Annotated in this window: 36 protein-coding genes (1 of these 36 running past the window's edge); 9 read left to right on the forward strand and 27 right to left on the reverse strand. The window is 63.1% G+C overall.

What is annotated here, in order from left to right:
* The 5 genes from glgB to treY form a co-directional block, all read left to right on the forward strand.
* Positions 1–295 carry the 3' end of a 1,4-alpha-glucan branching protein GlgB gene (gene glgB / locus PQR54_RS29720; RefSeq protein WP_408252004.1) on the forward strand. Its footprint begins 1,916 nt before the window's first position, so only the last 295 of its 2,211 coding nucleotides appear in the window; the start codon falls outside the window, past its left edge; its stop codon occupies positions 293–295.
* 110 nt (positions 296–405) lie between these two features.
* Positions 406–2,625 carry a glycogen debranching protein GlgX gene (gene glgX / locus PQR54_RS29725; RefSeq protein ID WP_408252005.1) on the forward strand — a complete coding sequence of 740 codons (2,220 nt, stop codon included), beginning with the start codon at positions 406–408 and terminating at the stop codon, positions 2,623–2,625.
* A 140-nt stretch (positions 2,626–2,765) separates the two neighbouring features.
* Positions 2,766–4,688 (forward strand): malto-oligosyltrehalose trehalohydrolase, encoded by a 1,923-nt coding sequence (gene treZ, locus PQR54_RS29730; protein ID WP_408252007.1) that lies wholly within the window; start codon positions 2,766–2,768, stop codon positions 4,686–4,688.
* Positions 4,685–6,895, forward strand: a complete 2,211-nt coding sequence (gene malQ / locus PQR54_RS29735) for a 4-alpha-glucanotransferase (protein WP_408252009.1) — start codon at positions 4,685–4,687, stop codon at positions 6,893–6,895. The genes treZ and malQ overlap by 4 nt, the downstream gene beginning before the upstream one ends.
* The gene (gene treY / locus PQR54_RS29740) at positions 6,892–9,747 is read left to right on the forward strand and encodes a malto-oligosyltrehalose synthase (RefSeq protein ID WP_408252011.1); all 2,856 of its coding nucleotides are present in this window, start codon (positions 6,892–6,894) and stop codon (positions 9,745–9,747) included. Before malQ ends, treY begins: the two co-directional genes overlap by 4 nt.
* A 100-nt stretch (positions 9,748–9,847) precedes the next feature.
* Here the strand turns inward: treY and PQR54_RS29745 are convergent, their stop codons facing one another.
* The 3 genes from PQR54_RS29745 to PQR54_RS29755 form a co-directional block, all read right to left on the reverse strand.
* Positions 9,848–10,570, reverse strand: coding sequence for a sulfite exporter TauE/SafE family protein (locus tag PQR54_RS29745; protein ID WP_012428620.1), 723 nt, complete (start codon positions 10,568–10,570; stop codon positions 9,848–9,850).
* 58 nt (positions 10,571–10,628) lie between these two features.
* Complete coding sequence (locus PQR54_RS29750) at positions 10,629–11,972, reverse strand: hemolysin family protein (RefSeq protein ID WP_408252013.1); 1,344 nt, start codon at positions 11,970–11,972, stop codon at positions 10,629–10,631.
* Between the two features lie 93 nt (positions 11,973–12,065).
* Positions 12,066–12,887, reverse strand: a complete 822-nt coding sequence (locus PQR54_RS29755) for a sensor histidine kinase (protein ID WP_408252015.1) — start codon at positions 12,885–12,887, stop codon at positions 12,066–12,068.
* A gap of 187 nt (positions 12,888–13,074) precedes the next feature.
* On the opposite strand from PQR54_RS29755, the gene PQR54_RS29760 reads away from it, so the two are divergent.
* Positions 13,075–13,416 (forward strand): FKBP-type peptidyl-prolyl cis-trans isomerase, encoded by a 342-nt coding sequence (locus PQR54_RS29760; RefSeq protein ID WP_027803023.1) that lies wholly within the window; start codon positions 13,075–13,077, stop codon positions 13,414–13,416.
* Between the two features lie 32 nt (positions 13,417–13,448).
* On the forward strand, positions 13,449–14,228 hold the full coding sequence (locus tag PQR54_RS29765; protein ID WP_408252017.1) for an AraC family transcriptional regulator: 780 nt from the start codon (positions 13,449–13,451) through the stop codon (positions 14,226–14,228).
* Between the two features lie 159 nt (positions 14,229–14,387).
* Here PQR54_RS29765 and PQR54_RS29770 read toward each other — a convergent pair whose 3' ends face one another.
* The 24 genes from PQR54_RS29770 to PQR54_RS29885 all read right to left on the reverse strand — a co-directional run bounded on the left by PQR54_RS29770 (position 14,388) and on the right by PQR54_RS29885 (position 40,414).
* Positions 14,388–15,578 (reverse strand): O-succinylhomoserine sulfhydrylase, encoded by a 1,191-nt coding sequence (locus PQR54_RS29770; protein WP_408252019.1) that lies wholly within the window; start codon positions 15,576–15,578, stop codon positions 14,388–14,390.
* A gap of 314 nt (positions 15,579–15,892) precedes the next feature.
* Positions 15,893–17,443 (reverse strand): amidophosphoribosyltransferase, encoded by a 1,551-nt coding sequence (gene purF / locus PQR54_RS29775; protein WP_012428626.1) that lies wholly within the window; start codon positions 17,441–17,443, stop codon positions 15,893–15,895.
* A gap of 163 nt (positions 17,444–17,606) precedes the next feature.
* On the reverse strand, positions 17,607–18,101 hold the full coding sequence (locus PQR54_RS29780; protein ID WP_408252021.1) for a CvpA family protein: 495 nt from the start codon (positions 18,099–18,101) through the stop codon (positions 17,607–17,609).
* Between the two features lie 7 nt (positions 18,102–18,108).
* Entirely contained in the window at positions 18,109–19,032 is a 924-nt protein-coding gene (locus PQR54_RS29785) for an SPOR domain-containing protein (protein ID WP_408252023.1), read from the reverse strand.
* Between the two features lie 29 nt (positions 19,033–19,061).
* On the reverse strand, positions 19,062–20,372 hold the full coding sequence (gene folC / locus PQR54_RS29790; protein WP_408252025.1) for a bifunctional tetrahydrofolate synthase/dihydrofolate synthase: 1,311 nt from the start codon (positions 20,370–20,372) through the stop codon (positions 19,062–19,064).
* A 347-nt stretch (positions 20,373–20,719) separates the two neighbouring features.
* A complete protein-coding gene (gene accD / locus PQR54_RS29795; RefSeq protein WP_012428630.1) occupies positions 20,720–21,592 on the reverse strand; it encodes an acetyl-CoA carboxylase, carboxyltransferase subunit beta in 873 nt (290 codons plus the stop codon).
* 80 nt (positions 21,593–21,672) lie between these two features.
* Positions 21,673–22,485, reverse strand: coding sequence for a tryptophan synthase subunit alpha (trpA, locus tag PQR54_RS29800; RefSeq protein WP_408252027.1), 813 nt, complete (start codon positions 22,483–22,485; stop codon positions 21,673–21,675).
* Between the two features lie 50 nt (positions 22,486–22,535).
* The gene (locus PQR54_RS29805; protein ID WP_408252029.1) at positions 22,536–23,441 is read right to left on the reverse strand and encodes a DNA-methyltransferase; all 906 of its coding nucleotides are present in this window, start codon (positions 23,439–23,441) and stop codon (positions 22,536–22,538) included.
* Positions 23,442–23,452: 11 nt separating this feature from the next.
* Positions 23,453–24,646, reverse strand: a complete 1,194-nt coding sequence (trpB, locus tag PQR54_RS29810; RefSeq protein ID WP_408252031.1) for a tryptophan synthase subunit beta — start codon at positions 24,644–24,646, stop codon at positions 23,453–23,455.
* Positions 24,647–24,706: 60 nt separating this feature from the next.
* Positions 24,707–25,420, reverse strand: a complete 714-nt coding sequence (locus PQR54_RS29815; RefSeq protein ID WP_408252032.1) for a phosphoribosylanthranilate isomerase — start codon at positions 25,418–25,420, stop codon at positions 24,707–24,709.
* Positions 25,417–26,229: a tRNA pseudouridine(38-40) synthase TruA gene (truA, locus tag PQR54_RS29820; RefSeq protein WP_408252034.1), complete on the reverse strand. Its 813-nt coding sequence runs from the start codon at positions 26,227–26,229 to the stop codon at positions 25,417–25,419. The genes PQR54_RS29815 and truA overlap by 4 nt, the downstream gene beginning before the upstream one ends.
* Positions 26,226–28,994, reverse strand: a complete 2,769-nt coding sequence (locus PQR54_RS29825) for a FimV C-terminal domain-containing protein (RefSeq protein ID WP_408252036.1) — start codon at positions 28,992–28,994, stop codon at positions 26,226–26,228. The genes truA and PQR54_RS29825 overlap by 4 nt, the downstream gene beginning before the upstream one ends.
* Positions 28,995–29,133: 139 nt before the next feature.
* Positions 29,134–30,255 carry an aspartate-semialdehyde dehydrogenase gene (gene asd / locus PQR54_RS29830; RefSeq protein WP_408252038.1) on the reverse strand — a complete coding sequence of 374 codons (1,122 nt, stop codon included), beginning with the start codon at positions 30,253–30,255 and terminating at the stop codon, positions 29,134–29,136.
* 364 nt (positions 30,256–30,619) lie between these two features.
* Positions 30,620–31,687 (reverse strand): 3-isopropylmalate dehydrogenase, encoded by a 1,068-nt coding sequence (gene leuB, locus PQR54_RS29835; protein ID WP_408252040.1) that lies wholly within the window; start codon positions 31,685–31,687, stop codon positions 30,620–30,622.
* Positions 31,688–31,839: 152 nt separating this feature from the next.
* A complete protein-coding gene (gene leuD, locus PQR54_RS29840) occupies positions 31,840–32,493 on the reverse strand; it encodes a 3-isopropylmalate dehydratase small subunit (RefSeq protein ID WP_106282609.1) in 654 nt (217 codons plus the stop codon).
* A gap of 87 nt (positions 32,494–32,580) precedes the next feature.
* Positions 32,581–32,739, reverse strand: coding sequence for an entericidin A/B family lipoprotein (locus PQR54_RS29845; protein ID WP_012428640.1), 159 nt, complete (start codon positions 32,737–32,739; stop codon positions 32,581–32,583).
* A gap of 6 nt (positions 32,740–32,745) precedes the next feature.
* Positions 32,746–34,155: a 3-isopropylmalate dehydratase large subunit gene (leuC, locus tag PQR54_RS29850; RefSeq protein WP_408252043.1), complete on the reverse strand. Its 1,410-nt coding sequence runs from the start codon at positions 34,153–34,155 to the stop codon at positions 32,746–32,748.
* A gap of 336 nt (positions 34,156–34,491) precedes the next feature.
* The gene (gene gltA / locus PQR54_RS29855) at positions 34,492–35,793 is read right to left on the reverse strand and encodes a citrate synthase (protein ID WP_012428642.1); all 1,302 of its coding nucleotides are present in this window, start codon (positions 35,791–35,793) and stop codon (positions 34,492–34,494) included.
* 91 nt (positions 35,794–35,884) lie between these two features.
* Positions 35,885–36,157, reverse strand: a complete 273-nt coding sequence (locus PQR54_RS29860; RefSeq protein ID WP_132383615.1) for an FAD assembly factor SdhE — start codon at positions 36,155–36,157, stop codon at positions 35,885–35,887.
* 1 nt (position 36,158) lies between these two features.
* Positions 36,159–36,863 (reverse strand): succinate dehydrogenase iron-sulfur subunit, encoded by a 705-nt coding sequence (locus tag PQR54_RS29865; RefSeq protein WP_408252045.1) that lies wholly within the window; start codon positions 36,861–36,863, stop codon positions 36,159–36,161.
* 24 nt (positions 36,864–36,887) lie between these two features.
* Entirely contained in the window at positions 36,888–38,663 is a 1,776-nt protein-coding gene (gene sdhA / locus PQR54_RS29870; protein WP_408252047.1) for a succinate dehydrogenase flavoprotein subunit, read from the reverse strand.
* 4 nt (positions 38,664–38,667) lie between these two features.
* A complete protein-coding gene (sdhD, locus tag PQR54_RS29875; RefSeq protein WP_012428646.1) occupies positions 38,668–39,036 on the reverse strand; it encodes a succinate dehydrogenase, hydrophobic membrane anchor protein in 369 nt (122 codons plus the stop codon).
* A gap of 3 nt (positions 39,037–39,039) precedes the next feature.
* Positions 39,040–39,456, reverse strand: a complete 417-nt coding sequence (gene sdhC / locus PQR54_RS29880; RefSeq protein ID WP_408252049.1) for a succinate dehydrogenase, cytochrome b556 subunit — start codon at positions 39,454–39,456, stop codon at positions 39,040–39,042.
* A 157-nt stretch (positions 39,457–39,613) separates the two neighbouring features.
* Entirely contained in the window at positions 39,614–40,414 is an 801-nt protein-coding gene (locus PQR54_RS29885; protein WP_012428648.1) for a GntR family transcriptional regulator, read from the reverse strand.
* Positions 40,415–40,907: 493 nt separating this feature from the next.
* Here PQR54_RS29885 and PQR54_RS29890 point away from each other — a divergent pair, with 493 nt between their 5' ends.
* Complete coding sequence (locus PQR54_RS29890) at positions 40,908–41,891, forward strand: malate dehydrogenase (protein WP_132383605.1); 984 nt, start codon at positions 40,908–40,910, stop codon at positions 41,889–41,891.
* A 252-nt stretch (positions 41,892–42,143) separates the two neighbouring features.
* Positions 42,144–43,160: an HpcH/HpaI aldolase/citrate lyase family protein gene (locus tag PQR54_RS29895; protein ID WP_408252051.1), complete on the forward strand. Its 1,017-nt coding sequence runs from the start codon at positions 42,144–42,146 to the stop codon at positions 43,158–43,160.
* Positions 43,161–43,377: the final 217 nt, after the last annotated feature.

The following is a 43,377-nucleotide window of genomic DNA, read 5'->3' on the forward strand; positions in this document are numbered from 1 at the left end:
GATCGGCGACGACAGCGGCAACAGCGTATTCGCCTATCGCCGTACCGACGGCGCCGGCCGCGAAGTGGTCGTGGTCTGCAATATGACGCCGGTGCCGCGAGTCGGTTACCGGATCGGCATGCCGCGTGGCGGACGTTGGTCGGAAGTGCTCAATACGGACGCCGGCGTATATGGCGGCTCGAACATGGGCAATGGCGGAGTGATCCATACCGACGAGCAATCGAGCCACGGCTGGCCGAATTCCGCTTCGCTGACGCTGCCGCCGCTTGCGACGATCGTATTGCGCGCGGACTAACGAAGGACGAGCGGTGAAGCGAGCGCGCGGCGTGCGAAATTTTCGCGCCGCGCGCTCGTTGCATGAAGACCCACGATAGCGTTCAACAATCAGAACAAGGAAGGGGAATCATGTCGCATGCAATGCCCGACCGGCTTCTGCCCGGTTCGCCCTATCCGCTCGGCGCCAGCTGGGACGGCCTCGGCGTCAACTTTGCAGTGTTCTCGGCGAACGCGCAAAAAATCGAGCTTTGCCTGTTCGATCCCACCGGCCGCAAGGAAATCCGCCGCTACGCGCTGCCGGAATGCACCGACGAAATCTGGCACGGCTACCTGCCGAATGCGCATCCGGGCACCGCTTACGGGTTTCGCGCGCACGGGCCGTATCAGCCGCAGCATGGGCATCGCTTCAACCCGCACAAGCTGTTACTCGATCCGTACGCGCGCAAACTGGTCGGTCAGTTTCGCTGGTCCGATGCGCTGTTCGGTTATCGCGTGCATTCGAATCGCGCGGACCTGTCCATCGACCGGCGCGATTCGGCGCCGGCCATGCCGAAGTGCGTGGTGATCGACGAAGCGTTCGACTGGTCGCACGACAAACGCCCGAATGTGCCGTGGGGCGAAACCATCGTCTACGAGACGCATGTGCGCGGCGCCTCGATGTTGCGCGCCGATTTGCGTCAGCATGAACGCGGCACGTTCGCGGCGCTGTCTTCGCCGGAGTTCATCGAGCATATGGTGAAGCTCGGCGTGACCGCGGTTGAACTGCTGCCCGTGCACGCATTTCTCAACGACCGCTTTCTGGTGGAGCGCGGGCTACGCAACTACTGGGGGTACAACACAGCGGCATTTTTCGCACCGGAGCCCTCGTATCTGAGCACGCACCGGCTCGACGAAATGCGTATCGCCGTGCGTCAGTTGCACGCGGCCGGCATCGAGGTGATTCTCGACGTGGTCTACAACCACACCTGCGAAGGCAACGAAATGGGGCCGACAGTGTCGTGGCGCGGCCTCGACAATGCCAGCTATTACCGTTTGATTCCCGGGGACGAACGTCACCATATCAACGACACAGGCTGCGGCAACACAGTAAATCTGCCGCATCCGCGCGTGCTGCAAATGGTGATGGATTCGCTGCGCTACTGGTCGACAGCGTTCAATATCGACGGCTTCCGTTTCGATCTCGGCGTCACGCTCGGGCGTGAACAACACGGTTTCGATCCCGGCTCCGGTTTCTTCGACGCGTTGCGTCAAGACCCGATCCTGTCGCAACGCAAACTGATTTCCGAGCCGTGGGACATCGGTCCTGGCGGTTATCAGCTAGGCAATCATCCGCCGGGCTTCAGCGAATGGAACGACCGTTTCCGCGATACCGTGCGACGTTTCTGGCGCGGCGACGCCGGCTTGCGGCCGGACCTTGCCGCGCGGCTGACCGGCTCGGCGGATCTCTTCAACCGGCGCGCGAGAAAGCCGTGGGCATCGGTCAATTTTGTCACGTCGCATGACGGTTTTACGTTAGCCGACGTCACCGCTTACGAGCAGAAGCACAACGAAGCCAATCGCGAAGGCAACAACGACGGCCACAATGAAAACTGCAGCCGCAACTGGGGCGTGGAAGGGACCACCGACGACCCCGCGATTCTCGCCACGCGCAAGCGTGTAGCGCGCTCGCTGATCGCCACGCTGCTGATGGCGCTCGGCACACCGATGGTGCTGGCCGGCGACGAATCGCTGCGTACGCAGAACGGCAACAACAACGCGTATTGCCAGGACAACGAAATTTCATGGATCGACTGGGAGCGAGCGGATTCGCCGGACGGCCAGCAGATGACCGCGTTCGTCGCGCGGGTGATCGCGCTGCGCAAGCAACATCCGCTGCTGCGCGAAACGCGTTTTCTGTTCGGCGATCGTGAAGTGTTGCCGGGCCTGTTCGATGTCGGCTGGTTCGACGAACACGGCGATCCGCTCACCATCGAGGCCTGGCAGGACCCCGAAGGCCGCGCGTTTACGTTGCGCCGCGCGGGTCCAGGCTTAAACGGCGAAACAGAAGTATTGTTGATGATGCTCAACGCCAACGAGGAAACACTGCGTTTTACACCGCCCGCTCCGCACCTGGAATGGCACGTGCTGTTAGACACTGCGGAGCCGGAGAGCGCGCCGCATCGGCTGGCTGTGGCGGAGGTCGAAGTGGCCGCACACAGCCTCGTGATGCTGGCTGCGCAGCCGGTCGGCGAAGCGGATTGGCAGGCGGGCTGGAAGGCCGGTCCGCAGCATGGACCGCGGCTTCTGACGGCGCTGCCGCCCGATCCGGGTGCGCATCCGCCCAGTAGCGATACGTCGCCGACCACTTAGGCAGCGGCGCCGCGACCCGACAGCATGCGGGCCGCGTTATTGCGCGTTGTCGTTGTACGCGTTGTGCGTTGTCTCAGGCAGCGCCGGCGCGAGCGGCGCGTGACACGCGGCTCGAAAGCAAAACTGAATGGTGACGAATCATGTCCGAAAGTCCGATTGATCCTCATGCGCATCATCACGCGCATTGTTTGCCGTTCGGCGCGCAGCTGCTAGGCGCGACGGGTGCGAAGCCGCGCACGCGGTTTCGCTTCTGGGCGCCTTCGTGTCAGCACGTCCAGGTGGAAATCGAAAACGGCCCCGCCAAGGGCGCGCACGATATGACGCCCACCGGCAATGGCTGGTTCGAAGCAACCGTCGACGGCGGCGCTGGCACGCTATACCGTTTCCGGCTGGATGGCGAGCATGCGGTGCCCGATCCGGCGTCGCGTTTTCAGCCGCAAGACGTGCATGGGCCGAGCGAGGTCATCGATCCGCGCGCCTACCATTGGGAACACACGAACTGGCACGGACGGCCCTGGGAAGAAACGGTGTTGTACGAGTTGCACGTCGGCGCAATGGGCGGTTATGCGGGCGTGCAGAAGCGGCTGCCGGAACTTGCCGCGCTCGGCGTCACCGCCATCGAATTGATGCCGTTGAACGACTTTCCCGGCAAGCACAATTGGGGCTATGACGGCGTGCTGCCGTATGCGCCCGATTCCGCTTACGGCCGCCCCGAAGAACTGAAAGCGCTGATCGACACCGCGCATGGTCTCGGCCTGATGGTGTTTCTCGACGTGGTCTACAACCACTTCGGCCCGGACGGCAACTATCTGCACGAATACGCCCGCTCGTTTTTCCGTGAAGGCACGCACACGCCGTGGGGTCCGGCGATCGATTTCGAGCGCAACGAAGTGAGCGACTTCTTCACGGATAACGCCATCTACTGGATCAACGAATATCGTCTCGACGGCCTGCGTTTCGACGCGGTGCACGCAATCGACAACCACACGTGGCTGCGCGAATTGTCCGATCATATCCGCGCCAAAGTGCAGCACGGCCGGCATGTGCATCTGGTGCTCGAAAACGAGCACAACAGCGCGAGCTTGCTGGAAACGCATTTCGACGCGCAATGGAACGACGACGCGCACAACACGCTGCATGTGCTGCTGACCGGCGAAACCGAAGGCTATTACCACGCGTACGAAGATCAGCCGATCCGGCGTCTTGCGCGCGTGCTGTCGGAGGGCTTTGCGTATCAGGGCGACCCGTCGCCGATTCACGACGGCAAGCCGCGTGGTGAAGCAAGCAGTCATCTGCCGCCCACTTCGTTCGTGATGTTTTTGCAGAACCACGATCAGATCGGCAACCGTGCGTTCGGCGAGCGCTTGCGCAAACTGACCTCGGACGACGCATTGCGCGCCGCCACCGGCCTGCTGCTGCTGTCGCCGCAAATCCCGCTGCTTTTCATGGGCGAAGAGTACGGCTCGACGCAACCGTTCCTGTTTTTCACCGACTACACCGGCGATCTCGCCGACGCGGTCCGCGAAGGACGCCGCCGCGAATTCGCGCGCTTTTCTTCATTCAGCGACGAGAAACGCCGCGCCCAGATTCCCGATCCGAACGACGTGAAGACGTTCGCGGCCTCATCGCCGCCGGCGTCGCCCGAAGCAGGGAAGCACGAAAGCGATGAAGCGAAAGACCGGCTCGACTGGATGCACTTCTACAAATCCGCACTCGCGGTGCGCGCCAAGCTGGTTACCCCGCGTCTGCAACACAGCAAGTCGTGCGGCGTAACCGTGCTGACCGCGGCGAATGGCGGCGACGCCAATGCGCTGGTCGCGCGCTGGAAGCTCTGCGACGGGGAGACGTTATCGGTTGCGCTGAATCTCTCGAAAGAGAGCGTGGCGTGCACTGAAATTCCCGCCGGAAAAGTGATTTTCGAAACACCGCCGCGCGTGCGCGAACAGGTCGAGGTCAAGGTTTTGCCGCCCTACGCATTCGTCGCATGGATGACCGGCGACGTCTGCGGCTACGCCATCGGCCACGATGCTCGCATCGCAGGACAACAGGAGCGCCACGCGTGACTACCCGACGCCCTCACGACACGATCGTCACTCTCGCCTCGCGCGCCGGCTTCGAGGTGGAGTGGCAGGATGCGCACCACACGACGCAGCATGTGCCTGAAAGCACACTTGCCGTACTGCTCGCACGGATGGGTTTGCCGTGCGGCAACGCGACGGAAATCCGCCACAGCGCCGCCGCACTGGAAGCCGAATTGTCGGGCCGCAAACTGCCCCCGCTGATGACCGCCGAACTCGGACGCGGCATTGCGTTGCCCATTGCGGCGATCAAATCCGGCAGCCACTATCGGATCGAACTGGAAAGCGGCTCGATCATCGACGGCAGGTTCACGGCGCCCAAAGGCGAAGAAGCGCTCCTCGCGCCGATCGACGAAGCCGGCTATCACACGCTCGTGATCCACGAACAACGCATCACGCTAGCCGTGGCGCCGCCGCGCTGCTATACGGTCGCCGACGCCTGGCGCACGTTGCACGGCGACGCAAGCGGCGACGATAAGCCCGTGCCGCGGCTATGGGGCATGGCCGCGCAGTTATACGGCTTGCGCCGTACAGGCGACGGCGGCATCGGCGATTATTCGGCGCTCGCGCAAATCGCCGTGGAAAGTGCGAAGCGTGGCGCGCACGCGCTCGCCGTCAGTCCGACGCATGCGATGTTCAGCGCGGAGCCGGAGCGCTTCAGTCCGTATTCGCCGTCGTCGCGTTTGTGGTTGAACGTCACGCACATCGATCCCGCCGCCGTGTTCGGCGCGGATGCGGCGCATGCCGCACTCGAAGCCGCCCAGGCCGGCGACGCATGGTCGAAACTCGAACGCTTGCCGTTGATCGACTGGCCGAACGCGGTCGTGCTGAAGCTGAAGGTCTTGCGCGCGCTGTACGAGCAATTCTGCGAACACGAGCGCGCGCAAACCACGCCGCGCGCGCTGGAGTTTCACGGCTTCTGCGAACGCGCCGGGCGCGCGCTCGAAGATCATGCGCGCTTCGAAGCGTTGCAGGCAGCGCAACTCTCGCAAGAAGGTGGGAACGGACATTGGCGCAATTGGCCCGAGGCACTGCGCGATCCGCGCAGTCCGGAAGTCGAAGCCTTCGCCGAGGCCAACCGTCACGAGGTCGATTTCCATCTATTCCTGCAATGGCTGGCCGCCAAGGGTTTGTCGCACGCGCAACACGTCGCGCACGATGCCGGCATGGCCGTCGGCCTGATCGCCGATCTCGCGGTGGGATGCGATAGCGCCGGCAGTCACGCGTGGTCGTATCGCGACGACATGCTGCAAGGCGTGTCGGTCGGCGCGCCGCCGGACCTGTTCAACCAGGCCGGTCAGGCGTGGGGACTCACCACGTTTTCGCCGCATGCGATGCGCACGCAGGGCTTCTCCGCGTTCATCGACATGCTGCGGGCGGCGTTCGCGCATGCCGGCGGCATCCGCATCGATCACATTCTCGGCTTGCGGCGGCTGTGGCTCGTGCCAGAAGGCGAAAGCGCGCGTAACGGCGCGTACCTGCGCTACCCGCTCGAAGACCTGTTGCGGCTGATTGCGCTCGAATCGTGGCGGCATCGCGCGATCGTGATCGGTGAAGATCTTGGCACGGTGCCACCGGGTTTTCGCGAGCGGCTCGAAGAGCACGGCATCGCCGGCATTCGCGTATTGTGGTTCGAGGGCGCGCACGACGGCAAAGGATTCAAGCCGCCGGCCGACTGGGACCGCAATGCGGTCGGCACCACGACCACGCACGATCTGCCGACGGTCGCCGGCTGGTGGCGCGGCAGCGACATCACATGGCGCAACAAGATCGGCCAGACGATGGCGCGCGCCGACGGCCGCGATCCCGAGGAAGCCGCCCAGGAAGAGCGCGCGAAAGATCGCGCCGAGTTGTGGCGCGCGTTCCAGCTGGCGGGCGTGGCCGCGCCCGATGTGCCCGCGCCGCCTCCCGACAGCGCGCCCGTGGACGAAGCGCTCGCCTTCGTCGCCGCAACGCCCGGCCCGCTGGTGACGTTTCCGCTCGAGGATCTGCTCGCGCAAGTCGAGCAGCCGAATCTGCCCGGCTCGATCGACGAACATCCGAACTGGCGCCGCCGCGTGAGCGTGCCGATCGACGAACTGTTCGAAGACGACACGTTCTGCGACCGGCTGCTCGCGGTCGATCGCGCGCGCCGCGCCGCAACCGCCCCGCTTCCTTCTTCCAATGCTTCTTCGGAGCCTGATACGCCATGACCGTCCCGCGCTCCACGCTACGCCTCCAGTTCCATCGAGGCTTTACCTTCGACGATGCCGCGAAGCACGTCGACTACTTCGCCGCGCTCGGCATCAGCCACGTGTACGCGTCGCCCATCACGACGGCCGAGCCGGGCTCGATGCACGGCTACGACACCGTCGACTACACCCAGGTCAGCGCCGAATGCGGCGGCGAGGCGGCGCTCAAGCGCCTCGTCGACAAACTGCGCGCGCACAACATGGGGCTGATCATCGACACGGTGCCGAACCATATGGGCGTCGGCGGATCGAGCAACGCGTGGTGGCTCGATATTCTCGAATGGGGCCGTCACAGCGCCTATGCACGCCATTTCGACGTGGACTGGCATTCGCCCGATCCCGCCCTGCGCGGCAAGGTGCTGCTACCCACGCTCGGCGCGGCGTACGGCGAAGAACTCGCGGCGGGCCGCATCGCGCTGCATTTTGCGGCCGACCTTGGGCGCTTTTATATCGGCTACGGCCTGCACGTGTTCCCGGTGTGCCCGACCGATTACGCGTCGATCCTGCAAAGCGCCGACCGCTCCGATCTCAACGCGCTCGCCGAACGATTCCACGGACTCACGACGCAGCCCACGGATCATCCGCGCGCCGTGGAAGGCCGCGACATGCTGCGCGAATTCGTCGCGCAAAACGGTGACTCGGCCATCGAGATCGCGCTGCAGGCTTATTCTCCGGACGACCCTGTGACGCGTGACCGGCTGCATCGGCTGATCGAGCGGCAACACTTCCGCTTGGCGTGGTGGCGCACCGCGTCCGACGAGGTGAACTGGCGGCGTTTCTTCGACATCTCGACGCTCGCCGGTGTGCGCGTGGAGCGGCCCGAAGTGTTCGAGGCCGTGCATGCGCTGCCGTTCCGTCTTTATCAGGAAGGCGTGGTGGACGGCTTGCGGATCGATCACGTCGACGGCCTCGCCGAGCCGCGTGAATACTGCCAGCGTTTGCGGCAGCGTCTAACGGAACTGCGCGACACCGCGCCGTATGTGGTGGTCGAAAAGATTCTCGGACGCGGCGAACCGCTGCGCGACGATTGGCCGGTAGACGGCACGACCGGCTACGATTTCATGAGCGACGTCGGCGCGTTGCTGCACGATCCGGCCGGCGCCGAACCGCTCGCGCAAACGTGGACCGAACTGACCGGCCGCAGCCCGCGTTTCGCCGACGAAGCGCTGGTCGCGCGCCGCAAGATTCTCGCGGAGAACCTCTCCGCGGAACTCGACCGCGCAGCGCGCGCGTTGCATCGCATTGCGCGCGATTCGCTGGCCACGCGCGACTTCACGTTCACCACGCTGCGGCGTGTGCTGACCGAACTGGTCGTGCATTTTCCGGTGTATCGAATCTATCCGCAGAATGGTCTGCGCAGCGCGGCGGATAACGTCTATTTCGACCAGGCTTTGGAGGGCGCAAGACAAACGCTTTCGCGCGCGGATCTCGTTGCGCTGGAGCGCGTGAATGCGTGGCTCGGCGGCAGCGCCGAAGAGCCGCCGCCCGGCCGCAGCGGCACGCCGCAGCAAGGCCAGAACGGTGCGCCGCCGAGCCATGCCGGTTCCGCGCGACGCGCCGCGCAAACGCTGTTCTCGCAGTTGACCGCGCCGGTCGCCGCGAAGGCGGTCGAAGATACGGCGTGCTATCGCTATGGCCGGCTGTTGTCGCGCAACGAGGTCGGCTCGGACCCGGGCGAGTTCGCGTTGTCGGTCGAAGCGTTTCATGCGGCGAATCTGGAGCGTTCGCAGCGCTTCCCTCACGCGATGCTCGCGACTGCCACGCACGATCACAAACGTGGCGAAGACGTGCGCGCGCGGCTCGCCGTGTTGAGCGAGATCGCGCGTGACTGGAGCGCGACGTTGCGCGCGTGGTCCACGTTGAATGCGCCGCATCGTCGCGCGCTCGATGGCAAATCCGTCAGCAGCGTCGGCCAGGACACGAGCTATGACTGGGCGCCCGGCCCCGCCGCCGAAGCGATGCTGTATCAAACGCTGGTGGGTTGCTGGCCACCGGATCTGCAGCCCGACGACGAAGCCGGCGTGAAGGAGCTAGCCGAGCGCGTCGCGCAATGGCAGTTGAAGGCGCTGCGCGAAGCCAAGCTGCAGACCAACTGGCTCGCGCCCGACGAAGCGTACGAGGCCGCCTGTCGCGATTTCCTGTTCGACATCCTCGCGCCGCAACGGCGTGACGGCTTCCTGAAGGAGTTGTCCGCGTTCGTCGCGCGAATCGGTCGCGCCGGTGCGCTCAATAGTTTGCAGCAGACGGTTCTGCGGCTGGCATCGCCTGGGATTCCCGATCTTTATCAGGGCACCGAGTTGTGGGACTTCAGTCTGGTGGATCCGGACAATCGCCGGCCCGTCGATTTCGCTAAACGCGAGGCGTGGCTCGCGCAAACGCCACCGTCGGAATTCCTGTCGAGCTGGCACGATGGACGCGTGAAGCTCGCGGTAGTGCAGCGCGTGCTCGCGTTGCGCACGCATTTGCCGGAGCTGCTGAGTCAGAGCGAATATCTGCCGCTTGCGGTGCGCGGTAAGCACGCGTCGAGTGTGATCGCGTTTGCACGGCGGCATGGCAATGCATGGGCCGTGGTGGTGGCGAGCCGGCTAGCGGCTGGTTTGCTCGGCGAGGAAGGCGACTTGCCGATGGTCGATCCGGCCAAATGGGAAGACACCGCGCTGGAGATGCCGTCGGATTTGTCCGCGAGAGCGCTGTTCGACTGGTTGAGTCCCGCCGCGCCGAAGGTGGATGAAAACGGTTTGCTGTATCTGCGCGATGCGCTGGGTGCAATGCCGATCGCGGTGTTGGTGGAGGATGGCGTGCCGCGCGGTTGATCTTCTAGTTCTTGTGGGTGAAGGCGGTTGGAGCTTAAGTGTTCTAACCGCCTTTTTTTCAGGCGTCCGTCGCCTAGGCGGCCACGCGGCTTGCTTGAGGCTAGCGCCCTGCCGCCCACAGCAGTGAAAGTCCCGACGACAACATCAAGCCATCGACGACCAGTTTGAACGTCGATGGACTCATCCGAACCACGATAGACCGCGCGGCAAACGAGCCGACCATCAACGCGGAGCCGGTGATCAAGCCATCGATCACCACATGCAACGGCAACGCGCCGAAATGATTGAAGACCGCGACTTTGGCTGCGTAGACAGTCAGTGAGCCCGCCGCTTCGGTTGCGAGAAAGGCGCCCTTCACGAGGCCGTAAGACATGAACACGGGCACGGTGATCGGTCCGGTGGACACGACGATGCCGGTGAGAAAACCCACCACGCCGCCGATCAGCGAGAGCTGCCACAACGAGAACTTGATGTCCCGGCGCGCGAGCCAGCGCCGGGTGGGCACCATCGCGACGAAGAATAAGCCCAACGCAATTTCGACCGCGTGCGGCGGCAACGCGAGCAGCGTTCGCACACCCAGCGCCGCGCCCGGCACGGCAGTCACGCAGTAGGCGCCGCACGCGCGCCAGTCGATCTCGCGCCACCACGCGAGGACCTTGCCGAAGTTGCCCATGATCGCGGCGATCGCCATGATCGGCACAGCCTGTTGCGGACCGAACAGCATCACGAGCACGGGCATCAGCATCATGGATGAACCGGTGCCGACCACGCCGCTCAACGTGCCGGCCAGCAATCCGACGCACAGTACCAACAGATATCCCATGTCGCCCCCAACGGTGTGGACGACAATTCTACCTGTGCTGTCGCAGCGCTACTGCGGCTCAACCACCTTCGTCGTCGAAGGTCTTTGGATAAACCCGTACGAGTACGATACGCGGCCCTTTCATTTTCTTGACCACGACGTCGAAGCGGTCGAACTCGATCCGCTGCCCTTCGCTGGGCAAATCGTTGAGCGCCTGAATCACGAGGCCGCCGACCGATTCGGCCTTGCCTTCGTCGATGTCGATCCCCAACGCGCGTTCCAGCGACACCACCGGCAAGCTGCCCTTGCCCATCAAGGTGCCGTCGTCCATGCGCGTCCAGTCTGCATCGCCCTGACGGAACTCGTCGTGGATCTGGCCCACCAGCGCGCCGAGCAAATTGTCGAGCGTCAGGAAACCGATCGGCTTCTCCCGCTTGTGGCCGACCAGCGCGAAGTGCGGCGCGCCCTTGCGGAAGCGGCGAAACAGTTCGAGCGCCGGCATCTCCGGCGTGACGTATTGCACAGGCCGCGCGTATTTGGAGAGATCCTCGAGTGTGCTGCCCGCATGGCGGGCCAGCAGCAGGTCCTTCAAGTGGATCATGCCGGCCACGCGCTCGCCGGACGCATCTTCGAACAGCGGATAGCGGCTGAAGCGATGCCGCGCCACCACCTGCATGTTGTCGCGCAACGGCAAATCGCGGCGCAAGCCGATCATTTCGTAGGCCGGACGCATGAGGTCCGATACGGTCATGCGCGAAAAGTCGAGCGAGTGCGCGATCGTGTTCCACTCGTCCTGACTGTAGGCGCCGTCCGCCGCACCCAGTTCCGTGGCGACGTTGGCGCGGCGGCCGCGCAGGATCAGCTTGAGTTCGTCGGTGGAGTAGTGCGAGTCGTGGCCGTGATCGGCGTCGAGGCCGGCCAGTTTGAGCACGGCGTTGGCGCTCGAATTGAGCACCCAGATGGCCGGATACATGGCCCAGTAAAAACCGTAGAGCGGCGTGGCGGCCCAGAGCGAAACCTTCTCCGCCTCGCGGATCGCCAGCGACTTCGGCGCGAGTTCTCCCACCACGATATGCAGAAACGAAATGCACGAGAACGCGAAGAACAGCGAGATGCCGTGGATCAGCTTCTCCGATTCCACGCCGAGCAAGCTGAAGACTGGTGTGAGCAACTCCGCGAACGCGGGTTCGCCGATCCAGCCGAGCCCGAGCGACGCCAGTGTGATGCCGAGCTGGCAGGCGGACAGATAGGCGTCGAGACGCCCGTGCACCTTGGCCAGCAGACGCCCGCGCATGCCATGTTTGGCGGCAAGGCTTTGCACGCGCGTCTGCCGCAGTTTGACCAGACCGAATTCAGCGGCAACAAAGAAGCCGTTGAGGGCAACGAGAAACAACGCACCGATAAGGGCGACGACCTGGATCAAAGCGAAAAGCTCCGGCAACAAAAGTTGTCAGTATAGAGGGTGAAAGCTCGGTGAAATCCGAATCGCGCCAACGAAGTGGCTGAGCCGGACCGTTCACCTTGCCGCAGTTGCGCTCAATGGGATGCGTAGCGCGAGCGTGGCCATGCTGCTGCCGGCTGCGTCGCCGCCGGTTGCTTCGCCTTGCTCGAAACCGCCGCCGTGCGCTTCCGCGACGCGCTTGCACAACGCCAGCACCCACGCGATCCGTTTCGCTTCGCGCGGCTCGCAGGCCTGCTTGCGGGCAAACGCTTCGAGCACATGGGGCAAGGCGGGATCCTGCAACGTAGTGCTGCTCGTGTCGTAGGCGAGACTGGCGTGCCACGTGTTCGTGTCGGCCTTCGTGGACAGGACGACCGTGGTGCCTTCCGGGCTCGTTTCAACTGCGAACGTCAGCATTAGCCAAAGCGCCGCAGCGAGGCGCTCGCGGTCGCCGTTGAGTTGCTCGGTGGCGAGTTGCGAGTCGAGCGTGACTTCCACGCCGCGCGTGCGAGCCAAGCCCGAGCGGACTTCTTCCACGGTTTCATCGAGTAAGGGATGCAGCGGAAATGACGCATAGTTCAGCGCCAGCGATTTGGTTTCGGCGCGCGTGGCGTCGACGATCGTCTCGAGCAACTTGACCTGCTGGTCCACGCCATTGCGAATGCCGATGACGGCGCGCTGCGCGTTGGGGTCGTTCGCGTCGAGCTTGCGCTCCAGCACGTACGCCCAGCTATGAATGGCATTCAACGGACCACGCAGATCATGCGACACCAGCGACAGCACATGGTCACGCATGAACAGCGCGGTTTCCGCGCGCAGATGCGCGGTGCGTTCGGATACGGCGAAGCCGGAAGGGACCGGCTTTTCGCCCGCAATTCCGGTTGAAGACGTTGTCACGATCGAGCCCTCTCAGGCGGTACATGATGATTGAAAGAAGCCCCATTATAGGCATGCGCTCCGGCGCGACCAGCCTGGCCGGACGGCCAACTGGCACGCAATCCGTGTGCCACGCGGCAATCCTCGGCATGCGGCGCCAACACGCCTACAATGTCGGTTTTTACGTTTTTGAATTTAGGAGCGACATATGTCGACTGTGACTACCGAATCCGGCTTGAAGTACGAAGACATCGTTGAAGGCACCGGCGCCGAAGCAGTAGCCGGCAAGACCGTCAGCGTGCATTACACCGGCTGGCTGACCGATGGCCAGAAGTTCGACTCGAGCAAAGACCGCAATGACCCGTTCGCATTCGTGCTGGGCGGCGGCATGGTCATCAAGGGCTGGGACGAAGGCGTGCAAGGCATGAAGGTCGGCGGCACGCGCAAGCTGACCATCCCGCCGCAACTCGGCTACGGCGTGCGCGGCGCGGGCGGCGTGATTCCGCCGAACGCAACGCTCGTGTTCGAAGTCGAACTGCTCGGCGTCTAAGCTTTTCGCTGTCCTGTCACTGCGCACCGTCGATGAGCCACGCCGCCGTTACCGCTCCTAGCGTTTCGCTGCGCCGCTACGGCACGATCGAAGCGTCGGAGGTGCACGACTTTCACCAGGTCGTGCTCGGGCTCGACGGCGCGATGGTGATGGCGGTGGACGGCATCGCGCAACGCATCGACGCCGGCTCCGCCTGGCTCATCCCGGCGGCCGCGCGGCACGCTTACGCGGGCGTCGGCGAAAACCGGCAGTTGGTGCTGGATTTGCCGGCCACAACGCTGGCCGTGCCGGAACGCTTGTTCGACCGCGCGCGGGCCGTCTGCGTGGAGGGCTCGCTTGCGCAGCTCGTGCATCGCATCGCGGCGCACGCGACCGGCGGCGCTCTCGGCGACGATCTCGATTCACGGCGTTTTCACTGGGACGCGGCCGCGCGGCTCGGGGCGGCGTTGGTGGCTGACGCGGGCATCACGGTTGGCGCACCGGCAGCCGGCGCGGGGCTCGACTTTGCGCGCATCGACCGCTGGTTGCGCGCGCATTTGTCGGAGCCTTTGCGGATCGCCGACCTCGCCGCGCATTGCGGCTTCGGCATGCGGCGCTTTCATCAGCTTTTTATCGAGGCCTTCGGCGAAACGCCGCATCGCTATTTGCAACGGCTGCGGCTCGATACGTCGCTCACGCTGCTCGCCGATCCGCGCCGTTCGCTGACCGATATCGCGTTGGATATCGGCTTCGGCGATCAAAGCGCGTACACGCACGCGTTCACGCGGCGTTTCGGGCTGGCGCCCGGTCAGTGGCGCGCGTTGCGCCACTGAGTTTTCACGCGCTGAGTTTCATTGCACTGAAACTCGCCGCGTCGGCTTTCTTCTACTGACGGACTGCACTGTGGGTTCATTGCGCGAGCCGCCTGAACGCAGCGGCCCGCTTGTCCTGCTTCACACATTCGTTCGAGCATTCGCTCGAACCTTCTTCGCTCAACCCGCCAGACCGCGCTCCAGATCGCCGCGAATATCGCCGGCGTTTTCCAGACCGACCGCCAAACGAATCAAGCCTTCGCTAATGCCCGCCGCCGCGCGCGCTTCCGGCGTCACGCGACCATGCGTCGTCGTAGCCGGATGCGTGATGGTGGTACGCGTATCGCCGAGGTTGCCGGTGATCGAGCAGATCTTCGTGTTGTCGATCACGCGCCATGCATTCGCGCGCATTTGCTCCGGCGTATCGCCCTTCAGTTCGAACGAGAGGATCGCGCCGCCCGCCTTCTGCTGACGCATGGCCAGCGCGTGCTGCGGGTGCGATTCAAGCCCCGGATAGAACACGCGATTCACGGCCGGATGCGCTTCCAGCCAGCGCGCGATTTCGAGCGCATTCGCTGACTGCTTTTCGACGCGCAGCGACAGCGTTTCCATACCCTTAAGCAACACCCATGCGTTGAACGCGGACAGCGTCGGCCCGGCGCTGCGAACGAACGGAAACACCTTTTCCATGATGAACTGCTTCGAGCCGACCAGCGCACCGCCGAGCACGCGACCTTGGCCGTCGAGGAACTTAGTGGCCGAATGCATCACGACGTCCGCGCCGAGCTTCAGCGGCTGTTGCAAGGCCGGGCTGCAGAAACAGTTGTCCACCACGAACAGCGCGTTCGACGCTTTGGCGATCTTGCTGATCGCTTCGATGTCGGCGACTTCGGTCAGCGGATTCGACGGCGTTTCGAGGAAGAACATCTTCGTCTCCGGACGCACGGCGTTTTTCCACGCGTCCAGATCGGTCGGATCGACGAATGTGGTCGCGATGCCGAACTTGCTGAAGATCTGCGAGAACATGCCGAGGGTCGAGCCGAACAGCGCCTGCGAGCTGACCAGATGGTCGCCCGCCTGCAACGCCGACATCACTACCGACATGATCGCGGCCATGCCCGACGCCGTCGCCATGCAGGCTTCGCCGCCTTCGAGCGCGGCCAGACGATCCTGGAACATCGAGACGGTCGGGTTCGTGAAGCGCGAGTAGGTGTAGTTGTCTTCGGAATTCTTGAATTTTTCGGCCGCGTCGGCAGCGCTCTCGAACACGAAGCTCGAAGTCAGGAAAATCGCTTCCGAATGTTCGTTGAAGTCGCTGCGCACCGTGCCCGAGCGGACTGCCAGCGTGTCGAAGTTCAGGGAGTCGTCCATGTTGGTTCTGGTTTCCAATGTTCCATGGCTGCGTTCGGCATACGCGGCTCAAATGAAGTGAGCTAAGCGTATCGAGCCGAACGGCAGCAACAAAAAAGCCCGCTTTTGCGTCGGCATAAGCGGGCTTCATGTGCGGGGGAAAGCTGGAGCGGAGGTAGATGAATGCGGCTTTTCCACCATTCGCTTTAGCTGTTTCGGGTTGCCCCGCGTCCGCAAGCTGAGTTCAAATCGACGCAAGCCATCATGCTAACACGCTCCCGGCGTGGCGTGCAGCGTGCCTTGCCGGGAGCGGATCACTCATCCCTCAGCTGCGTTCAACCCACCGACAACTGCAAATGCAATTGCGAACGGGCCGGCGCACCGCCGTCGATCGCATCGCTCGCGGCGTCGCGGTCCGATTGCGAAGACGGTGCAAGACGCGCGGTTTCGATGCGGTCGAGGTACTCGGTGGTCACGTCGCCGGTCACGTAGTTGCCGTCGAAACACGATGCTTCGAATTCCTTAAGCGCCGGGTTGATATCGCGCACCGCTTGCTTGAGCGCGTCGACATCTTGATAGACGAGGTGGTCCGCGCCGATCATGCGCGCGACTTCGTCGTCCGAGCGGCCGTGGGCGACGAGTTCACCGCGCGTCGGCATGTCGATGCCGTAGACGTTCGGGAATTTCACCGGCGGCGCTGCCGAAGCGAAGATCACCTTGTTCGCGCCGGCATCGCGCGCCATCTGCACGATTTCATGCGACGTGGTGCCGCGAACGATGGAGTCGTCGACGATCAGCACGTTCTTGCCCTTGAACTCGATGCCCATGGCGTTCAGCTTCTGGCGCACCGACTTCTTGCGCACGGCCTGGCCCGGCATGATGAAGGTGCGGCCGACATAACGGTTCTTGAAGAAGCCTTCCCGGTATTCCACGCCCAGCTTCTTCGCGACCTGCATCGCGGCCGGCCGGGACGAATCGGGAATCGGCATCACGACGTCGATCGGAACGTCGGGCAGCTCGCGCTTGATCTTCTCGGCGAGGTAGTCGCCCATGCGCAGCCGCACGTTGTAGACGGGCACGCCGTCGAGCACCGAGTCCGGACGCGCCAGATACACGAGTTCGAAAATGCAGGGGTTCAGGCTCGGGTTCGTGGCACATTGCTGCGAGTGCAGATTGCCTTCGATGTCGATGAAAATCGCTTCGCCCGGCGCCACGTCGCGCACGAATTCGAAGCCGATACCTTCGATCGCCACCGACTCCGACGCCAGGATCCACTCCACGCCTTCCGCCGTTTCCTGCTTGCCGAGGCACAGCGGACGGATGCCGAACGGGTCACGGAAACCCAGCAGGCCATAACCGGCGATCAGCGACACGATCGCGTACGACCCGCGCACCCGGCGATGCACGCCCGACACGGCCTTGAACAGCGCAGCCGGATCGAGTTGCAGGCCCGAGCTGGAAAGCTGCAATTCGTGCGCGAGCACGTTGAGCATGACTTCCGTGTCGGAATTGGTATTGATGTGGCGGCGATCGATGCGGAACATCTCATCTTTCAGTTGCTGCCAGTTGGTCAGATTGCCGTTGTGCGCAAGGATGATGCCGAACGGCGCGTTCACGTAGAACGGCTGGGCTTCTTCTTCGCTCGATGCGGAACCGGCGGTCGGGTAACGGACCTGGCCGATACCGGTCGTGCCGGGCAGGCTGCGCATGTTGCGCGTGCGGAACACGTCGCGCACCATGCCGTTGGCCTTGTGCATGTGGAAGTTGCTGCCGTTCGCTGTCGCGATGCCGGCGGCGTCCTGACCGCGGTGCTGCAGGAGCAGCAGGCTGTCATAGATCAGCTGATTGACCGGAGAGTGGGAAACTACGCCTACGATGCCGCACATGGCATGTCCTTCAAAGGTACGAAATTCGTCATGGCGGCCGCTGCCTGCGATGGTGTCCCGAAGTGACGTCTTTCGGGGCGTTCGCGAAGCTACGCGACCGAACGTAAAGGCAGCCGGTTTGCGCCGGTGTCCTGCTGCGTTTCCCTATCCACTCGCCTGATCGTCACACTCGGACGTAAGCAGCCAGCGTCTCGGGAAGCAGCGGTTTCATTACGTGCACGCCCTCGACCGCATAGGGCCGAAGCAAGGCGTTGCGCCAGAATTCCTGTTGGGGCAGTTCGGTCAAGCCAGCCAGGGCGACCAGAATCAGCACCAGAATGACCCCGCGCACGAGGCCGAACATCAAACCGAGCGAGCGGTCCACGCCGCTCAAGCCGGTTGCCTGCACGATGCGGCTCAAAAGGGCGTTCAGCACGCTCGCCACCAGCACCACACCGACCACCACCAGCGCAAAGGCCAGCAGCCATTGGGTCAACGCGCCGCCCGGCCAGTTGGACGGGATGTACGGCACGACGTAACCGACGAAGCGGCAAGCAATGAAAAACGCCGCAATCCAGCCGATCAGCCCGAATATCTCGGACAAAAACCCGCGCCATGTGCCGCGCAGCGCTGACAAACCGATCACCGCCATTACAGCGTAGTCGAAGGCAGTGAACATCGCTCGCTTACTGTGCGGTGCCGCTGTTCGCGCCCGACGTCAAGCCGACCTCGCGAACCTTTGCGATGGCGGCGCTTGCCGCTGCACGGTCGGCGAACGGGCCGGCACGCAGCAACGTGAGCGTGGAGCCGTCAGCCTGCTTTCGATGTTCGGTATATGCGGGCACACCCGCCGCTTTCAACTTGGCCGCCCAATTGCGCGCGTTGGCGTCGTTCGCGAAGGCGCCGAGTTGCACCGCGAAACGGCTGCCCGGCGGCGAGGCCGGCGTGCCGGAGTTCGCGTCCGCGCTGGCGGCTGTGGTCGTGTCGTCGGAATTCGGGGCCTGCGCAGCCGGTGCGGTCGCGGCGTTATGCGTGACCGGCGGTTTCGTCGCCGGTTTGGCGGGCGCTGCGGGCGCCGCCGGCGTAGTGTTCGCCGCCACGGACGGTGCTTGCGGTTTCGCCGCCGGCTTGGCCGCGGACGCCGCTGCGTTCGTCTCCGTGCTCGATTGCTTGGTGGCGCCGGACTGGCCTTGCTTGGCTGCCGTTGCCGGCGCAAGGCCGGATGCGGCGAGTGCCGCGTCTGGCGTTGCGGGGTTATCGGGTGCTACGCCGGCCTGCGTGTCTTCCTGGGCTTTGGCAAGCTTCGGCGCGGGACGGCTTGGGATGTCTATGGAGATGTCGTCTGTGACGGGCTTGGGGTGTGAGTCCAGCACCATCGGCAGAATCACGACCGCCGCCACGACCATCGCGATCGCGCCGACGAGGCGGCGACGCGCACGCTGCTTTTCCGGCAACGTAGGGTCGAGCAGCATCGCATCGGCGTCGACGGTGCGCTCCGTGCGGCGGGTTCGCCGCTCCACGCGCTCGCCACGGGCGGCCCGGGTGGAACTGGTGTTTGCGCCGCGCCGGTTGGGCGCGTCGTCTTTCTTGCCGAACGAGAAAATTCCCATGAATCGCTTGGTTCGAGCCTGGCGCCCGTTCAGTGTTGCTGCGATTTACGGTAGGCCATCACGCCGGCTACCGTATAGAAACTGCCGAAAACCACGATTCTATCATTCTCTGACGCTCGTTTTAGCGCGTCTTGGAAAGCCTCTGCCGGTGTGGCGTAGCGCGTCACGCTGCTGTCGGCGGCCTCTTCCACGCCCTGCTCGCGCAAGGCCGCTTCGAGCTCTTCCGCCGACGCCGCCCGCGGCGTCGGCAAATCGGTCACGCACCAGTGATCGATTTCGCCTTTCAGGTTCGCCAGTACGCCGGCAATGTCCTTGTCGCGCATCGCGCCGAACACCGCATACGTGTAGGGGAAGAAACCCATGTTGCCGAGGTTTTGCGCCAGCACGGCGGCCGCGTGCGGATTGTGGCCGACGTCCAGCACGATAGCCGGCTTGCCCGGCAGCACCTGGAAACGTCCCGGCAGTTCCACGTTGGCAAGGCCGAGGCGGATGTCTTGTGCCGACACCGGCAGACGGTCACGCAGCGCTTCGAGCCCGGCCAGCGCCGCCGACGTGTTGATCAATTGGTTCGCGCCGCGCAGCGCCGGATAGGCGAGCGCCGAGCGCCGCATGGTCGGGCCGACGTAGCTCCATTGCTGGCGTTCGCTGCCGGCCTGGCCTTCATAGCGGAAATCGCGGCCGAACAGCCACAATTCGGCGCCGATTTTTTCCGCATGATCGATCAGCGACTGCGGCGGAACCGGGTCCGCGCAGATCGCCGGCTTGCCCGGACGGAAAATGCCGGCTTTTTCGAAGCCGATTTTCTCGCGCGTGTCGCCGAGATATTCCGTGTGATCGATATCGATGCTGGTGATGATCGCGCAATCGGTATCGAGGATATTGACCGCGTCGAGGCGGCCACCAAGACCGACTTCGAATATCACCGCATCCAGTCCGCGCGAAGCGAACAGGCTCATGATCGCCAGAGTCGTGAACTCGAAGTAAGTCAGCGTGACCGGTTCGGCAAGGCTCAGACGCGCGGCTTCAACCGCTTCGAAGTGCGGCAGCAGCTCCGCGTCGCTGGCCATTGCGCCGTTCACCCGCGCGCGCTCGTTGAACGACAGCAGATGCGGTGACGTGTGGCAGCCGACCGTGAACCCGGCGCGCAGCAGAATGGATTCGAGAATCGCGCAAGTGGAACCCTTGCCGTTCGTGCCGCCGACCGTGATGACCGGACACGCGAACGACAGTTTCATCGCGTCGCGCACCTGGCTGATGCGGGCCAGCCCCATGTCGATGCCGACCGGATGCGCGGATTCAAGGTGCGTGAGCCACGCGTCGAGGGTGGGGAATGTGGTCATCGGGCGAATCGCGAGTAAATCGATTAGGCAGTGTTGCGAATGGGCGCGGAGCGAAGCGTGCGGCTGCGGCTGCGGCTGCGGCTGCGGCTGCGGCTGCGGCTGCGGCTGCGGCTGCGGCTGCGGCTGCGGCTGCGGCCAGAGTCTAGTCCGGCGGGCGCCACTTTATGCGCGCAAACCACGCACGCCTGCGCTGGCCGCCGTCAGCAACCCGCGCCGCGTTGCGAGACCGTGATTATCCCGGAAATGACAGCGCGCCGCTTGATCGCTCACGCGGCGCGCTATTTTTGCTGCTTTTCTAACCGCCGCCGCGCTTAAGAAACGCGACGACCGTCCACTTCGGAGCCTGCTTACGCGACTGCGTCAGCCGGCTGATGGCTCAAAAGCGCCATCAATTGCGCAAGCTCTTCACGCAGCTTGCGACGGTCGACGATCATGTCGATCGCGCCCTTCGTCAGCAGGAACTCGGCGCGCTGGAAGCCTTCCGGCAGCTTCTCACGCACGGTTTGTTCGATCACGCGCGGACCGGCAAAACCGATCAACGCCTTAGGCTCCGCGATCACCACGTCGCCGAGGAACGCGAAACTGGCCGACACGCCGCCCATGGTCGGGTCGGTCAGCACGGAGATGAACGGCAGCTTGGCTTCGGCGAGCTTGGTCAGCATGGCCGTGGTCTTCGCCATCTGCATCAGCGACAACAGGCTTTCCTGCATGCGCGCGCCGCCCGAAGCGGTGAAGCAGATGAACGGCACTTTCTGTTCGAGCGCGTTCTGTGCGCCGCGCGCAAAGCGCTCGCCAACCACCGAACCCATCGAACCGCCCATGAACGAGAACTCGAAGCAGGCCACCACCACCGGCAGCGTATGGATCGCGCCGCCCATGACGACCATCGCGTCGGTTTCGTCGGTGTCGTCCATCGCCTCTTTCAGGCGGTCTGGATACTTGCGGCTGTCTTTGAACTTGAGCGCGTCGACCGGGACGATTTCCTGGCCGATCTCGTAGCGGCCTTCCGGATCGAGCAGACCGTCGAGCCGCTCACGTGCGCCAATGCGCATGTGATGGTCGCACTTCGGGCAAACATGCAGATTGGCCTCGACGTCGTTGCGGTATAGCACCGCTTCACACGACGGGCACTTGATCCACAGCCCTTCCGGAATTCCCTTGCGGTTCTTCGGGTCGGTTTGTTTGATTTTCGGCGGCAGCAGTTTGTCGAGCCAGCTCATAGTGAATCCTTCTCGGGTCTACGATCGCGCAAACGGCGGGACAAGCCCGCCGCTCACACTACAGAAGACAAAAATAACTGTTATCGGGCAGTCGCGACGCTATCCAGCGCCTCGCGCACTTCAGCGACGAAACGCGTGAGCGTCTCGGCAGCGGCTTCGGGCGCCGCCTGTTCGAGCAATTGCACGATACGGCTGCCGATCACGACGGCATCGGACACTTCGGCCACCGAACGCGCGGTTTGCGCGTCGCGGATACCGAAACCGACGCCCACCGGCAGGGGGACGCGCGACTTGATGGCCGGGATTTTACTCGCGATGCTGGAAACGTCCAGATTTGCCGCTCCGGTCACGCCTTTCAACGACACATAATAGACGTAGCCGCTGGCAATCTTGCCGACTTCCGCGATACGCTCGTCGGTAGATGTGGGCGCCAGCAGGAAAATCGGATCGATGCCGGCAGATCGCATCTGTTCAGCGAAGTTAGCACACTCTTCCGGCGGGTAATCGACAACCAGTACGCCGTCGACGCCAGCTTCCTTGGCCGCCTTCGCAAAGGCTTCGGTACCCATGCGTTCGATCGGATTGGCGTAGCCCATCAGCACGACGGGCGTGGTGTCATTGGTCTCGCGGAAGCGCTTGACGTCGGCAATCACGGTGCGCAGCGACACGCCGTGGGCCAACGCGCGTTCCGAAGACTGCTGGATCACCGGACCGTCGGCCATCGGGTCGGAAAACGGCACGCCGAGTTCGATCACATCGGCGCCGCCGGCGGCCAGCGCATGCATGAATTCGACCGTGCGCACGGGGTCCGGGTCGCCGGCCGTCATGAACGGAATCAGACCTTTCTTACCCTGGGCGGACAGCGCAGCAAACGTGTTCTTGATACGGGACATGGAATATTCTCGGATTTGGGTTACTGCGCAGCGTGCTCACTGCATGTCGCTCATTGCACTTCGGTTTGCCGTTGAGTTTTGGCTTTGACCCGGCGCGCAACAGGCGGATTGGCAGCGGCGCTGACGCGTTCGCGCGCGATCGCGCAGTAACTTTCATTGATTTCATAGCCGACGAATTCGCGCTGCTGACGGGCGCAAGCGACTGCGGTGGTGCCGCTGCCCATGAAAGGGTCGAGCACACGGCCGCCCTTCGGACAACTTGCCAGCACCATCCGCTCGACAATTTCCAGAGGCTTCTGGGTAGGGTGCGCGACGCGCTCAGCATGTTGCCGATGCAGCCGCGACACCGACCAGACATCTTTTGGATTATAGCCAACCTCGAGCCACTTACTGCCTTCGAACAATTTACGCGAACGCGCCTTCTTCGTGGCGGCATCGTACGGGATGCGGACGGGATCGAGATCGAAGAAGTAATCCTTCGACACCGCGAAAAAGCCGATGTTGTCATGCACCGACGTGAACCGGCGCACCGTTCCGCCCATGCTTGGCACGCGCCGGTCCCAGATGATTTCGTTGATCATCGTGAGTTTTGTCTTCAGGAAGCTGAAGATTTCCGGCGCGTACTGCCAGGTGCAGAATATATAGAGCGAACCCGATGGCTTGAGCTTCGGAACAGCCAGTTCGAGCCAGCCACGCGTCCAGGCGAGAAAATCTTCGCCCGTACGCATGTCGGAGTCGTTGCCGTAATCCTTGCCGAGCCCGTAGGGAGGATCGCATACGATCAGATCGATCGATCCGTCGGGGATGTTCGCTACATCGGTCAAAAAATCGCGGTTCAACAGCTGGATGCCGGCAGGCACCTGCGGCAACAGCGATGCAGGCGCCTCGGCCGCCGGTATCTCGGCGGCCGGCGTGGTTTCAATTGCCGGCTGCGGCTCGTCGAACTCGTCACGCATCGTCGCGGCGCTCAGAACTGAATGCCCGATCGCTCAGCGACCGTATGCATGTCCTTGTCGCCGCGGCCCGACAAATTGACCAGAAGGTACTTGTCCTTCGGCAGGGTCGGCGCGAGTTTCGCGGCATAGGCCAGCGCGTGGCTGGATTCCAGTGCCGGAATGATGCCTTCGATCCGGCAGCAATCGTGGAATGCTTTGAGCGCTTCTTCGTCGGTGATGCCGACATATTCCGCGCGTTTGCTGTCTTTTAGCCACGCGTGCTCAGGGCCGACACCCGGATAGTCCAGGCCCGCCGATACCGAATGCGTCTCGATAATCTGGCCGTTTTCGTCCTGAAGCAGGTACGTGCGATTGCCGTGCAGCACGCCGGGGCTTCCGCCGATCAGCGACGCCGCGTGGCGGCCGGATTCGATGCCGTCGCCGGCTGCCTCGACGCCAATAAGTTTCACCGAAGTGTCGTCAATGTACGGGTAAAAGATGCCCATTGCGTTCGAACCACCGCCAACACATGCAATCACTGCGTCCGGCTGACGGCCAACGAGCTCAGGCATTTGCACTTTGCACTCGTCGCCGATCACGCGCTGGAAGTCGCGCACCATCATCGGGTAAGGATGCGGTCCCGCCACCGTGCCGATGATGTAGAACGTGTTTTCGACGTTGGTGACCCAGTCGCGCATGGCTTCGTTCAACGCGTCCTTCAAGGTTCGCGAGCCCGACTCGACCGGCACGACTGTCGCGCCGAGCAGCTTCATGCGGTACACATTGGCGGCCTGACGGCGCACGTCCTCGGCGCCCATATAGACCACGCATTCCATACCGAAACGCGCGGCGATGGTTGCCGTCGCCACGCCGTGCTGACCGGCGCCGGTTTCCGCGATCACGCGCGGTTTGCCCATGCGTTTAGCGAGCAGCGCCTGGCCGATCACATTGTTGACCTTGTGTGCGCCGGTGTGATTCAGGTCTTCGCGCTTGAGGAAAATCTGCGCGCCGCCGAGCATTTCGCTCCAGCGCTGAGCGTGATAAATCGGCGACGGACGGCCGACGAAATACTTCAATTCGCGCTCGTATTCGGCGACGAATTCCGGGTCTTGCTTATATTTGTTGTATGCCGCACGCAGTTCGTCGAGCGCGTGGACCAACGTTTCAGCGACGAACACGCCGCCAAACTGGCCGAAATGGCCTCTTTCGTCAGGCAAGTTATACATGGTGATCACTCTTCTCAGTGTGGCGCGCGGTTCTCGTGCGAGATAACCGCCGCGCCGGAATCATTCGGCGTCCGCTGCGCGCACCGCGCGTACGAACGCCGCCATCCGGGCGTGATCTTTCACGCCCTTGGCGCCCGGCGTTTCGATGCCGCTCGAGACATCGACCGCGTACGGGCGCACGCGATGGATCGCTTCACTGACGTTTTGCGCGTTCAACCCACCACTCAAAACGGCCCGACGCGCGAGCTCTGCTGGAATAAGTGACCAATCGAAGACCTTCCCGCCGCCGCCGTACCCTTCGACATGAGTGTCGAACAGAAGGCCGCTGGCTGCTGAATAGCTGAGAGCCGATTTTACCAAATCAGCCGGCTGAGTATCCGCCGCAACGCGCAACGCGCGCAACCAAGGCAAACCCGCAACGCCGGCGAGCGATTCGCACTGTTCCGGCGTCTCATCGCCGTGAAACTGCAACAGCGTGAGTCCGACGTTGCTCGCAACCTCGCGAATCCAGTCCGGCGTGGCGTTGACGAACAGGCCGACCACCGAGACGAACGGCGGCACATCGTGCACCAGTTCGACCGCCTGCGCGACGCTGACCGAACGCGGGCTTGGCGGGTAGAACACGAGGCCGATTGCGTCGGCGCCGAGGTCGATCGCCCGGGACACGTCGCCGGGCTTCGACAGGCCGCACAGCTTGATGCGCGTGCGATGCGGCGCGGCCTGGTGCTGGACGCCTTCGTGGGATTCGTTCGGGAGGTTTTCGGTTGAGTTCATGTTTGCGCTTGCTCGGTCCATACGGTATTCCACGGCACGCTGCCCGTTTGCGGCGCGGGCACGGCGAATTGCTCAGGATAGCCCACCTGCGCCAGATACAAACCGTCCGGCATGAAGGTCGGCGCGGCGAAATCGCGATCGCGGCTCTCGAGCACCTCAGCCATCCATTCGACCGGGCGACGGCCACCGCCGATGTAGACCAGGCAGCCCATCAGATTGCGCACCATGTGGTGCAGGAACGCGTTCGCCCGAAAACGGAAATGGACGAAGTCGCCCTGTTGCTTCACGTCGATCTGATACAGGTGCTTGACCGGCGTTTTCGCCTGGCATTGCGACGAACGGAACGCCGAAAAGTCGTGTTCGCCGAGCAGATGCGCGGCGGCCTTCTGCATCGCGTCGACGTCGAGCGCCGTATGCACCCAGCCGGCCCGCGTCGCCAGCATCGGCGAGCGTACTGGATGGACATACAGCACGTAGTAATAAGTCCGCTCGAACGCGGAGAAACGCGCGTGGAACTCGTCCGGCATCGGCTTGGCCCACTGCACCGAGATCGTCTTCGGCAGAAACGAATTGGTGCCGCGAACCCAGGAAACGTCGGCACGATCCAGTTCGGTATCGAAGTGCACAACCTGCCCAAGGCCATGCACCCCCGTATCCGTGCGCCCCGCGACGACGGTTTGCAGCGGCGTCCGCGCAAACTCGCGCAGCGCCCGTTCGAGCTCGTCCTGCACGGTGTTGCGGTGCGGTTGCGACTGCCAGCCGCAGAATGCCGAACCGTCGTACTGGACGCCTAGAGCAATACGCTTCACGACAACGGTGCGAGCGTCGAGAGCAACGCGCGGGCCTCGGTGCGCGTACCCGGATCGTTCGTCTCGATCACTTCGTTGATGAGCGCGCGCGCGCCGGACAGATCGCCCAGCTCGATGTATTCGGCCGCCAGTTCGAGCTTGTTGCGGGCGATGCGGCTCAGATCGTTCTGCGTAAACGCCGGCAACGGCTGGGCCGGGCTCGGCGGCAACTCGAGATCGAAATCGAGCTTCAACGCGCCGAAACTGGCCGCACCCAAGCCCGTGCCAAAACCCGCGCCCAAGCCCGCGACGGCCGCGTGGCCTGCGGTGCCTGCGGTGATTTCGTCGGCAATGTGCGGCGTGTCGTCGTCCGGGTGGGGCAGCGGCACGGCCTGTCGTGCAGTGGTTTCCGGCGACGCCACCGGCTGGCTCGACAGTGAGACGGGGGCTTGCAAGGCATCCGCGGACGACTCGACGCGTGGGGGCAACGGCATATCGAGGCTGCCGAACGCATCGACGGCGTCGCGCGGGAATTCGGTCGGCACGGCTGCGGGTGCGGATTGGGGTTGCGCTCGGGGTTCTTCGGGCTCGAGCGTCGTTGTGGCATCGGACGGTACCGTTTGGGCCGGATGATGCGGCTCGTGCGCCGGTTCGCTATGCGCATGCTGCGCCTCGTCCGACAACGGCTCGGCCGGCGAAGCTGCATCGCTGTGCGACTGACCGAACGCCGGAGTGGAGTGCGGCTCGACGTGCGGCTGCGTGAAATCGACCGCCGGCGGCGGGTCCAGATGACGCTGCGACTCGATCGACGGCTCCAGCCGCGCGGCCGGCGTATCGTCCCATTGCAGACGATGAGCGGGTTCCTCGTGCAGGAAGGCGTCGTCGACGGGCTCGAGCGGCGCCAACGGCAACGCCTCGGCGCCGAGTTCCGCAGCGGCGGCAAGGCTCGCGGCCGTGGTCGCGCTGTCGAAGTCGTCGTGGTGCGGCGCCGGGAGAGGTTCCGGAATCGAACCGCCCTGAGCGGACGGAGCGATGCTCGGATTGAATTGCGCAGGTTCGGCGGATGCGGGCGTTGCGTCGCGCTCGTGCTTGTGCGAGACGTGGTCGGGCGCGTTGAGGTCGGGTGAAGGGAAGGTTGTGTGGGCTGCGGCGGGTTGATTTTCTGCCGCACGCTCTGCGGTTGCGCGTTCTGCTGCTGCGCGCTCGGCCTCTGCCCGCTCCGCTGCCGTGCGTTCCGCCGCTGCGTGTTCTGCCTCTGCTTGCTCCGCTGCCGTGAGCTCCGTGGCTGCACGTCTAGCCTCTGCTTGCTCCGCTGCCGTGCGTTCCGCGGCCGCGTGTTCTGCCGCAACCTGCTCTGCTGCCGTACGTTCCGCCGCTGCGTGTGCTGCCTTAGCCTGCTCCGCCGCGGCACGCTCAGCCGCAGCCTGTTCTTCGGCTAGACGTTCAGCCGCCGCTTTCTCGGCCGCCTCCCGCGCAGCGGCCTGACGAATCTCCGCGTCGCGCTCCGCCGCGACCCGTTCCGCCATTTCACGCGCCGCCGCGTCGCCTTCCGCGGCTTCACGCTCCGCAGCCGCCAGTGCGGCCGCGTTCCCAACGGCCGAATCATCGCCGACATCCGACGCTCCGCGCGCCGGAACCTGCTCGCGCGTCGAAGCTGCGTCCTGCGGGTCCGTTGCCCGCGCGGACACTGCCCCATCGCCATCCGCCGACGCAGCTTCCGCCGCCAGACGTTCGCGCTTACGCCGGCCCATGCGCAGCGCCGCCAGCAGCGCAACAAGCGCCGCGCCAATTGCCGCCGCCACGCTTAACTCAGTCTGCGACATGCCGCCATCATGCGATGTCGATGCCACCGGTGTAGCGCCATGACTCGGCACAGCCGCCGCTGATGACACGCCAACCGCCGGCTGCGCGACACCGTTCGACGCAGTGTTCGTAGCGGGAGGCGTCCCGCCGATGCCGTGTTTCTGCAACTCCATCAACACGCGATTTTTCAGCGCCAGCAATTGCTGCAAGCTCGACACCTGCGCACGCGGTTGCGATGCCGGCTGCGCTGCGGTCGTCGCCGGAGTCGTTCCGGCACCAGCCGCTGATGCGCCCTCAGCCTCGTTAGCCGAGGGCTGAATCGAACCGGACCACTCACGGGTGCCGCTGGCCGGCAATGCCGACGCCTGCGATCCCGCGATCGCTGCCGACGAAGCCGTGCTACCCGTTGCCGCCGAGCTTGCCTCAGTGGCCGCACTGGCCACCGCCGAAACAGCGGGGGCGGCTGGCGTTGCCGCTCGCGCCGCAGCGCTTGCCGCACTTGCCGCCGCCGCATTGACCTGCGCCACGGAACTCGCAGCGTCGGGCGCAGGTGCCGCATTGGGCGCCGAAGCAGGCGCAGCCGCGACACCCGCCGCCGACGCCGCGAGCGCACCCGACGCATCCAGCACCGGCACCGTCAACACCGCGCCCAGCCGCAACCGGCTCGGGTCGTGACTCATGAAAGCATTCGGGTTCGCATCGAACAACGCGCGCGAGGCACGTGCGAGCGTCGCCTTGTCGTGCGACTGCGTGACGGCAATCGCCACGTCGTTCAGCGACTGCCCAGGCCGCACCGTCACTTGACCACCGTTCGCGTACGAAACGGAGGCGGCGTCCGGCGCGCTCGCGGCATCGCCCGGCGCGGCGGCCGCGCTGCCCACGCCGGCGCACACAAGCGCAGCGGACACAGCGGCGGCGGCCGTCAATCGGCTCGCACCCGGAAGATTGAACATAGCCCGAAGGGATGAGAGTCGAAGGTTCATCGGGACTCCTGGCGCGTCAGCGCGCAGCCCTTTTTTGCGGTTGGAAAGAGACAAGATAATCGGAGCACACAATGAAAAAAGCGCCGCGCAAGCGCGACGCTTCTTGAGTTTTCTACGCGTCGTGAGCGCGTAGTTTACTTTACTTGTCGAGCACAATGCGAAGCATGCGACGCAGCGGTTCCGCGGCGCCCCACAACAGCTGATCGCCGACCGTGAAAGCCGACAGATATTCGCCGCCCATCGCCAGTTTGCGCACGCGGCCGACCGGCACCGTCAGCGTACCCGTCACCACCGCCGGGGACAGATCGCGCATCGACGCTTCGCGCTCGTTCGGCACGACCTTGACCCAGTCGTTGCCCGACGCGAGGATGCTGTTCACTTCGTCTAGCGGCACGTCCTTGTTCAGCTTGATGGTCAACGCCTGCGAATGGCAGCGCATTGCGCCGATGCGCACGCACAGGCCATCGACAGGAATAGAACCCGGCGTGCCCATGGCCGGCTTGCCGAGAATCTTGTTGGTTTCCGCGCCGCCCTTCCACTCTTCCTTCGACATGCCGTTGCCGAGATCCTTGTCGATCCACGGAATCAGCGAGCCGGCGAGCGGCACGCCGAAGTTGTCGGTCGGCATGCGGTCGCTGTTCATCGCGCTCAAAACGCGACGGTCGATGTCGAGAATCGCCGACGACGGATCCGCCAGGTCTTCCTTGGCCGCGCCGTACAGCGTGCCCATTTGCTGCAGCAGTTCGCGCATGTTTTGCGCGCCCGCGCCCGAAGCGGCCTGATACGTCATGGCCGTCATCCAGTCAACGAGGTTTTCGCGGAACAGGCCGCCGAGCGCCATCAGCATCAGGCTGACCGTGCAATTGCCGCCGATGAAATTCTTCTGGCCCTTGACCAGCGCGTTCTTGATCACGTCGAGGTTGACCGGATCGAGAATGATGACGGCGTCGTCCTTCATGCGCAGCGACGAAGCCGCGTCGATCCAGTAGCCGTTCCAGCCCGCTGCGCGCAGCTTCGGGAACACTTCGTTCGTGTAGTCGCCGCCCTGGCACGAGATGATCGCTTCGCACTTCTTCAGGTCTTCGATGCTTGTCGCATCTTTGAGCTTGGTCTCGTTTTTGGCGAACGACGGCGCGTTGCCGCCCGCGTTGCTGGTGCTGAAAAACACCGGTTCGATAAGATCGAGATCGCCTTCCTGCTGCATGCGTTGCATCAGGACGCTGCCGACCATGCCGCGCCAACCTACGAGACCTACGTTCATGACTTCATACCCTTCGAGTGGAAACTTCCCCGCATCTTTGCCCGCAGTGACCGCGCGGGGAAGATGAGCGGGCACGACGGACGATCAGCGTTTCGTGATCGTTTTCGGGGTAATCGTTTTGGCGGTGGTAATGGCGAGCTCAACCGCACGGGCCGTTTTGCCGTGCAGTGTCGAAATCGAGGAGATTTGAGCTGTGTGCGCCATCGCCACAATATACACGAAAACCGGAATCCGGCGACGTCAATGTCCGCCGCTGTCGTCCGTCGCTGTTGTCTGGATTACGCGGGAATCGGCCTGTTTCGAGGCCGATTCGCGTTTTAAAGGCCGTTTGTCGACCTAACTACCCTGCTTGATTCACCCGCTTTTACAACGCGGCGACAACCGCGTCGCCCATGGCAACCGTGCCGACCTGCTTGCAACCCGGCGTGAGAATGTCGCCGGTGCGGTAGCCTTGTTCGAGCACCTTTTTCACTGCGGTTTCAATGCGATCCGCCTGCTCCGCTTTGTTCAGCGAATAGCGCAGCATCATCGCCGCCGACAGAATCGTGGCCAACGGATTCGCCACGCCCTTGCCGGCGATGTCCGGTGCCGAACCGTGCGACGGCTCGTACAAGCCCTTGTTGTCCTTGTCGAGCGAAGCCGACGGCAGCATGCCGATCGAGCCCGTCAGCATGGCCGCTTCGTCGGAGAGAATGTCGCCGAACATGTTGCCGGTGACGACCACGTCGAACGCCTTCGGCGCCTTCACCAGTTGCATTGCCGCGTTGTCGACGTACATATGCGACAGTTCGACATCCGCATATTCCTTCGACACGTCGATCATCACGTCGCGCCAGAATTGCGAGGTTTCGAGCACATTGGCCTTGTCGACGCTCGTCAGCTTCTTCTGGCGCTTTTGCGCCGCCTGAAACGCGACGTGCGCGATGCGGCGCACTTCAGGCTCTGAATACCGCATCGTGTCGAAGCCTTCCTTCGCGCCTTCGAACAGCCCGTCCGGCGACGAACGCACGCCGCGCGGCGCGCCGAAATAGATGTCGCCGTTCAGTTCACGCACGATCAGGATATCGAGGCCCGAAACGATCTCTTCCTTCAACGACGAAGCGCCCGTGAGTTGCGGATAGCAGATCGCCGGACGGAAGTTCGCGAACAGCTGCAGGTGCTTGCGCAGACCGAGAATGGCCTGCTCCGGACGCAGCGCGCGTTCGAGCGAATCGTACTTCCAGTCGCCGACGGCGCCGAACAGAATCGCGTCGGCTTCTTTCGCCAGCGCCAGTGTCGAGTCGGGCAGCGGGTGGCCCTTCGCTTCGTAGCCCGCGCCGCCAACCGGCGCTTCTTCGAGTTCGAACTTTTCGCCGAGCACGTTCAGAACTTTGACGGCTTCCTTGACGATTTCGGGACCGATGCCGTCGCCCGGCAAGACTGCGATCTTCATGCGAATTCCTTGAGGTTTGCTTCGAGAGTGAGAGCGCCCCCAGACCTGTCGCTTCGCGTCAGGTCCCCCGAGAGGGGCAAAAAACTTGGGGCGGCCCGGCGTTTTCTTGCGAGCGTGAATCTGCGGGAGGGCCTTGATCGGCCCTCACGCATTTAGCCGACGATGCGATGATTCAGCCAAGGCTGCTTCGCAATACGCTCTGCTTCGAACTGGCGAATTTTGTCCGCGTGACGCAGCGTAAGGCCGATGTCGTCGAAACCGTTCAGCAGGCAGTACTTGCGGAACGCCGCGACTTCGAACGGATATTCGGTGCCGCCGTCCGACGTGCGCACGACTTGCGCTTCGAGGTCGACCGTCAGCTTGAAGCCGTTGAACGCATACGTTTCGTTGAACAGGTGATCGACTTGCTGTTCAGTCAGCACGATCGGCAGCACGCCGTTCTTGAAACAGTTGTTATAGAAAATGTCGGCGAAACTCGGCGCGATCAGCGCGCGAAAGCCGTATTGCTCCAGCGCCCACGGCGCGTGCTCGCGCGAGCTGCCGCAACCGAAGTTCTTGCGCGCCAGCAGCACCGAAGCGCCCTGATAACGCGGCTGGTTCAGCACGAAATCGGGATTCAGCGGACGCTTCGAATTGTCCTGACCCGGCTCGCCGTGGTCGAGGTAGCGCCATTCGTCGAACGCGTTCGGACCGAAACCCGTGCGCTTGATCGACTTCAGGAATTGCTTCGGAATGATCGCGTCCGTGTCGACGTTCTCGCGATCGAGCGGCGCCACGACGCCGGTGTGTACGATGAATTTATCCATGACGCTTGGCACCTGTTTCAAGACCGGGCGATGCGCGCGGCGGCCGGAAAGCCGCTCGGCGCAAGGCCGGCAAAAATCAAAAACCGCTTATTTATCAGCGTGATTGCTGATCGAATTGCCGAGGTGCGACATGTCCTCGCCGAATCCGTGCACCGTGTTGCAACCGGCCAGACCGAGCAACAGCCCAGCCAACGTACCGAGAGCGAAGCGGCGCAATAGAGTGGTGCGATTGATGTTCTTCATCATGCGTGTTTATCCAAGCTTGCGAATATCGACGAAATGCCCTTCGATGGCCGCAGCCGCAGCCATCGCGGGGCTCACGAGGTGGGTACGGCCACCGGCGCCCTGACGACCTTCGAAATTCCGATTCGACGTGGACGCGCAACGTTCGCCCGGATCCAGCCGGTCGGCGTTCATGGCGAGACACATCGAGCAACCCGGTTCACGCCATTCGAAACCGGCGTCGGTGAAGACCTTGTCGAGGCCTTCACGTTCCGCCTGCGCCTTCACGAGCCCCGAACCCGGCACGACCATGGCCAGACGGATGTTCGGCGCCACGCGGCGGCCCAGCTTCTTCACGACGTAAGCCGCGGCGCGAATGTCTTCAATGCGCGCGTTGGTGCACGACCCGATGAAGATTTTATCCGGCTTGATCGACTCGATCGGCGCATTCGGTTCGAGCGCCATGTATTTCAGCGCGCGCTCCATGGCGTCGCGCTTGACCGGGTCCTTCTCGCGATCCGGATCCGGCACGCGGCCGTCCACGGCCGTGACCATTTCCGGCGACGTGCCCCACGTGACTTGCGGCACGATCTCCGCAGCGGTCAGTTCGACCACGCGATCGAAGTGCGCGCCCTCGTCCGTCTTGAACTGCTTCCAGTACTCGACCGCGTGATCCCACTCCACGCCTTCCGGCGAGAACGGGCGGCCTTTCAGATACTCGATGGTGGTGTCGTCGACCGCGACCATGCCGGCGCGCGCGCCAGCTTCGATCGCCATGTTGCAGACCGTCATGCGGCCTTCCATTGAGAGCGCGCGAATGGTCGAACCGCCGAACTCGATGGCATAGCCGGTGCCGCCCGCCGTGCCGATCTTGCCGATGATGGCCAGCACGATGTCTTTCGCGGTGCAGCCACGCGGCAGCGCGCCTTCCACCTTCACCAGCATGTTCTTGCTTTTCTTCTGCAAGAGCGTTTGCGTAGCCAGCACGTGCTCGACTTCCGACGTGCCGATGCCATGCGCCAACGCGCCGAACGCGCCGTGCGTGGACGTGTGCGAGTCGCCGCAGACAATCGTCATGCCCGGCAGCGTAGCGCCCTGCTCCGGCCCGATGATGTGCACGATGCCCTGACGCAGATCGTTCATCTTGAACTGCGTGATGCCGTAGGCGTCGCAGTTCGAATCGAGCGTGTCGACTTGCAGCTTGGAAACCGGATCGGCGATGCCGTGGCTACGGTCCGTGGTCGGCACGTTGTGGTCCGAGACCGCCAGGTTCGCGCTGATGCGCCACACCGGACGCTCAGCCAGCTTCAGGCCTTCGAACGCCTGAGGGCTGGTGACTTCGTGCAGCAGGTGACGGTCGATATAGAGAATCGTCGTGCCGTCTTCTTCCGTGTGGACCACGTGTGTGTTCCACAATTTGTCGTAGAGAGTCTGTGCCATGGTATGCGGGGTAGTAATGACTTCGGGCTGACCGTGTCGGTCGATTATGCCACGCAGAACCTCGCTTTGGGCCGCTCATTTACGGGAAAAACCGATAAAAAACAGGGAGTTGGGTGGTAGTGGCGATACCTGTATTGGCGTTACCCGGCAAGCGCGCACACGCGTGTGCCGGTTGCTGCACCGCCGCGCAAACGCATGCTCGACGCGCGAGACCAGAAGCCGGAAACAAAACGCCCCGACGGGAAACCCGTCGGGGCGTTTTTATCAGCAGCAGACTCCGTACGCCCTAAAACGCAGCGCATGCAGCCACTACGAACTATGCGGACTCAAACCCGATCAACGTTGCGCGATCGGCTTGGCTTCACGTTGCGTGTCGCCGATGAACAGCTGACGCGGACGGCCAATCTTCTGTTCCGGATCGGCGATCATTTCGTTCCACTGCGCAATCCAGCCGACCGTACGTGCCATCGCGAAGATACACGTGAACATCGACGTCGGAATGCCCAGCGCGCGCTGCACGATGCCCGAGTAGAAGTCGACGTTCGGGTACAGCTTGCGCGACACGAAGTATTCGTCTTCCAGTGCGATCTTTTCCAGTGCCATGGCCAGCTTGAACAGCGGGTCGTCGTGCAGGCCCAGCTCTTCCAGCACTTCGTGGCAGGTTTCGCGCATCAGCTTCGCACGCGGGTCGTAGTTCTTGTAGACGCGGTGACCGAAGCCCATGAGCTTCACGCCCGAGTTCTTGTCCTTCACCTGCTTGATGAACTCAGGAATGTTGTCGACCGAGCCGATTTCTTCCAGCATGTTCAGCGCGGCTTCGTTCGCACCGCCGTGCGCCGGGCCCCACAGACACGCGATACCAGCTGCGATACACGCGAACGGATTGGCGCCCGACGAACCGGCGAGACGCACGGTCGACGTCGACGCATTCTGCTCGTGGTCTGCGTGCAGGATCAGGATACGGTCTAGTGCGCGCACCAGCACGTCGTTGACCTTGTACTCTTCGCACGGGTTCGAGAACATCATGTGCATGAAGTTCGCGCTGTACGAAAGGTCGTTCTTCGGGTACGCAAACGGCTGGCCGATGCTGTACTTGTACGCCATGGCGACCAGCGTCGGCAGCTTCGCGATCATGCGAATGGCCGACACTTCACGGTGACGCGGATTGTTGATGTCGAGCGAGTCGTGATAGAACGCCGACAGCGCGCCGACTGCGGCAACCAGAATCGCCATCGGGTGCGCGTCGCGACGGAAACCACGGAAGAAGAAGTGCATTTGCTCATGCACCATCGTGTGGTTCGTGACCGTCTTCACGAATTCAGCGTTCTGCTCTGCGTTCGGCAGTTCGCCTTTCAGCAGCAGATAGCAGGTTTCGAGGAAGTCGGCGTTTTGCGCGAGATTGTCGATCGGGTAGCCGCGGTACAGCAGCTCGCCCTTGTCGCCGTCGATGTAGGTAATCGCCGAATTGCAAGCCGCCGTCGACATGAAGCCCGGGTCGTACGTGAACTTGCCGGTCTGGCCGTACAGTTTGCGGATGTCGATCACGTCCGGGCCGAGAGTGCCCTTGTAAATCGGCATTTCAACGCTCGGCGAATTGTCGCTGAACGATAGCGTGGCTTTAACATCTGACGGGGTCATAGCACATCCTCAATCGAAGTATGGAAACAGGGTTTCGATAATTGCACGCCTGGAACAACGGACAAGCTGCGCTTAAAGCCGGTCATGCCGGTCAGGCATTCCGCAGCAGCTCCAGCACCCGGATCACATCCGGGTCGGCAAGGTCGCCTTCCGGTTCCTTGCGTACGAGCAGCAAGTCCATCAGGTCGTTATCGCTCAGCTCGAGCAGGCGCGTGAGGGCGCCCACATCTGCATCGCTGAGGTCATGCTCATATCGGCCGAAAAAACGCTCAAAGATCAGATCGTTTTCCAGCAGGCCCCGCCGCGCACGCCAGCGAAGACGCGCGCGGCGGAGAGGGTCGGACTGATGCGATGTTGATTCCATCTCAGACAGCGCGGCGAACCATCAATTCCTTGATCTTGCCAATCGCCTTGGTCGGGTTCAGGCCCTTCGGGCAAACGTCGACGCAATTCATGATGGTATGGCAACGGAACAGACGGTACGGATCTTCCAGATTGTCGAGTCGTTCGGCCGTCGCTTCGTCGCGGCTGTCCGCGATGAAACGGTAGGCTTGCAACAAGCCGGCCGGGCCGACGAACTTATCCGGATTCCACCAGAAGCTCGGGCACGAAGTCGAGCAGCTAGCGCACAGAATACATTCGTACAGGCCGTCGAGCTCGTCGCGTTCTTCCGGCGACTGCAGACGTTCCTTTTCCGGCGGCGGCGTGTCGTTGATCAGGTACGGCTTGATCGAATGATACTGGTTGAAGAACTGCGTCATATCGACGATCAGGTCGCGAATGACCGGCAGTCCCGGCAGCGGACGCAGCACGATCTTTTGCGGCAGATCGTTCATGTTCTGCAGGCAGGCCAGACCGTTCTTGCCGTTGATGTTCATGGCGTCCGAACCGCACACGCCTTCGCGGCACGAACGGCGGAACGACAGCGTTTCGTCAACTGCCTTCAACTTCAGCAGCGCGTCGAGCAGCATGCGTTCGTGCGAGTCGATCTCGATCTCGTACGTTTGCATGCGCGGCGCTGCGTCCTTGTCCGGATCGTAGCGGTAAATTTCAAATGTACGCTTTGCCATTTCTGAATTCCTTTGACTTGTGCCTTAGAAGGTCCGCGCTTTCGGCGGAACCGATTCGACCGTCAGCGGTTGCATGTGAACCGGCTTGTAGTCAAGGCGATCGCCTTCGCTGAACCACAGCGTATGGCGCATCCAGTTTTCGTCGTCGCGATGTTCGAAGTCGTTTTGCGCGTGCGCGCCGCGGCTTTCTTTACGCGCTTCGGCGGAAACCATCGTGGCGCGTGCCACTTCGATCAGGTTCGCCACTTCCAGCGCTTCGACGCGCGCGGTGTTGAACACCTTCGACTTGTCCTTCAAATGGATGTTGTCGACGCGGTCAGCCACTTCGCGAATGCGCTCCACGCCCTCAGCCAGCAACGCCGAGGTACGGAACACGCCGGCGTGCTTCTGCATCGTGCCGCGAATGTCGTTCGCGACCGATTGCGCGTACTCGCCCGAAGACGAGCTGTCGAGCTTCGCCAGACGCGACAGTGCGAAATCAGCGGCGTCGGCCGGCAGCGGCTTGTGCTCCTTGATTTCCTTCACGTGCTTGACGATATGGTTGCCGGCCGCGCGGCCGAACACCACGAGGTCGAGCAGCGAGTTCGTGCCGAGACGGTTCGCGCCGTGCACCGACACGCACGAGCATTCGCCCACTGCGTAGAAACCGTTGACCGGATCTTCAGCGCCCTTCGACGTGCCCACGACTTGGCCGTTGATGTTCGTCGGAATACCGCCCATCTGATAGTGGATGGTCGGCACGACCGGGATCGGTTCTTTAATGCAATCGACGTTCGCGAACTTCAGCGCGATTTCGCGGATCGACGGCAGACGCTTCATGATCGTCTCTGCGCCAATGTGCGAGAGGTCGAGCAGCACGTGATCCTTGTTCGGACCCACGCCGCGGCCTTCCTTGATTTCCTGGTCCATCGAACGGGACACGAAGTCACGCGGCGCCAGGTCCTTCAAGGTCGGCGCGTAGCGTTCCATGAAACGCTCGCCGTTCGAATTCCGCAGAATGCCGCCTTCGCCGCGCACGCCTTCGGTAATCAGCACGCCCGCGCCGGCCACGCCGGTCGGGTGGAATTGCCAGAATTCCATGTCTTGCAGCGCGATGCCCGAACGCGCCGCCATGCCCAGACCGTCGCCGGTGTTGATGAACGCGTTGGTGGATGCCGCGAAAATCCGGCCCGCGCCGCCCGTGGCGAACAGCGTGGTCTTGCCTTCGAGAATGTAGACGTCGCCGGTTTCCATTTCCAGCGCGGTCACGCCGAGCACGTCGCCTTCGGAGTCGCGGATCAGATCCAGCGCCATCCATTCGACGAAGAACTGCGTCTTGGCCTCGACGTTTTGCTGATACAGCGTGTGCAGCAGCGCGTGACCGGTACGGTCAGCCGCCGCGCAAGCGCGTTGCACCGGCTTCTCGCCGTAGTTCGCGGTGTGGCCGCCGAACGGGCGCTGATAGATCGTGCCGTCTGCGTTACGGTCGAACGGCATGCCCATGTGTTCGAGTTCGTAGACAGCGTTCGGTGCTTCGCGGCACATGAACTCGATCGCGTCCTGGTCGCCGAGCCAGTCGGAACCCTTGATCGTGTCGTAGAAGTGGTAATGCCAGTTGTCTTCGCTCATGTTGCCGAGCGATGCGCCGATGCCGCCTTGAGCAGCAACCGTGTGCGAACGCGTCGGGAACACCTTGGACAGCACGCAGACCGACAGACCGGCGCGCGCGAGTTGCAGCGAAGCGCGCATCCCCGAGCCGCCTGCGCCGACGATAACCACGTCAAACTTGCGACGCGGCAGAGAATTCTTGATTGCAGCCATTCTTTTACACTCTCCAGAGAATCTGCGCAGCGTAGCCCGCACACGCGAGCAGCCAGACGATCGTCAGCGCTTGAAGCAACAGGCGGATGCCAACGGGCTTCACATAGTCCATCCAGATGTCGCGGATACCCACCCACGCGTGATAGAACAGCGAAAGCAGCGTGACGAACGTGGCGAGCTTCATCCATTGCGTGGCGAAGATCGACGCCCAGCCGTCGTATGAGAAATCGCGCGCGCCGAAGAACCAGGCGAGCAGGATGACCGTATAGATCGCCATCACGGCGGCGGTAATACGCTGGGCCAGCCAGTCGCGCAGACCGTAATGCGCGCCGACGACGAGACGCTTCGAACCGATTCGGTTATTTGATGACATTTTTTAGAATGCTCCGAACAGTTTTGCCGCGAATGCAATGGTGAGCAGCGACGACACGACGAGAACGACGATGGAGGTCGACTTGCCCTTTTCCTTCGTCACCGCGTTGTGGTTCGTGTCCATCAGCAGGTGGCGGACGCCGGCGCAGAAGTGAAACAGGAAGGCCCACGCAAGAACGAGCGTGATGAGCTTGACGATGATGTTGGAGAGGAAACCTTTGAAGACTTCGAAGCTGAGTTCAGAAGTCAGGCTCTGATCGAAGAGGTACAGCAGGAACGGAAGAAAAACAAAAAGCAGACCACCGCTCACGCGGTGCAAGATCGATACTCGCCCCGCTAGAGGGAGACGATACGCCGTCAATATCTGCCCGATACCGATGTTCCGGAATTCCGGCCTCGGTTTTTTTACGGCTTCAGCCATGCTAGACCCCTACTATGTAGTCACACTAATCCGCAATTTTAGCGCCTTTTTATATCGCGCTGCAGCGAAAACCACGACAGGTCCGTTACAGCACGCACGATAAAGGCGCCTTCAAACAGGCGCGCGCGTGGGACGCAGCGCCCTCATTCAGCCCAATTCAGCTTAGATCGTTCTGATAGTAATACCCGGTTGTGACATACCAACCGCGGCGTACTTCGACCGGCCGGTCCCCATATGTATAGGACACGCGCTCAACCGATAGCAGCGGAAAACCCGCCGGCACATGCAGCAGATCGGCCACGGAAGGCTCAGCTGCCACCGCGCGGATCTTCTCCGTTGCGCGGATCATGCGGGTGCCGAATTCCGTCTCGAACATCGCGTAGAGAGGACCTTTATACTCCGACAGCCGCTCGAGCGTGAGGCCGCGGAACACGGCACCCGGCAGCCAGATTTCGTCGAGCACGGTGACCTCGCCGTCGAACTGCAGCAAGCGCTTGATCAATACGACCGGATCGGCCGGTTTCAGATCGAGTTGCCGGGCGATGTCCGCCGAAGCACGCAAGCGCCGGCATTCAAGCAGACGGCTGACGTGCGGGTGTTCCGCGCCGTCATCGGCCAGTAACCTGAGGAAGCGAAACTGGGCGCGGTCTTCGTTGTGCGTCGCAACAAACGTGCCCTTGCCCTGGCGGCGCACAAGCAGGTTGTCGGCGGCAAGTTCGTCGATCGCTTTGCGCACCGTTCCCTGACTGACCTTGTATCTGGCCGCCAATTCGACTTCACTAGGAATGATCTCGCCTGGCTTCCACTCGCCGCTTTCGAGGCTCTGCGTGATCAACCCCTTGATCTGCTGATATAAGGGGCTGAATGTGGGCGACGTGGCCGTGGGCGCAGCGGGTACACCCTCTCCCGCGACCCCTTGGCCGCTCGGATTCGTGGTGTTCGCCGGGTTCGAATTCATCCGCGCATTTCATCATAAAGGGCTAGGCCGCGTCTAGGGTTTTCCCCGCAACAGATATGTCTTATATAAGACATAAGATAATGTTGACTTTGTGTCTATCGACTCCTACACTCCTTGTCGAGCAAGGGTTTGCGGGTTTTTTGGCGGCTGTTTTCATGCAGTGCCGCGACGCACCGGCAGCCACTCTGCACCATGCTGTTCCCACGCAGTTCAGGTTTCGATTTCGCCGCCATTCGCTGGTCAGACGCTTGCCGAAACGCGCTGTTTGCAGGAGCCCGCACCGTGCAGCGGCTACCCGGCGCCTCGTATTCCGCTCCCGTGCGGCAGTACAGATTCCAGCATGGCGGTCTCGCCGCAACGCGCCGCTCGGCCTCCGCAGATTTCGAGGCAGTCCGCGTTAGTGAATTCCGCCGTGTTTCACAACGCTTCGCTGAACGCGCATATAGAATGGCGTTTTCCCTAGCGTCTAACGCATCGTCCTGGAGATTTCTCAATGGCTAAGCCCGCAAAGCGCGTTGCCGTAACCGGCGCCGCAGGTCAAATCGCTTACTCCCTGCTGTTCCGCATCGCCAATGGCGACCTGCTCGGCAAGGACCAACCGGTCGTCCTGCAACTGCTCGACCTGCCGCAAGCGCAAGGCGCCGTCAAAGGCGTCGTGATGGAACTGGATGATTGCGCATTCCCGCTGCTGTCGGGCGTCGTAATCACCGACGATCCCGAAGTCGCATTCAAGGATGCAGACGTGGCCCTGCTGGTCGGCGCGCGTCCGCGTTCGAAAGGCATGGAGCGTAAGGACCTGCTGTCGGCCAACGCTGAAATCTTCACGGTTCAGGGCAAGGCGCTGAACAAGGTCGCGAGCCGCGACGTGAAGGTGCTGGTGGTCGGCAACCCGGCCAACACGAACGCGTATATCGCCATGAAGTCGGCGCCGGATCTGCCGAAGAAGAACTTCACCGCCATGCTGCGTCTGGACCACAACCGCGCGCTGTCGCAACTGGCCGCCAAGTCGGGCAAGCCGGTCGCGTCGATCGAAAAGCTGGCTGTGTGGGGCAACCACTCGCCGACCATGTACCCGGATTTCCGCGTTGCAACGGCAGAAGGTCAAGACCTGACCAAGCTGATCAACGACGAAGAATGGAACCGCAACACGTTCATCCCGACCGTCGGCAAGCGCGGCGCGGCGATCATCGAAGCGCGCGGCCTGTCGTCGGCAGCGTCGGCGGCTAACGCTGCGATCGACCACGTGCGTGACTGGGTGCTGGGCACGAACGGCAAGTGGGTCACCATGGGTATTCCGTCGGACGGCTCGTATGGCATTCCGGAAGACATCATCTACGGTGTGCCGGTCACGTGCGAAAACGGCGAGTACAAGCGCGTCGAAGGTCTGGAAATCGACGCGTTCTCGCGCGAAAAGATGGACGGCACGCTGAACGAACTGCTGGAAGAGCGCGAAGGCGTTCAACACCTGCTCGGCTAAGCGGCTGGCTGATGCAGACGAACCGGAACCCGTGAGAGAACGCCAGGCTGCCCTCCGGGGCCTGGCGCGAAGCGAGAAGTCTGGCGCGGCGCTCACAGGCGCCGCCGCGGCGGGTTCCGGTTTTTTACATGCGAATGCTGCTATTCGCATCTGATCCGAGCGCGTTTTGCGCAGTTACCGCGATGGTCCGGCAGAGCGCACCCGAATCGGATTTCTCCAAACCAAACATTACCCACGCTCCTGACGCCGAGAATGCGCGCCCTCACACCCGCCGAAGTGCTGTTTGACGGCGAAGTGCCGCCCGCTGTGCTGCCTGCCTGCGATCACTACGCCGGCAGCGAAAAGCTGATGCTGAAGTCGTTGGCCTTGCAGCAGCAACTGGGGCCCGTGTTCGACATCACGCTCGATTGCGAAGACGGCGCGCAGGTCGGCCGCGAAGCGGAGCACGCGGAACTGGTCGCGTCGTTGCTGGGCAGCGAGCATGACCGCTTCGGCCGCGTCGGCGTGCGGATTCACGACTTCGATCACGCGCACTGGCGCGACGACGTTCGTCTCATTCTGCGTGCCGCGAAGCGAGCGCCTGCTTACATCACCCTGCCGAAGATCCGCAACGTCCCCGATGCCGCCGAAATGGTCGCCTTCATCGAGGCGACGCGGCGCGAACTGGGCATCGCGCAACCGGTGCCGGTGCAATTGCTGGTCGAAACGCACGGTGCGCTGACACGTGTGTTCGACCTGGCCGCGCTGCCCGGCGTGGAAGCGCTGAGCTTCGGCTTGATGGACTTCGTCTCCGCGCACGACGGCGCGATTCCCGATACCGCCATGCGCTCCCCCGGCCAGTTCGACCATCCGCTGGTGCGGCGCGCGAAGCTGGAAATCTCCGCTGCCTGCCATGCCTACGGCAAAGTGCCTTCGCATAACGTCAGCACGGAAGTGCGCGACATGAGCGTGGTCGCCAACGACGCCGCGCGCGCCCGCAACGAGTTCGGCTACACGCGCATGTGGAGCATCCATCCGGCGCAGATCGAAGCAATCGTCGCCGCATTCGCGCCGCGCGACGAAGAGATCGCCACCGCCACCGAAATCCTGCTTGCCGCGCAGTCCGCGCAATGGGGCCCGACGCGCCATCACGACACGCTGCATGACCGCGCGAGCTATCGGTACTACTGGTCGGTGCTGCGTCGAGCGCAAGCTACGGGGCGCGCCGTCCCGCAAGACGCTGCGCCGCTCTTCGCGAAAGTGGGCACTGACGTGCCAGCAGGATCATGATTGTGAAAGTCGCTGCGGCAATCTGCGCGGCGGCCATGAGCGGTCTTTGCGCACGCTGTGAGGCAATCGAAACAGTCCACCGTGTGGCGCTGCGCGAGACGGGCGTCGAACGCACGGGTCAATCAGAAGCATCGAGCAGGCACAAAGGAGATTGCGGGAGATGAGCGAGACGACGCAAACCGCCGGTGCACAAGGCGGCAATGAACCTCAAAGCGGC

The sequence above is a fragment of the Paraburkholderia phytofirmans genome (assembly GCF_046028095.1).
Lineage (GTDB): Bacteria > Pseudomonadota > Gammaproteobacteria > Burkholderiales > Burkholderiaceae > Paraburkholderia > Paraburkholderia phytofirmans_A.

Bases quoted from the DNA above. Each gene is read 5' to 3' on its own strand.
- glgX (WP_408252005.1), top strand. From the start codon at position 406: ATGTCGCATGCAATGCCCGACCGGCTTCTGCCCGGTTCGCCCTATCCG.
- treZ (WP_408252007.1), top strand. From the start codon at position 2,766: ATGTCCGAAAGTCCGATTGATCCTCATGCGCATCATCACGCGCATTGT.
- treY (WP_408252011.1), top strand. From the start codon at position 6,892: ATGACCGTCCCGCGCTCCACGCTACGCCTCCAGTTCCATCGAGGCTTT.
- PQR54_RS29745 (WP_012428620.1), bottom strand. From the start codon at position 10,570: ATGGGATATCTGTTGGTACTGTGCGTCGGATTGCTGGCCGGCACGTTG.
- PQR54_RS29760 (WP_027803023.1), top strand. From the start codon at position 13,075: ATGTCGACTGTGACTACCGAATCCGGCTTGAAGTACGAAGACATCGTT.
- PQR54_RS29765 (WP_408252017.1), top strand. From the start codon at position 13,449: ATGAGCCACGCCGCCGTTACCGCTCCTAGCGTTTCGCTGCGCCGCTAC.
- PQR54_RS29770 (WP_408252019.1), bottom strand. From the start codon at position 15,578: ATGGACGACTCCCTGAACTTCGACACGCTGGCAGTCCGCTCGGGCACG.
- purF (WP_012428626.1), bottom strand. From the start codon at position 17,443: ATGTGCGGCATCGTAGGCGTAGTTTCCCACTCTCCGGTCAATCAGCTG.
- PQR54_RS29780 (WP_408252021.1), bottom strand. From the start codon at position 18,101: ATGTTCACTGCCTTCGACTACGCTGTAATGGCGGTGATCGGTTTGTCA.
- PQR54_RS29785 (WP_408252023.1), bottom strand. From the start codon at position 19,032: ATGGGAATTTTCTCGTTCGGCAAGAAAGACGACGCGCCCAACCGGCGC.
- folC (WP_408252025.1), bottom strand. From the start codon at position 20,372: ATGACCACATTCCCCACCCTCGACGCGTGGCTCACGCACCTTGAATCC.
- accD (WP_012428630.1), bottom strand. From the start codon at position 21,592: ATGAGCTGGCTCGACAAACTGCTGCCGCCGAAAATCAAACAAACCGAC.
- trpA (WP_408252027.1), bottom strand. From the start codon at position 22,485: ATGTCCCGTATCAAGAACACGTTTGCTGCGCTGTCCGCCCAGGGTAAG.
- PQR54_RS29805 (WP_408252029.1), bottom strand. From the start codon at position 23,441: ATGCGTGACGAGTTCGACGAGCCGCAGCCGGCAATTGAAACCACGCCG.
- trpB (WP_408252031.1), bottom strand. From the start codon at position 24,646: ATGTATAACTTGCCTGACGAAAGAGGCCATTTCGGCCAGTTTGGCGGC.
- PQR54_RS29815 (WP_408252032.1), bottom strand. From the start codon at position 25,420: ATGAACTCAACCGAAAACCTCCCGAACGAATCCCACGAAGGCGTCCAG.
- PQR54_RS29825 (WP_408252036.1), bottom strand. From the start codon at position 28,994: ATGAACCTTCGACTCTCATCCCTTCGGGCTATGTTCAATCTTCCGGGT.
- asd (WP_408252038.1), bottom strand. From the start codon at position 30,255: ATGAACGTAGGTCTCGTAGGTTGGCGCGGCATGGTCGGCAGCGTCCTG.
- leuB (WP_408252040.1), bottom strand. From the start codon at position 31,687: ATGAAGATCGCAGTCTTGCCGGGCGACGGCATCGGTCCCGAAATCGTC.
- leuD (WP_106282609.1), bottom strand. From the start codon at position 32,493: ATGGATAAATTCATCGTACACACCGGCGTCGTGGCGCCGCTCGATCGC.
- PQR54_RS29845 (WP_012428640.1), bottom strand. From the start codon at position 32,739: ATGATGAAGAACATCAATCGCACCACTCTATTGCGCCGCTTCGCTCTC.
- leuC (WP_408252043.1), bottom strand. From the start codon at position 34,155: ATGGCACAGACTCTCTACGACAAATTGTGGAACACACACGTGGTCCAC.
- gltA (WP_012428642.1), bottom strand. From the start codon at position 35,793: ATGACCCCGTCAGATGTTAAAGCCACGCTATCGTTCAGCGACAATTCG.
- PQR54_RS29860 (WP_132383615.1), bottom strand. From the start codon at position 36,157: ATGGAATCAACATCGCATCAGTCCGACCCTCTCCGCCGCGCGCGTCTT.
- PQR54_RS29865 (WP_408252045.1), bottom strand. From the start codon at position 36,863: ATGGCAAAGCGTACATTTGAAATTTACCGCTACGATCCGGACAAGGAC.
- sdhA (WP_408252047.1), bottom strand. From the start codon at position 38,663: ATGGCTGCAATCAAGAATTCTCTGCCGCGTCGCAAGTTTGACGTGGTT.
- sdhD (WP_012428646.1), bottom strand. From the start codon at position 39,036: ATGTCATCAAATAACCGAATCGGTTCGAAGCGTCTCGTCGTCGGCGCG.
- sdhC (WP_408252049.1), bottom strand. From the start codon at position 39,456: ATGGCTGAAGCCGTAAAAAAACCGAGGCCGGAATTCCGGAACATCGGT.
- PQR54_RS29885 (WP_012428648.1), bottom strand. From the start codon at position 40,414: ATGAATTCGAACCCGGCGAACACCACGAATCCGAGCGGCCAAGGGGTC.
- PQR54_RS29890 (WP_132383605.1), top strand. From the start codon at position 40,908: ATGGCTAAGCCCGCAAAGCGCGTTGCCGTAACCGGCGCCGCAGGTCAA.
- PQR54_RS29895 (WP_408252051.1), top strand. From the start codon at position 42,144: ATGCGCGCCCTCACACCCGCCGAAGTGCTGTTTGACGGCGAAGTGCCG.